At 59.5% G+C, this 56549-nt stretch carries 52 protein-coding genes and 1 pseudogene (2 of these 53 cut by a window edge); 21 read left to right on the top strand and 32 right to left on the bottom strand.

All coding sequences use genetic code 11. The annotated features are described in order from the left end of the window. Positions 1–90 carry the beginning of a mechanosensitive ion channel family protein gene (locus tag F8N85_RS15365; RefSeq protein WP_150804413.1) on the bottom strand. Its footprint begins 1209 nt before the window's first position, so 90 of the gene's 1299 nt are visible here — the first part of the coding sequence; its start codon is at positions 88–90; the stop codon falls past the left edge of the window. A 193-nt stretch (positions 91–283) separates the two neighbouring features. Between F8N85_RS15365 and F8N85_RS15360 the strand changes: the two genes are divergently transcribed. Next, positions 284–1630, top strand: a complete 1347-nt coding sequence (locus F8N85_RS15360) for a DEAD/DEAH box helicase (protein WP_150804412.1) — start codon at positions 284–286, stop codon at positions 1628–1630. A gap of 126 nt (positions 1631–1756) precedes the next feature. Here the strand turns inward: F8N85_RS15360 and F8N85_RS15355 are convergent, their stop codons facing one another. Continuing rightward, positions 1757–2032 carry a hypothetical protein gene (locus tag F8N85_RS15355; RefSeq protein WP_150804411.1) on the bottom strand — a complete coding sequence of 92 codons (276 nt, stop codon included), beginning with the start codon at positions 2030–2032 and terminating at the stop codon, positions 1757–1759. Between the two features lie 451 nt (positions 2033–2483). Between F8N85_RS15355 and F8N85_RS15350 the strand changes: the two genes are divergently transcribed. The 4 genes from F8N85_RS15350 to F8N85_RS15335 all read left to right on the top strand — a co-directional run bounded on the left by F8N85_RS15350 (position 2484) and on the right by F8N85_RS15335 (position 5031). Next, positions 2484–3176, top strand: coding sequence for a transposase (locus tag F8N85_RS15350; protein ID WP_150804410.1), 693 nt, complete (start codon positions 2484–2486; stop codon positions 3174–3176). Positions 3177–3331: 155 nt separating this feature from the next. Then, positions 3332–3538 carry a hypothetical protein gene (locus tag F8N85_RS15345; RefSeq protein WP_150804409.1) on the top strand — a complete coding sequence of 69 codons (207 nt, stop codon included), beginning with the start codon at positions 3332–3334 and terminating at the stop codon, positions 3536–3538. A gap of 50 nt (positions 3539–3588) precedes the next feature. Continuing rightward, positions 3589–4569 (top strand): ThiF family adenylyltransferase, encoded by a 981-nt coding sequence (locus F8N85_RS15340; protein WP_150804408.1) that lies wholly within the window; start codon positions 3589–3591, stop codon positions 4567–4569. A gap of 6 nt (positions 4570–4575) precedes the next feature. Then, positions 4576–5031, top strand: coding sequence for an HIT family protein (locus tag F8N85_RS15335; protein WP_150804407.1), 456 nt, complete (start codon positions 4576–4578; stop codon positions 5029–5031). Between the two features lie 172 nt (positions 5032–5203). Here F8N85_RS15335 and F8N85_RS15330 read toward each other — a convergent pair whose 3' ends face one another. Beyond that, a complete protein-coding gene (locus tag F8N85_RS15330) occupies positions 5204–5947 on the bottom strand; it encodes a DUF899 domain-containing protein (RefSeq protein WP_150804406.1) in 744 nt (247 codons plus the stop codon). 207 nt (positions 5948–6154) lie between these two features. Between F8N85_RS15330 and F8N85_RS15325 the strand changes: the two genes are divergently transcribed. Beyond that, a complete protein-coding gene (locus F8N85_RS15325) occupies positions 6155–6547 on the top strand; it encodes a transcriptional regulator (protein WP_150804405.1) in 393 nt (130 codons plus the stop codon). A 77-nt stretch (positions 6548–6624) separates the two neighbouring features. Here the strand turns inward: F8N85_RS15325 and F8N85_RS15320 are convergent, their stop codons facing one another. From F8N85_RS15320 to F8N85_RS15310, 3 genes are all read right to left on the bottom strand, one after another. Continuing rightward, complete coding sequence (locus tag F8N85_RS15320; RefSeq protein ID WP_150804404.1) at positions 6625–7491, bottom strand: DUF6279 family lipoprotein; 867 nt, start codon at positions 7489–7491, stop codon at positions 6625–6627. A 65-nt stretch (positions 7492–7556) separates the two neighbouring features. Further along, entirely contained in the window at positions 7557–8276 is a 720-nt protein-coding gene (locus F8N85_RS15315) for a TorF family putative porin (RefSeq protein ID WP_150804403.1), read from the bottom strand. 209 nt (positions 8277–8485) lie between these two features. Next, positions 8486–8674, bottom strand: a complete 189-nt coding sequence (locus tag F8N85_RS15310) for a hypothetical protein (protein ID WP_017337097.1) — start codon at positions 8672–8674, stop codon at positions 8486–8488. Between the two features lie 350 nt (positions 8675–9024). Here F8N85_RS15310 and F8N85_RS15305 point away from each other — a divergent pair, with 350 nt between their 5' ends. Together F8N85_RS15305 and F8N85_RS15300 are read left to right on the top strand one after the other, a co-directional pair. Continuing rightward, a complete protein-coding gene (locus tag F8N85_RS15305) occupies positions 9025–9861 on the top strand; it encodes a S1 RNA-binding domain-containing protein (protein ID WP_150804402.1) in 837 nt (278 codons plus the stop codon). 173 nt (positions 9862–10034) lie between these two features. Next, a complete protein-coding gene (locus F8N85_RS15300) occupies positions 10035–10964 on the top strand; it encodes a DMT family transporter (RefSeq protein ID WP_150804401.1) in 930 nt (309 codons plus the stop codon). Here F8N85_RS15300 and F8N85_RS15295 read toward each other — a convergent pair. After that, on the bottom strand, positions 10912–12090 hold the full coding sequence (locus F8N85_RS15295) for an MFS transporter (protein WP_150804400.1): 1179 nt from the start codon (positions 12088–12090) through the stop codon (positions 10912–10914). The two genes, F8N85_RS15300 and F8N85_RS15295, sit on opposite strands and share 53 nt — an antisense overlap. Before the next feature lie 103 nt (positions 12091–12193). Here F8N85_RS15295 and ptrR point away from each other — a divergent pair, with 103 nt between their 5' ends. After that, positions 12194–13087, top strand: coding sequence for a putrescine utilization regulator PtrR (gene ptrR / locus F8N85_RS15290; protein ID WP_150804399.1), 894 nt, complete (start codon positions 12194–12196; stop codon positions 13085–13087). A 132-nt stretch (positions 13088–13219) separates the two neighbouring features. Then, positions 13220–13345, top strand: a complete 126-nt coding sequence (locus tag F8N85_RS35445; protein WP_263596377.1) for a PA1414 family protein — start codon at positions 13220–13222, stop codon at positions 13343–13345. A 523-nt stretch (positions 13346–13868) separates the two neighbouring features. Here the strand turns inward: F8N85_RS35445 and F8N85_RS15285 are convergent. The 5 genes and pseudogenes from F8N85_RS15285 to speB all read right to left on the bottom strand — a co-directional run bounded on the left by F8N85_RS15285 (position 13869) and on the right by speB (position 17818). After that, complete coding sequence (locus F8N85_RS15285; protein WP_150804398.1) at positions 13869–14120, bottom strand: acyl carrier protein; 252 nt, start codon at positions 14118–14120, stop codon at positions 13869–13871. Between the two features lie 264 nt (positions 14121–14384). Then, a complete protein-coding gene (locus F8N85_RS15280) occupies positions 14385–15110 on the bottom strand; it encodes an MBL fold metallo-hydrolase (protein WP_150804397.1) in 726 nt (241 codons plus the stop codon). A gap of 100 nt (positions 15111–15210) precedes the next feature. Then, positions 15211–16590: a sodium:solute symporter gene (locus tag F8N85_RS15275; protein WP_150804396.1), complete on the bottom strand. Its 1380-nt coding sequence runs from the start codon at positions 16588–16590 to the stop codon at positions 15211–15213. Positions 16591–16724: 134 nt separating this feature from the next. Beyond that, a pseudogene (locus F8N85_RS15270) lies at positions 16725–16865 on the bottom strand (DUF4440 domain-containing protein); the annotation flags it as partial. Positions 16866–16867: 2 nt separating this feature from the next. Further along, positions 16868–17818, bottom strand: a complete 951-nt coding sequence (gene speB, locus F8N85_RS15265) for an agmatinase (RefSeq protein WP_150804395.1) — start codon at positions 17816–17818, stop codon at positions 16868–16870. A 375-nt stretch (positions 17819–18193) separates the two neighbouring features. On the opposite strand from speB, the gene F8N85_RS15255 reads away from it, so the two are divergent. Together F8N85_RS15255 and F8N85_RS15250 are read left to right on the top strand one after the other, a co-directional pair. Beyond that, positions 18194–19087, top strand: coding sequence for a LysR family transcriptional regulator (locus F8N85_RS15255; RefSeq protein ID WP_150804394.1), 894 nt, complete (start codon positions 18194–18196; stop codon positions 19085–19087). A 13-nt stretch (positions 19088–19100) separates the two neighbouring features. Then, positions 19101–19703, top strand: coding sequence for a tRNA-uridine aminocarboxypropyltransferase (locus F8N85_RS15250; RefSeq protein WP_150804393.1), 603 nt, complete (start codon positions 19101–19103; stop codon positions 19701–19703). A 156-nt stretch (positions 19704–19859) separates the two neighbouring features. Here the strand turns inward: F8N85_RS15250 and F8N85_RS15245 are convergent, their stop codons facing one another. From F8N85_RS15245 to F8N85_RS15235, 3 genes are read right to left on the bottom strand one after another with little or no spacing between them, the layout of a single operon-like run. Next, a complete protein-coding gene (locus F8N85_RS15245) occupies positions 19860–21215 on the bottom strand; it encodes an HlyD family type I secretion periplasmic adaptor subunit (RefSeq protein ID WP_150804392.1) in 1356 nt (451 codons plus the stop codon). Between the two features lie 9 nt (positions 21216–21224). Continuing rightward, complete coding sequence (locus F8N85_RS15240; protein WP_150804391.1) at positions 21225–23384, bottom strand: type I secretion system permease/ATPase; 2160 nt, start codon at positions 23382–23384, stop codon at positions 21225–21227. A gap of 18 nt (positions 23385–23402) precedes the next feature. Further along, a complete protein-coding gene (locus tag F8N85_RS15235; protein WP_150804390.1) occupies positions 23403–24761 on the bottom strand; it encodes a TolC family outer membrane protein in 1359 nt (452 codons plus the stop codon). A gap of 576 nt (positions 24762–25337) precedes the next feature. Between F8N85_RS15235 and F8N85_RS15230 the strand changes: the two genes are divergently transcribed. Next, the gene (locus F8N85_RS15230) at positions 25338–31208 is read left to right on the top strand and encodes a retention module-containing protein (RefSeq protein WP_150804389.1); all 5871 of its coding nucleotides are present in this window, start codon (positions 25338–25340) and stop codon (positions 31206–31208) included. Between the two features lie 178 nt (positions 31209–31386). On the opposite strand, the gene F8N85_RS15225 is transcribed toward F8N85_RS15230, so the two are convergent. The 5 genes from F8N85_RS15225 to F8N85_RS15205 form a co-directional block, all read right to left on the bottom strand. Then, positions 31387–31683 carry a DUF6124 family protein gene (locus F8N85_RS15225; RefSeq protein WP_150804388.1) on the bottom strand — a complete coding sequence of 99 codons (297 nt, stop codon included), beginning with the start codon at positions 31681–31683 and terminating at the stop codon, positions 31387–31389. A gap of 517 nt (positions 31684–32200) precedes the next feature. Continuing rightward, complete coding sequence (gene lapD, locus F8N85_RS15220) at positions 32201–34141, bottom strand: cyclic di-GMP receptor LapD (RefSeq protein ID WP_150804387.1); 1941 nt, start codon at positions 34139–34141, stop codon at positions 32201–32203. A gap of 25 nt (positions 34142–34166) precedes the next feature. Next, positions 34167–34874 carry a cysteine protease LapG gene (lapG, locus tag F8N85_RS15215; RefSeq protein WP_150804386.1) on the bottom strand — a complete coding sequence of 236 codons (708 nt, stop codon included), beginning with the start codon at positions 34872–34874 and terminating at the stop codon, positions 34167–34169. 189 nt (positions 34875–35063) lie between these two features. Continuing rightward, positions 35064–35462, bottom strand: a complete 399-nt coding sequence (locus F8N85_RS15210; RefSeq protein ID WP_150804385.1) for a YbaN family protein — start codon at positions 35460–35462, stop codon at positions 35064–35066. Between the two features lie 10 nt (positions 35463–35472). Beyond that, positions 35473–36060 (bottom strand): YecA family protein, encoded by a 588-nt coding sequence (locus tag F8N85_RS15205; RefSeq protein WP_150804384.1) that lies wholly within the window; start codon positions 36058–36060, stop codon positions 35473–35475. Positions 36061–36504: 444 nt separating this feature from the next. On the opposite strand from F8N85_RS15205, the gene recQ reads away from it, so the two are divergent. The 3 genes from recQ to F8N85_RS15190 all read left to right on the top strand — a co-directional run bounded on the left by recQ (position 36505) and on the right by F8N85_RS15190 (position 41220). Next, entirely contained in the window at positions 36505–38631 is a 2127-nt protein-coding gene (recQ, locus tag F8N85_RS15200; RefSeq protein ID WP_150804383.1) for a DNA helicase RecQ, read from the top strand. 119 nt (positions 38632–38750) lie between these two features. After that, complete coding sequence (locus F8N85_RS15195) at positions 38751–39185, top strand: MarR family transcriptional regulator (protein WP_150804382.1); 435 nt, start codon at positions 38751–38753, stop codon at positions 39183–39185. A gap of 202 nt (positions 39186–39387) precedes the next feature. After that, positions 39388–41220 carry a FimV/HubP family polar landmark protein gene (locus F8N85_RS15190; protein ID WP_318183221.1) on the top strand — a complete coding sequence of 611 codons (1833 nt, stop codon included), beginning with the start codon at positions 39388–39390 and terminating at the stop codon, positions 41218–41220. A gap of 125 nt (positions 41221–41345) precedes the next feature. On the opposite strand, the gene F8N85_RS15185 is transcribed toward F8N85_RS15190, so the two are convergent. Beyond that, on the bottom strand, positions 41346–43535 hold the full coding sequence (locus F8N85_RS15185) for a patatin-like phospholipase family protein (protein ID WP_150804380.1): 2190 nt from the start codon (positions 43533–43535) through the stop codon (positions 41346–41348). 70 nt (positions 43536–43605) lie between these two features. Here F8N85_RS15185 and F8N85_RS15180 point away from each other — a divergent pair, with 70 nt between their 5' ends. Then, positions 43606–43893, top strand: a complete 288-nt coding sequence (locus tag F8N85_RS15180; protein ID WP_150804379.1) for a SelT/SelW/SelH family protein — start codon at positions 43606–43608, stop codon at positions 43891–43893. A gap of 11 nt (positions 43894–43904) precedes the next feature. Here the strand turns inward: F8N85_RS15180 and F8N85_RS15175 are convergent, their stop codons facing one another. Beyond that, positions 43905–44792 carry a DMT family transporter gene (locus tag F8N85_RS15175; RefSeq protein WP_150804378.1) on the bottom strand — a complete coding sequence of 296 codons (888 nt, stop codon included), beginning with the start codon at positions 44790–44792 and terminating at the stop codon, positions 43905–43907. 211 nt (positions 44793–45003) lie between these two features. Beyond that, the gene (locus F8N85_RS15170; RefSeq protein ID WP_150804377.1) at positions 45004–45753 is read right to left on the bottom strand and encodes a helix-turn-helix transcriptional regulator; all 750 of its coding nucleotides are present in this window, start codon (positions 45751–45753) and stop codon (positions 45004–45006) included. Between the two features lie 134 nt (positions 45754–45887). Here F8N85_RS15170 and F8N85_RS15165 point away from each other — a divergent pair, with 134 nt between their 5' ends. Further along, entirely contained in the window at positions 45888–46709 is an 822-nt protein-coding gene (locus tag F8N85_RS15165) for a UDP-2,3-diacylglucosamine diphosphatase (RefSeq protein WP_150804376.1), read from the top strand. Between the two features lie 125 nt (positions 46710–46834). Here F8N85_RS15165 and F8N85_RS15160 read toward each other — a convergent pair whose 3' ends face one another. Further along, complete coding sequence (locus tag F8N85_RS15160) at positions 46835–47425, bottom strand: HD domain-containing protein (protein WP_150804375.1); 591 nt, start codon at positions 47423–47425, stop codon at positions 46835–46837. Positions 47426–47512: 87 nt separating this feature from the next. Then, on the bottom strand, positions 47513–47824 hold the full coding sequence (locus F8N85_RS15155; protein ID WP_150804374.1) for a DUF962 domain-containing protein: 312 nt from the start codon (positions 47822–47824) through the stop codon (positions 47513–47515). A 163-nt stretch (positions 47825–47987) separates the two neighbouring features. On the opposite strand from F8N85_RS15155, the gene F8N85_RS15150 reads away from it, so the two are divergent. Beyond that, positions 47988–49049: an AraC family transcriptional regulator gene (locus tag F8N85_RS15150; RefSeq protein WP_150804373.1), complete on the top strand. Its 1062-nt coding sequence runs from the start codon at positions 47988–47990 to the stop codon at positions 49047–49049. Here the strand turns inward: F8N85_RS15150 and F8N85_RS15145 are convergent. Next, a complete protein-coding gene (locus F8N85_RS15145; RefSeq protein ID WP_150804372.1) occupies positions 49006–50460 on the bottom strand; it encodes a TrkH family potassium uptake protein in 1455 nt (484 codons plus the stop codon). The two genes, F8N85_RS15150 and F8N85_RS15145, sit on opposite strands and share 44 nt — an antisense overlap. 280 nt (positions 50461–50740) lie before the next feature. Between F8N85_RS15145 and F8N85_RS15140 the strand changes: the two genes are divergently transcribed. Next, entirely contained in the window at positions 50741–51307 is a 567-nt protein-coding gene (locus F8N85_RS15140) for a nitroreductase family protein (protein WP_150804371.1), read from the top strand. 120 nt (positions 51308–51427) lie between these two features. On the opposite strand, the gene F8N85_RS15135 is transcribed toward F8N85_RS15140, so the two are convergent. The 6 genes from F8N85_RS15135 to F8N85_RS15110 all read right to left on the bottom strand — a co-directional run bounded on the left by F8N85_RS15135 (position 51428) and on the right by F8N85_RS15110 (position 56195). Then, on the bottom strand, positions 51428–52768 hold the full coding sequence (locus F8N85_RS15135) for a sensor histidine kinase (RefSeq protein ID WP_150804370.1): 1341 nt from the start codon (positions 52766–52768) through the stop codon (positions 51428–51430). Positions 52769–52835: 67 nt separating this feature from the next. Then, complete coding sequence (locus tag F8N85_RS15130; protein WP_150804369.1) at positions 52836–53276, bottom strand: Spy/CpxP family protein refolding chaperone; 441 nt, start codon at positions 53274–53276, stop codon at positions 52836–52838. An 814-nt stretch (positions 53277–54090) separates the two neighbouring features. Further along, positions 54091–54768, bottom strand: a complete 678-nt coding sequence (locus F8N85_RS15125) for a response regulator transcription factor (protein ID WP_150804368.1) — start codon at positions 54766–54768, stop codon at positions 54091–54093. Between the two features lie 7 nt (positions 54769–54775). After that, positions 54776–55186 carry a translation initiation factor 2 gene (locus tag F8N85_RS15120; protein WP_150804367.1) on the bottom strand — a complete coding sequence of 137 codons (411 nt, stop codon included), beginning with the start codon at positions 55184–55186 and terminating at the stop codon, positions 54776–54778. Between the two features lie 111 nt (positions 55187–55297). Next, entirely contained in the window at positions 55298–55597 is a 300-nt protein-coding gene (locus tag F8N85_RS15115) for a YciI family protein (protein ID WP_150804366.1), read from the bottom strand. A gap of 1 nt (position 55598) precedes the next feature. Continuing rightward, a complete protein-coding gene (locus F8N85_RS15110) occupies positions 55599–56195 on the bottom strand; it encodes a septation protein A (protein WP_150804365.1) in 597 nt (198 codons plus the stop codon). 87 nt (positions 56196–56282) lie between these two features. Here F8N85_RS15110 and F8N85_RS15105 point away from each other — a divergent pair, with 87 nt between their 5' ends. Further along, a protein-coding gene (locus F8N85_RS15105) for a PHP domain-containing protein (protein ID WP_150804364.1) crosses the window boundary here: on the top strand, positions 56283–56549 show its 5' portion. 597 nt of this gene lie beyond the right edge of the window; the window shows 267 of its 864 coding nt (coding positions 1–267); it begins with the start codon at positions 56283–56285; the stop codon falls past the right edge of the window.

The following is a 56549-nucleotide window of genomic DNA, read 5'->3' as shown; positions in this document are numbered from 1 at the left end:
TGCCAGCGCCAGGCCGGAATGCAGCAACGGATGCTGATCGAGGGCGCCCCAAAGGTCTTGGGCGTTGAGCCAGAGCTGTTTGATATCCATGGGCTAAAACGATTCTTCTGCAGGACGAGACCGGTCGATTAGAGCATTTAAGCCCATCGAAGTTGGGTTCAGGGGCAAAATAGTTAACAAAAAAGCATCTGTTTGCGGTCGTTTGCACAAAGAAACTCGGCCTTGGCGCTCGAAACCGTTACCCTATGCAGCTGTTTTTTTGTATTTCTTCGAGGTAGCACCCGTGTTTTCCCAATTCGCCCTGCACGAACGCCTGCTCAAAGCCGTGGCCGAGCTTAAATTTGTCGAGCCTACGCCGGTGCAGGCAGCGGCTATCCCGCTCGCGCTCCAAGGGCGTGACCTGCGGGTGACAGCTCAAACCGGTAGCGGCAAAACCGCGGCCTTCGTTCTGCCTATCCTTAACCGTTTGATCGGCCCGGCGAAAGTCCGTGTCAGCATCAAGACCCTGATCCTGCTGCCGACCCGCGAGCTGGCCCAGCAGACTATCAAGGAAGTCGAGCGCTTCGCGCAGTTCACTTTCATCAAGTCCGGCCTGATCACCGGCGGTGAAGACTTCAAGGTCCAGGCTGCCATGCTGCGCAAGGTGCCGGATATCCTGATCGGTACGCCGGGCCGGATGATCGAGCAATTGAACGCCGGCAACCTCGACTTGAAAGAAGTTGAAGTGCTGGTCCTCGACGAAGCCGACCGCATGCTCGACATGGGCTTTGCCGAAGACGTCCAGCGTCTGGTGGAAGAGTGCACCAACCGTCAGCAGACCATGCTGTTCTCGGCCACTACCGGCGGCTCGGGTCTGCGCGACATGGTCGCCAAGGTGCTGAACAACCCGGAACACCTGCAACTCAACAACGTCAGCGATCTGAATGCCACCACCCGTCAGCAGATCATCACCGCTGACCACAACCAGCACAAAGAACAGATCGTCAATTGGCTGCTGGCCAACGAGACCTATCAAAAGGCGATCATCTTCACCAACACCCGGGCCATGGCCGACCGTATCTACGGGCGCCTGGTGGCAATGGAATACAAAGCCTTCGTGCTGCACGGCGACAAGGACCAGAAAGACCGCAAACTGGCGATCGATCGTCTGAAACAGGGCGGCGTGAAGATCCTGGTCGCCACCGATGTTGCCGCTCGCGGCCTGGACGTCGACGGTCTGGACATGGTGATCAACTTCGACATGCCGCGCAGCGGCGACGAATACGTTCACCGTATCGGTCGTACCGGTCGCGCCGGCAACGATGGCCTGGCCATCTCGCTGATCTGCCACGGCGACTGGAACCTGATGTCGAGCGTCGAGCGCTACTTGAAGCAGACCTTCGAGCGCCGCACCATCAAGGAAGTCAAAGGCACCTATGGCGGACCGAAAAAGGTCAAGGCCTCGGGCAAAGCCGTCGGCGTGAAGAAGAAGAAGGTCGACGCCAAGGGCGAGAAGAAGAAAACCGGCGCCAAGGCACCGACCAAGCGCAGGATCACCAACCGGCCGAAGACCGACGCCCTGTCGCTGGTCAGCAAAGACGGCATGGCACCGCTCAAGCGCCGCAAGCCAGAAGCACCGGCTGCGGAATAACGCTGCGGTGATTCATAAAAAAACCGGACATTGTCCGGTTTTTTTATGATCGGAAAATCGTATTGCGAAGATACACCGCCCCTGTAGGAGCTGCCGCAGGCTGCGATCTTTTGATCTTTCGCCTCATCAACTATCAGCCTTGACCTCGGCGGTTTTCAGCTCTTCCAGGCGCTTGTCGATCAACTGGCATTTGTCCGGCAGGTCTTTACTCGCAGTCCCCAGATCCATTTTTTGCAGCTCATCGTTGATCTCTTTGGCTTTGGCCGGGTTCTGCTCGGTGAGCTTGGCCACCTCCTTGGCCAGTTGCTCACGTTTGACCAAGGCCTCATCCGGGGTGCAGGCCCAGGCGGGCAAGGCGCAGATCAGGCTGGCGGCGAGGTTCATCTTCAGCAGCGTTTTCATGGGGCAGACCTCGTGGTTCAGGACGACGCAGTTACTGGGTTGAGGGCTGAGCGTGGGAAAAAGTTCAGAACCTTGCCTGGAACCACCTGAAACCCAACAAAGCACCAAGAGTGCTTCGGGGGCTGTTCACAAATAGCTGTTTCTCTCCTTCTGTTCAATTCAAGAGATTTCCTGCGCCAGGATAGGAAGCGTCCTGTTGGGCGTTGAAACCATGACGATTAGCATCTGTACATGCATTTTTTCCAATTTAAGGGATTGAACATGTCCAGATCTGACTTCGTGCTAAATGAGCTTTATTGGCTGTTATTTGCGGGGGCGCCTATCTTCAGCCCTGCTCACCTTCGAACAAAGCCAATCGAGTTATTGAAGTCAGGAGGAAATAGGGGACAGAGCGGATTATCCGATTTTGGCGAGTATTTAAGTGGCATGAACAGGAAGAAGGAACTTCCATATGCCTCGTAGAGCTCGTTTACTGATGCCGGGAGTCCCTCTGCACCTGATTCAGCGAGGAAATAACCGCTCTGCCTGTTTCTACTCGGAAGAGGACTACCTGTTTTACCTGGAGCACTTGGCCGAGCAGGCGAGAAAGCAGGCCTGTGAAGTTCATGCGTGGTGTCTAATGGCCAACCATGTCCATCTGCTTTTGACGCCAAGCCATCCTGCAGGAGCAAGCTTGCTGATGAAGGGGCTTGGTCAACGCTATGTTCAATACGTCAATCGCACGTATCAGAGGACGGGAACCCTGTGGGAAGGCCGTTTCCGTTCCTGCCTGGTGCAGGAGGACAGTTACGTATTAGCCTGCTATCGCTACATCGAGATGAACCCAGTCAGGTCGGGAGTCGTGGAACATCCGGCCGAGTATCGATGGACCAGTTATCGAGCTAATGCACTGGGGGAACATTCAAGACTTGTCACACCTCATGCACAGTACAACGCGCTAGGTGAGGCGGGGTTAGTGCGGGCGGCGTCGTATCACGAGCTCTGCAAAGGTCAACTTGATCCAGGTTTGGTTAATCAGATTCGAGTGTCTACTAATGGTAACTATGTACTAGGCAGTGCCACGTTTGAGTCGGAGGTTCAAGATGCGCTGGGAAGAAGGGTCAAAAAAGGCAAACCAGGACGGCCCAAGAAAGCGACTGATTGATGTTGAATCTTTGTTTTAGAAAGCGTGGTCTGACCCTATTTCATTTCTTTACAGTTGCGAATCGTAATTCAAATAATACTTGTTGCTATCGGTAGATGTTGCTAATCTCAAATTGCTTCAACCCGCAAGGAAAATAATAAAATGGAGTATTTGCTATGAAGAAAACCACAGCAGTAGGATTGATGCTTTTCGCTGCCCAGAGCTTTGCATTAGACACTAGACCTTCAGCTGCAACAATCCAAACCAGGCTAGTGCCGGATATTGCAAGCGCAGAAATGAACTCAACTGTCCCGCCTGGCTGGTGTACCAATATTCCGCTTAGCTATTGGGATGCTAAGGCTTCCGGCCTGAAATGTAATTAATCTAATCGGGGGGTGCCCTTCCGTAATAAAGAAGGGCATTTAAGCAAAAGATGGAAAATATTTTAAGCCATGGGCGAGAAAAAATCATCGATGGAGTTGTATATAGCGATGGAGTGGCGTTGGCAATAATGGTCCCATCTGTTGTCTTTGGGCTAGATGATAAAGGAGTAAGCTATGTTTCCGGTCCTAAGAGGATAATAAGGATTGTAGATCTTAATGAGGAGTCTGTATGGTCGGCGCTAATTGAAAGTGGCTCTCTAGTATTCGGAGCTTCGGACGAGATAGAAAAAACAAAGGAAAAACTTCAGGGGTGCAGGACGAGTCGAACTGCTTCATATGTATTAGGTCAGTCAAGCAGTTGTAAGGAGTTTCTTGTTGCTCTGGATTCTATTGATTCGCTCAGGGTTCTCATTGTAGGTTGCGGCGGGATAGGGTCGCTGGCTGCACTAAATATAATTGGTGCTGGAGTAAGAAGTATCACTCTTGTAGACGGTGATCGGATTGAAAAAAGTAACTTAAATAGACAGTTTTTTTGGGAGGAGGATGATATTGGTGAGTTTAAAGTTGATAAGTTAAAGGTCGTCATAAATAATAGGTTTGACTCTATAAAGTGCGAAACAGAAAATAGGTTTTTGTCGGAGGATGAAATTAAAGAGCGCGCCAATGAGCACGATGTTATCGTCATTACTGCAGACGAGCCGCTAGGGTTGGGTGATAAGTCCATGACTAGCATGTTGAAAAAAGAGGGGAAGCTGGTAATTAGTAGTGGGTACTTTCACAGCTATTTATCTATTGAGGCAAAAACGAAGCCAGATCGGCAAGCAGATGAGTGGTCAAAGAGGATTAAGTGGCGAAGAAATCCAAGTTTTATCGGGCCTAGCTTCGGCCCATCGAATACGGAACTTGCTGGATTGATAGCGTCATTGGCAATTAATTACATTATAAAGAAAAGTCAAGGCGGAAGTGTTGATGTCAGCTTCCAGGGCTCTTGGGATTCTACACAGTTTCCAAGAAAATCATTAATGGATTAAACTCATATGCAGTGTGTGTTTTGCGATATTTTACACGGAAAATCTCCTTGTCATAAAATATGGGAGGATGAAAAGCATATTGCAATATTGTCAATATATCCTAATACAAAGGGTTTTAGTGTTGTTATTCCAAAAAAACATTACCCTAGCTATGCATTCGCATTAGAAGAGGTTGTTTTGAGTGATCTGGTATTGGCGTCGAGGAAAGTTGCATTGCTATTAGACGATGCATTTGAAGATGTGGGTCGAACGGGTATGATTTTGGAAGGCTTTGGAGTTGATCATGTACATGCAAAGCTCTTTCCTATGCATGGAACTGGAGGAAAGGGTCAGTGGAAGCAGATAAAATCTAATGTAGATAAATTTTATATTAATTACGAGGGATATATATCTTCCCATGATCATGTTCGCGCAAAAGATGAAGAGCTTATAAAAATAGCCAGTATTATTAGAGGTGACTAGCTGGAGTGATCTGATGAAACCGGACACCCACAGAGACGAGAATGCTCGCTTGGACAAATGGACACCCATTGACCGGTCTCAAGTCAAGGCTAATGGGGTCCCTTTGTCCCTCTTCTCAAGTATTTGTTTGCCCGCGAAGACGATTGAACTGTCAACGCAGACCCCGCCAACCTCACTCAGAACAACAGCTGGACGCCCCCTTGGTTGATTGCTCTTCATAAAGATCATGATGACGAACCCAATCCATGATTTCAGTTTCGTTGCGTCCTTTGGGCGTCAGGTCGAGGTAGTTGTAGGTGCCGACCAACAGGTCCAGACCACGAGCATAAGTGGAATAGGTGTGAAAGATCTCACCAGCCTCGTTGCGATAGAACACGCTCAGGCCGGGTAATTCTTCTTCGGCGCCGTCGGTTTTTTCGTAGTTATAGGTGGCGGAGCCGGCAGCGACGTCGGCGGCCCTGGCCGAAACGCCGAAGTCGTAATTGAAGTCGCAGCCAGCGGACGAGACCCAGTCGAATTTCCAGCCCATGCGCCGTTTGAAGGCCTGGAATTCGGCGAACGGCGCGTGGGAAACCGCTACCACGGCTACGTCATGGTGGGCCAGGTGCTGGTTGGCTCCGTCGATATGGTCGGACAAGAATGAGCAGCCGGGGCAACCTTCGTCCCAGCCCTCGCCGAACATGAAGTGATAGATGACTAATTGGCTGCGCCCGCCAAACAGGTCGGCCAGCGACAGCTCGCCGTTCGGACCCTGGAAGCGGTAGGGCTTGTCGATTTTTACCCAGGGCAGGGCGCGGCGTTCGGCGCTGAGTTTGTCCCGTTCCCGGGTGAAGGCTTTTTCGTGGAGCAAATGCTCTTTGCGTGCCGCGAGCCATTGTTCTCGGGGCACGACCTTGTGCTCTTGCAAGCTGTTCATGATATTTCCTCCTGCGACTATTGCAGCGCGTTGCCAAGCGACTGCTTACACAGCCTAGTCGTTTGGCCCTGGCCTGAATCGACAAGGCGCCCGGCGGTTTTTTCGCGAGATACGCAACAGGCATGCACCTCGGCTGAACGGCTGCCCGTGCCACCGGTCACAACCTGTGAAGGGCATCTCTCTCTTATGCTTGGAGGTTGAATCAGGATGACGACTTATAACTGGGATCTGATCGAACGATTGCTCCACGAAGTACAGAACAGTGCCGGGCACAGCTTTACCCCACGGCCTTACGCTGAGCAGTATGCGGAGGAGAAGGCGGCAAAAGGTGAACCTATTGAAAATCTGGATCACCTGAAGGCCACTGCGACGGAATACGAGAAGCTCCTGTTTGAACGCGGTTTCATAGAATCGCGGCCGGAGGATGAGGGCGGTAATGGCGAGAACTTTGTGCTGACGTTACGCGGTTCGAGTTTGCTCAGCCTGATCGACAGCAGCATTCCGGGCAATGATCACCCGCGCCAGGTGCTGGATGAGCAGCAGGATTCGCTGGACCCGGTGATTTTTGATGAAGTGGCTTCCAAGGCGCAGATTGCCTGATTGGCAGAGGGTGTGGCGGTAAAAGCATTCGCGTACAAGCCCTCTGCTCTACAGGGGAGGGCAGCGTTCACCACCCATCACCCCTGCGCCGCCTTCAAACACTTCAACGCATTTAAATCACTGCGCACACCTTCGATTTTCTGCATTAAATACTGGCGTTGAGCCGGTGTGCTTTGGGCCATCACGTCGACGAACAACCTGCGGGCCGCAAGTTCGGTCTGACTGAAAGCCTGGCGATAGGCAGGAGTCCACAAGCTCTCGCGATTGACCAGCAATTGCTCGATCCGTTGTGGGAACTCGCTGCTCTGGCGCTGCTCCACGGCGGCACTGAATTGCTTCTGCCAATGGGCGCGGTTGTCGATCCATTGCCGATTCTGCGGGCCTAGTGAGGTTGACCAGGCAACCACCCGTTGTTGCTGGCTGGCATTGAGCGGGCCTAACCATGTCGTCAGACGTTTGATCATCCGCTCGCTGCGCTGTTTTATCTGCTGTTCCAGGGTGGGTTTGAGGTAGGCATCCAGGCGCTTTTGCCGGTCCTTGGCGAACGCCTCGTTCATTTCCTTGACCTGTTGATCATCCAGGCCGCGAAGCAATTCGATGGCCGACGGGGTGACTTCCCGGGCGGTTTGTGCGATCGCCTGCCTGGCTTCCACTGCGAGGCTTTGCAGGCCGGCCTCGGTGACCTGATTGCTCTCGACCATCGACTGCAGGCGGTCCAGCCAGTCAAGGTACCCAGGCAGTTGGGTGCTGCAGTGCCAGCGCAGGTGTTCCTTGAGCCGATCGTCGAACCAGTTTTTCTGCTCGCTGTTCATCACCAGGTAGTCGTTGAGCGTCCATGGGATGATCATGTCGAGATTGCGGTAGGCCAGGCCGACGCGATTACAACTGGACAGCACGAGGCTCACTATCAGCAGCAAAGTGAAGTGTTTCAACCGGCGCGCCATGGGCGAGTCCTTGCGAATGCGTAGTCCTGCATCTGATCCCAGAATGGACCCGGCAGTTCATCGATTCAATAGAACGAGCGTTCGGCCTTGAACGTGAGCAGGCTGTCACATTCAGTGTTATGCCCGGAGTAGGCAGCGCAGTCGCCGCCGCTGAGGTTTGAATCGCTGTAGATCAGGTTCAGGTCGATACCCATCCATGGCCGGGAGAATTTCACCGACCAGTCGTTGAAGCTACTCACATAGCCACCGTCGGCGATAGACACCGCTGTGCCGAGTTGGTGGGTGGTGTATTTGACGCTGATCCCGACCCCGAAGGGCTGGGTCCCACCGAGGTCGGCGAACAAGGTGCTGTTGCGTTTGTCCGGATCGCTGCTGAAAGCCGCGCCAAAGCGGCTGCCCAGCAAGGTAAGGCCGCCATACAGTTCCTGGCTGTCGAGCAGGCTCACTTTCGGGTAACTGTAGTGAATCATCCCCAACTCGTAGCCGAGGGTCGAGTCAAAGGACTGCTTGAAGCCCATGTAGGAGTCGACCTCGAGGTTGCTCGACGGGCTCAGGCCCATGCTCGGTGCCCATTGGCCGACGTACCAGCCACTGTCATGGCTCAGGTCCAGGCCGCCATGGAATGAGCCGGAGCTTGAAGGTTTGACCAGCCCCTCGGCCATGCTGCGGCTGGGCGTGGTACCGAGTTTGAGGTCGAAGTCGCCCAGTTCGCGCTGGAAGATTTGCGCGTCGGCGACGGAACAAGCCAGCAGGGTGCCGGCTAGCATAATGGAGGGTTTGAACATGCTTCACTCCCTTGAAAGCGAGGAGCAGGAACCGCAGAACCTACTGAAACGCCCGATCTAGACGTGCGCAAGCATACCGGCGAATCCTCGGGGGAGAGGGCCGTTCGTCTGTTTATGGGAAATTGAGCAGAAGGCGAGGGTGTTACGGGAGGGTTCCAGTCCAAGCGCTTCGAAGCTCAAAGCGCTTAGGGACCAGGTGACGCGAGGTATTACTTTTTGCCCAGGGTGATTTGCTTGGACGGGCCGAAAGTCTGGCCGCTGACGCCTTTGGCAATTTGCTGGATCTCTCCGCCGGACTTGAGGAACGCAGCAATCTGGTTGTTGATCGATTCGCTGGTTTCAACGGCTGGAGCTGGCTTTGCTTTGCTGTTGGATGCTTTTACACGCATGGCGGCCATTAACCTGTAGAAAATTAACTTGGCCACGTATCGTACAGGAAATACTTGACAATTGCTTGGTAAATATCCTCCTGAAATCATTCAGGCTATCGTTTGATCAGTCAAAAGTTGATCTTTGAAATAAGCAGCTAAGCTGCTGTTTTAAATCAAAACCTCGGTAGCGATTAGCGGTACTGGGTCACGCCTGGAGAGGGCAAAAGCGCTTGACTGGTCTGACGAGCGGGCCAAAAAGGTTCCTGAGGCCCAAAAAATCAGGCGGCTCGCAGGTTTTTCATCGGCCACCCGGCTGGCCGCAGAACAGTGCCGGCAAACTCGGGTAGAATGCCGCCCACGCAATGAGGGTATTGGAAATGGCTTTAGTCGGGCGCTACAACAGCTTGCAAGTGGTGAAACACACTAACTTTGGTTTGTATCTGGACGGTGGGGCGGACGGTGAAATCCTCTTGCCCAATCGTTATATTCCCAAAGATATTCCCAGTGAAGATGAAGACTGGCTCAACGTTTTCATTTATCTGGACAGCGATGACAAACTCATCGCAACTACTGAAAAGCCGAAAGTTCAGGTCGGCGACTTCGCCAGTCTGAAAGTCGTTGAAGTAAACAGCATCGGGGTTTTCCTTGATTGGGGTCTGCCCAAGGACTTGCTGCTGCCGTACTCCGAAGAAAAGCGCCAGATGACCGCCGGCGAGTACTGCGTGGTGCATGTCTACCTCGACAAGCACACCCGCCGCATCACCGCCACCGCGCGACTGGACCGTTACCTGGACAAGACGCCGGCTAACTATCAGGTCGGTCAGGAAGTCAATTTGCTGGTGGCCGAAGCGACCGACATGGGCTTCAAGGCGATCATCAACAATAAACACTGGGGCCTGATCCACAAGAACGAAGTGTTCAAGTTCATGCGCGCCGGCAAGGAAGAAAAAGGCTTCATCAAAGAGATTCGTGCCGACGGCAAGATCAGCCTGAGTCTGCAGCCGGTTGGCGAAGAAGCCTCCAGCAGCCTGAACTCGAAAATCCTCAGCAAGTTGCGCGAAAACAACGGCACCTTGCCGGTCAGCGACAAGAGCGACCCGGCGGTGATCAGCGGCTTGTTCGGCGTCAGCAAGGGCAACTTCAAGAAGGCCATTGGTGCGCTCTACAAAAATGGCCAGATCGTCATTCACGCCGACCGTATCGAATTGAGCTGAGCCCCGAAAAGATCGCAGCCTGCGGCAGCTCCTACAGGATTTGCGTACACCTGATCATTTGCTGGTGTACCGAATTGGCGTAGGAGCTGCCGCAGGTTCGGGCCGCGTTCGGACGATCTTTTGATCTTGATCTGAGTAACCGCCATGTCTTTGTCTGTCTTCGAGGTCCTGCGGTGAGTGCTTCACGGCGCAGCGCCGATGGTTTTGCCCTGCAAGTAATGCTCGGTCTGTGCCTGATCTGGGGCGTGCAGCAGGTGATGATCAAATGGGCGGCGGCGGACATCGCGCCGGTCATGCAGGCTGCGGGGCGCTCCGGTATCGCTGCGGTGCTGGTGGCGGCGCTGATCTGCTGGAAGGGCGGTTGGGAGCAGGTCGGCAGCACTTGGCGCGGCGGACTGCTCGCCGGCAGCCTGTTCGGCATTGAGTTCCTGTTCATCGCCGAAGGCCTGCAACTGACCACGGCGGCCCACATGTCGGTATTTCTCTACACCGCGCCGATTTTCACCGCCCTGGGTGTGCATTGGTTGTTGCCGAGTGAGCGGCTTCGGCCCTTGCAATGGTTGGGGATTTTCCTTGCATTTATCGGTATCGGCTTTGCATTTGCCGGTGGCTTGTCGCTGGATAATCTCGATCGGCGCATGCTGCTGGGTGATGCGATGGGCGTATTGGCCGGGGCGGCCTGGGGCGCGACGACCGTGGTGGTGCGCGCTTCACGCTTGTCCGAAGCGCCGGCGACCCTGACCTTGTTTTATCAACTGATCGTCGGCTTTGTCGGTCTGCTGCTGATTGCCGCTGTGAGCGGGCAGATCAGTCATGTCAGCCTGACCACTGTGGCAGTGGCCAGTGTGTTGTTCCAGGGCCTGGTGGTGTCGTTCTTCAGTTACTTGACCTGGTTCTGGTTGTTACGCCGTTACCTGGCCGCGAATCTCGCGGTGTTCTCCTTCATGACGCCGTTGTTCGGCGTCACGTTCGGTGTGGTGCTGCTGGATGAACCCCTGAGTTTCAACTTCATCGTCGGTGCCGTGCTGGTATTGCTCGGCATTACCTTTGTCAGCGCAGAACAGTGGGTGCGCCGTCGTTTGCGCAAAGCCCTCGGGCAATGACCGGGCGCAGTAACAGCGCGCCCCCCAGCAATAATCCGCTACCGGCAATCATCAATGCCGGCGCCAACCCGCCACTGAAATGACTGCTCAGCGCCGCCAGCAGCGGCCCGCTGAGCTGGCCCACGGCGAAGCAGGCGGTCAGCAGCCCGGCGTTGCGTTGGGTGGCATGGGGCGCCAGTTCCCGCGAGCGTTGCATCACCAGTTGCATGCAGGCCAGAAACGGCGTGCCACAGAGGATCACCCCCAGCGCCAGTCCCGGGCCACTGCCCAGCAGGCAAGCGAAGACTCCGGCGGCTTGCAGCCATAAGGTCGCGATCAACCAATGCCGAGTGGTATTCGGGTTGGGCCGACGCAAGCTGACCAGTACCACGCCACTGGCCGCGGCCAGGCCGAAGCACGGCCAGAACAGGTCGGCCTGCCATTGCCCTTGAAAGTGCGCATTGGCCATCTGCGAGAGGAAAGTCGCGGGAATGATGTAACCCAGACCGTACAAGGCGTAGATCAGCCCCAGGCGAGGAATTCCGGCATTGCCTGAGGGCGCCGCCATGGGCGCTGCGGTCACGTTCGATGGCGGTTGCGGCAGGATCGGCAGAATCACCAGCAGCATCAGCAGGCCGACAGCGGCATACACCAGCCACAGGGTGGCCGAACTTTGCCCCAACAGGTTCGAGCCCAGTGCCAGCAATCCGGTCAGGAAAATCCCCAGCCCCGGACCGGCAAACACCAGTGCACCCAGCCGTGGACGCCCGGCGGCCAAAGCCAGCGGCTGACTCAGCGCGGTGATCATCACCAGGACCCAGGCGCTGGCCACGCCTGTGCCGAAACGCAGCAGCAAATGCGCCCAGAAACCCGTGGCCCAGAACGAGGCCAGCGTCAGTAATACGCATAACCACAAGCCGCCGAGCAATCGACGACGCACCTGCCCGGGGTGGCGGGCGAACATCGCGTCCAGCGCGCCCATGAAGTAACCCAGATAGTTGGCCGCGGCGATCAGCCCGGCGGCAGTCAGGTCGATCTGACCTTCGCTGAGCAGGTGCGGCAGTTGTGGGGTGAGGGCGAAGCGGCCAATACCCATGGCCATCATCAAGGCAATGAAACTGGCGAGCAGGCGAATCAGCGGTGACATGGTGTGGATTCCGACAGAGGAGCAATGACCGTCAGGCTAGGACGGATTGACTTTCTTTAAAAATGAATAATAGTGAGTAACTTGTTCATTTTTGGAGAAAGGTGTGGAGTTCAGCCAATTGCGGATTTTCCAGGCCGTGGCCGAGGAAGGTTCCATCACCCGGGCCGCCGAGCGGTTGCATCGGGTGCCGTCCAATCTGTCGACTCGGCTCAAGCAGTTGGAAGAGCAGCTGGGTGTCGAACTCTTTGTCCGGGAACGACAGCGCTTGCTGCTGTCACCCGCCGGCAAGGTGCTGCTGGACTACACCGCGCGGCTATTTGCCTTGCACGATGAGGCCCACTCGGCGGTGCAGGGCGGTCAACCGGCCGGGGATTTCGTATTGGGCACTATGTACAGCACCGCGGCGATTCATCTTCCGGGGTTGCTGGCGCAATATCACCGCACCTATCCCGCGGTGAACCTGCAGGTGCAGTCCGCCCCCAGCGGTGAGCTGCTGGAAGGCTTGCTCACCGGTCGGCTCGACGCAGCGCTGGTGGATGGGCCGCTGGAGCTGGCCGGGCTCGACGGGGTGCCGCTGTGCGATGAGAAGCTGGTGCTGATCAGCGAGGCCGATCATCCGCCGGTACGCAGCGCCCTGGATGTGCAAGGGCGCTCGGTGTTTACCTTTCGTCGGGGCTGCTCGTACCGTATGCGTCTGGAAGCCTGGTTTGCCAATGATCACGCGGCCATGGGCCGGGCGATGGAGATCGAATCGTATCAGGGGATGCTGGCGTGTGTGATTGCCGGTTCCGGGGTGGCGTTGATGTCCGAGTCGATGCTGGCCAGCCTGCCCGGGCGCGAAAGCGTGGCGGTGCACCCGCTGGCCGAGCCGTTCGCCAGCGCCACCACTTGGCTGATGTGGCGCAAGGGCATGGTCGGCGCGAACCTCAATGCCTGGATCGAACTGCAACAGGCGGCCTGGCCAATTCAGCCGGCACAAGCCCGGGCCAGTGCATGATTCGGCACATTCGAAATAATTCTGTAACAGATCATTGTCATACCGGGCGAGCATTGCGTAGGACTTCGGACTATTATCAGTGTGAAGCGGCTACAGAATACCGGTCGCTCGGCACTACCTGAAGGGGGCACCATGAAAGAGAAAATTCAAAACTGGCTCCACGACCTCGGTGTTGCTCTCGGCCTGATTGAACCGCCTCTGCAACCCGTGCCAATCCGCACAGACGACGAACAGCGTCGACGTCAGCAGCGCAGGTAAATTGTGGGAGCGAGCCTGCTCCGGGCGGCGTTCCGACGAAGGCTGCCTGACAGCCGACCTGTCTCTTGTGGATATACCCAGATCCACTGTGGGAGCGAGCCTGCTCGCGAAGGCTGCCTGACAGCCGACCTGGCTCTTGAGGGTGTACATATCCATTCCTGCGGTAACGGCCACTTAGGGTTTCGCCCTTACGGCGAGGCCCTTTTGTCAAGCGCCACAAAAGGACCCAAAAAGGCTCGCCCCGAGCGTACGGCCCCTCGCCAAGGCTCGGGGTTCCCTCGCTCCGGTGTCCATCATGGGGCGCCGCAATGCGGCGGAGTCAGCTTCGCTGACGGCGCTACGCGCCACCCCCCTGATGAACACCTCCACTCGGCCTGCCGAAGGGGCGGGTAGATCAAAATCAAGATCAACATCAAAAGCGAGGCGGCCGACCGGCCGGCCTGGGTGTACGCGTTCCCCCGTAGGAGCTGCCGCAGGCTGCGATCTTTTGGGGGCTCCCACTGCTCAACTGCCTGGCGTAGGCTCAACGCCCAGAAATCTCCAGCAGAAACCGACACAGGTCATCGACGGTGATTGCGCGCTTGAGCAGCTGATCTTCTTCGCGGGTGAAAGCGCTCAGCTCGAACTCGTCTTCCAGACGGAAGATCAGCTCCTCGATATCCTGTTTGTCCAACCCCAACTGCTCCAGGCTCATGTCATCATCAAATCCATTTTTGCCGTCCAGCAGACGGCCAATGTAGCGATGTACGGCGTCACGTACGGCTGCTCTATTCATGTTGATTCCTCGCGCGGTCCTGGTGTTGCTCGTCACGAGCAGTTTTTTCAGGCGTGAACCGGGAGGAGGGGGCGGTTTCGGGAGGGGGTGGCAGATGATTCGTGGTGTTTCAGTACGGTACATACACACCTCTTGCAGGGGGAGGTTGGCGTTATGTCTTGACCCGTCCTGGGGGCACTGCGATAGCTGTCATAAATGACGCTAGCGATCCTTGTACCGTCTTCCTGCAAAAACGGCAGTCGCTAACTGCCAGTACAGCACAGATTACTGATGCTGCCGGTTCCACTCATCAATCAGCGTGTGCAAGCGTTCACCGGAGAAACTGGCGAAGTGTCCGCCGTGCACCGTGCGGATTGGCAATTCGCGCAGGCGCTGCAGACTTTTCGCGTAATCCTCAAGGTTGGAGTGGTAGGCATCTTCGACCAACGGACCGTCGTAAATGATGTCGCCGCTGAACAAGGTACCGCTGGCGGCTTCCCAGAGGCTGATGCCCCCCGGTGAATGGCCGGGTGTGTGCAGCACTTGCAGTGTGCGGTTGCCGAGATCGAGCACGTCGCCTTCTTCGATCAAGCGCGTGGCGGGTGCGGCCTTGACCCGGTATTCGGCGTAGCACAACGGGCAATCCGGATGGGCCTCGAACATCTCGTCACCGACAAAGGCCGTGGCCAGGGTATTGTCACCATCGGGATGGGCGAGGATCTGCGCTTCGGCGGGGTGTACCAGGCGCTCGGGGAATTCATGATGGCCGGCGATGTGGTCGAAATGGGTGTGGCTGGCGACGGCCAGCAGCGGTCGCTCGGTGAGCCAGGGCAGTTGCTCGCGCAAGCTGACCAGCCCTGAGCCGCTGTCCACCAGCAGGTCCTTGTCGCGGCCCTGGATGTGCCACAGGTTGCAGCGGTAGAAGGGGCGGATATAGGGCTCGTGAATCAAGCGCACGCCGTCGCTCAGGTTTTTGACTTCGAACCACCGATCTCGGCTGACGATTTTCATGGGGCTGCTCCTCGGGGGAGAATCTCCAGGCGAAAAAAACGGGTGTGGCAACCGACGCCGCACCCGTCGAAGAAAAACTCAAGCCGTTTCTACTCTCAGGTTAGACCGCGTTGGCCACTGCCACCGGGCGAGGAGAAAACAGGCTGACCACGACGAAGCTGATCAAGCCGACTGCCAGGCTGTAGTAGATCGGCGTGTTGGCCTCCATACCATCCTTGAACATGAACACCAGGGCAGTGACGAAGCCCAGGCCCATGCTGGTGATGGCGCCAGCGGTGGTCGCACGTTTCCAGAAAATGGCGCCCATCAGCGGGATCAGCATGCCGCCCACCAACAGGTTGTAGGCCAGGGTCAGGGCACTGAGCACGTCGTTGACCACCAGGGCGATACCCAGCACCGCGATGCCGGTCAGCAGGGTGAACAGACGGTTGATGTTCAGGCTCGACTGTTTGCCGCCGCGCAGTCTTGGCAGCAGGTCTTCGGTCAGGGTGGTGGAGGCGGCCAGCAGACCGGCACTCGCGGTGGACATCATGGCGGCCAGTGCTGCAGCGATCACCAGACCCCGGATGCCATCCGGCAGAGTGGCTTTGACGATGGCGGCAAAGGCGTTGTTGACGTTGTCCAGATCCGGCAGCAGCACGTGAGCGGCCATACCGATCAGGGCACAGGCCAGACCATAGGCGATGCAGTAGACCCCGGCGACGGTGCCGGCGACCTGGGCGACTTTTTCACTTTTGGCGGTGAACACCCGCTGCCAGATGTCCTGACCGATCAGGATCCCGAAGAAGTAGATCAGGAAGTAAGTGATGATGGTGTCCCAACCGATGGTGGTGAAGCTGAAGTTCGAGGCCGGCAGCTTGGTCACCAGCTCATCCCAGCCGCCTACACGGTACAGGCAGATCGGCAGCAAGATGAACATCAGGCCGACAGTCTTGATCACGAACTGGACGATGTCGGTCAGGGTCAGCGACCACATGCCGCCGATGGTCGAGTAAACCACCACCACACCACCGCCGAGCAGTACCGAAATCCAGAACGGCAGGCCGAACAGCACTTCCAGTACGGTGCCGATCGCCAGGATCGAGGTCACGCCGATCATCAGCGCATAGGCCAGCATGATCACCGCGCTGGCCTGACGGGCCATCGGGTTATAGCGTTTTTCCAGCACCTGGGTAACGGTGAAGATTTTCAGCTTGAGCAGCGGTTTGGCGAGGAACAGGTTCAGCGCGATAATGCCGAAACCCAGCGCTGCGCAGAGCCAAAAGCCGGAGATGCCATGGACATAGCCCAGGCGCACGGTGCCGACTGTCGAGGCGCCACCCAGAACGGTGGCAGCCATGGTGCCCATGTACAGGGTCGGGCCGAGGTTGCGTCCGGCCACCAGGTAATCTTCGTGGGTCTTGGCCTTGCGCATGCCGTAGTAGCCGAGCACCAGCATGCCGGCGGCATAGATGAGAACAACAAATAAATCCAAAGCCATTACAACGTGTCTCCGATTGTCTTTTTTATGGTGAAACGTGGTTTAAACCGCTTTCTGTGGCGAGGGAGCTTGCTCCCGCTGGGCTGCGAAGCAGCCCTGAAACCTGCATTCGATATTCTTCAGGAAGAACCCGGCAGCAACGGCTGTTCGAGGGTGTAGAAAACGAAGCTGGCGTCGGCGCTGAACGCGCCGAAGTAGGCTTCGCGATCGTTACGGGCGAAGGCCGACACCCGTTCGGCGGCGGCTTTTAGCACCTGATCGCGTTCGCGGTCAATCCTCAGCGATGGGCCACGCCCGGCAGTACGCAGAGCATTTCGTACAGCAGGTTGGCGCCCAGCAGCGAGGTATTGCCGGTGGTGTCGTAAGGCGGCGAGACTTCTACCAGATCGCAGCCGATCAGGTCGAGCCCCTGGCAACCGCGGATGATCTCGATCGCTTGAATGGTGGTCAGGCCGCCGATTTCCGGGGTGCCGGTACCTGGTGCCCAGGCCGGGTCGATGCCGTCGATATCGAAGCTCAGGTATACCGGGCCGCCGCCGACTTTCTCGCGAACTTCAGCCATCAGTGGCGCCAGCGAGTGGTGCCAGCATTCTTCGGCCTGAATCACCCGGAAACCCTGTTTACGGCTCCAGTTGAAGTCTTCAGCGGTGTAGCCCTGGGCCCGCAGACCAATCTGTACCACACGGTCGCAGTCAATCAGACCTTCTTCCGCGGCGCGGCGGAAGGTGGTGCCGTGGGCGATTTTCTCACCGAACATGTGATCGTTCACATCGGCATGGGCATCGATATGCACCAGACCGACCTTGCCGTGCTTCTTGTGGATGGCACGCAGGATCGGCAGGGTGATGGTGTGGTCGCCACCCATGGTCAGAGGGATAACGTTGTGCTCGAGGATGGCGTCGTAGGCTTCTTCGATGATGCGCACGGAGTCCAGCAGGTTGAAGGTGTTGATCGCCACATCACCGATGTCGGCAACCGACAGCGAATCGAATGGGGCAGCACCGGTGGCCATGTTGTACGGGCGGATCATTACCGATTCAGCGCGAATCTCACGTGGTCCGAAGCGGGTGCCGGGACGCAGCGAGGTGCCAATGTCCAGCGGGATGCCGATGAAGGCAGCGTCCAGGCCGGCGGCGGATTGCAAATGGGGGAGTCGCAGCATGGTGGCGATGCCGCCGAAGCGCGGCATTTCATTGCCGCCCAGTGGTTGGTGAAGAATCTTGTCCACGGGTAGGGCCTCATCGTTGTTTTATTTGTCAGGGGCCGATTCTGCGAAATGTAGTGAGGGAGAAGAATCGCTACGGGCAAATACTTAGTTCAGATTTTTCTAAACTAATGGGCTTTGGCAGATTAGACTTTGCATCAGGTACTCAAGCCGAACGCCAAACCTGTGGCGAGGAAGCTTTTGTGGCGAGGGGGCTTGCCCCCGTTGGGTCGCGAAGCGGCCCTAAAACCGGCAATCGCGATTTTTCAGGTAGCACGCATCAGCCGGTTTACGACTGCTTCGCAGCCGAACGGGGGCAAGCCCCCTCGCCACAGATGTTGTTCGCCACAGTAATCCCCGTAGCCACAAAGGCTTTGTGCGTCACTAATTGGAGCCCCCATGGCCAACGCTTTACCCGACCTCAAACTGTTGCGCATCTTCGTCAGCGTGGTGCGCCATCAGGGGTTTGCCAATGCCCAGCAGGAGCTCAACCTGTCGACGTCGGCCATCAGCACTTACATGAGCCAGCTTGAAGCCGCGTTGGGCCTGGTGCTTTGCCATCGGGGCCGCGGCGGTTTCAGCCTGACCAGCAAAGGCGAGTTGTTCCATCAGGAAACCCTGCGTCTGTTAGCCGAGCTCGAAGGCTTCGAGCAATATGCTGCGGCGCTCAAAGGTGAGTTGCGCGGAACCCTCAACCTCGGGGTGATCGACTCCACCGTCAGCGACAAAGCCCTGCCGTTCGCCGAAGCCATCGGCGCCTACAGCCAGGAGCACCCGGCGGTGCATTTGCACCTGTCGGTCATGAGTCCTTATGAACTGCAGCTCGGCGTCCAGGACAATCGTCTGGACCTGGCCATCGGCGCGTTCTCCACCCGCATGAGCGGACTGGTCTACATGCCGCTGTACCGCGAGCAGCACTGGCTGTATTGCAGTAATCGCCATCCGTTGTTCAGCGAGCGGCGCATCCCCGAGCAAGTCATCACCCAGCAGCGCATGGTCGGGCGCGGTTACTGGAGCCAGGCCGAACTGGCGCGCCATGGCTTCAAGCACAGTGCGGCGACGGTGGAGAGTATGGAGGCGCAATTGATTCTGGTGCTGTCCGGCGCCTACATCGGTTACCTGCCGGAGCACTACGCTCAGGCCTGGGCCGACAAGGGCGATTTGCGCGTGCTGTTGCCGGCGACCTTTGGTTATCAGGCGCCGTTCTCGATGATCGTGCGCCGTGGTCGCAGCCGTGAACCGCTGATCCAGACCTTCCGCGATTTGCTCAAAGCCCAGCTAAACCAGGTCTGATCGGGAGGTCTGCATGTCCAGAAGCCACTGCGCCCGTTGCCTGCGCCCTGAAACTCATTGCCTGTGCCGATTGATTCCGCAGTTGGACAGTCGAACCCGGGTATTGCTGTTGCAGCATCCGAGCGAAGTGAACCATGCGCTGAATACCGCGCGGTTGGCGGCGTTGGGGCTGACCAATGCCGAGTTGATCGTCGGCGAGGTGTTTGAGGATTTACCCGGGCTGCTCAATCAGCCGGGTTATCAGGCGCGGTTGTTGTTTCCGGGGGAGGGTGCGCAACCGTTGCAAGCCTATACCTCGGTGGATCGACCGATGCTGCTGGTGGTGCCGGACGGTACCTGGCGCAAGGCGCGCAAGCTGCTGCACCTCAATCCGCTGCTGGCGGCGTTGCCGCGGGTGACATTGGCCGAGGGCGCGGTGTCCCGTTATCGCTTGCGCAAGGCACCGGGGCCTGGAGCGTTGTCGACGGTGGAGGCGATTGTCCAGGCGTTGCAGGTGCTGGAAGCACCCACTTCGTTCGAGCCGTTGTTGCGGCCATTCGAGGCCTTGATCGAAGGGCAGATTGCGGCGATGGGGGAGGAGGTTTTTCAGAGAAATCATGGTGGGGTGGGGCAGTAACTTTGCAGGTAGGACCGAGTTGCCCCCATCGCGAGCAAGCTCGCTCCCACAGGAGGTCTGCTGTGCATGCAATATTTGTGACCACCACAGATCAAATGTGGGAGCGAGCCTGCTCGCGATAGCGGTGGATCAGTAACCGAAAATTCCAGCCAGCGACTACCGCTCCCGCATCGCCTCGGTCCTGGCCTTGAGCACCGGTTTGAGTAAGTAATCCAGCACGCTTTTCTCGCCGGTGATGATGTCCACGGTGGCGACCATGCCGGGGATGATCAGCAGCGGTTTGACGTCGCCGCCCAGGTGGTTTTTGTCGGTGCGCACCTGGATCAGGTAGAAACTGTTGCCCTTGTCGTCGGTGATGGTGTCGGCGCCGATCAGTTCGAGTTTGGCACTCAGCCCACCGTAAATGGTGTAGTCGTAGGCGCTGAACTTGACCATGGCTTTCTGCCCGGGATGCAGGAAGGCCACATCCTGCGGTCGGACCTTGGCTTCGATCAGCAGGTTGTCCTCCAGCGGCACGATTTCCACCATGTCGCTGCCCGGCTGGACCACCCCGCCAATGGTGTTGATCTTGAGCACCTTGATGATCCCGCGCACTGGCGAGACCACCGTGGTGCGGGTCACCCGGTCATCGATAGCGATGCTCGAGGCGGTGATTTTCGACAGGTCGGTACGTTTTTCGTTGAGCTCCTTGGCAGCGTCGGAGCGAAAGCCCTGCACCGATTCATCGAGCTTGCTCTTGATCTCGTTGATCGCCGATTCGGCCCGTGGAATGGCGAGGGTGGTGGCATTCAATGAGCCGCGAATCTCCACCGCGCTACGTTTGAGCCGAAGGATTTCCACCGGTGACACCGCGCCGGTGCCCACCAGCGGCGCCGACATGTTCATTTCCTGTTGCAGCAGCGCCAGGCTGGAACTGAACTGCCCCTGTTTGGAGCGAAACTCCGCCAGTTCCTGGGTTTTTTGCCGAAGTTGTTCGGTCAGCGTGCGTTGCTCGCTGGCCAGCCGACGTTGCCGTTGTGCAAACAGCGAACGTTCGTCCTCAGCCACTTGCGGGGCTTTGGCGATGACTTCGTCGGAGAGCTTGAAAGGCCGTCCTTCGGCCTCGGCGGACAAGCGCTCGACCTGAGCGATCAAGGCAAAACGATCGGCTTCGCTTTCGCCCTTATTGGACAGAAACCGGGTGTCGTCGAGACGCAGCAAAGTATCGCCCTTATTCACCATTTGCCCTTCGCGCACGAAGATTTCGGTGACGATGCCGCCTTCCAGGTTCTGGATCACCTGAACTTTGCTCGACGGAATCGCCTTGCCTTCGCCCGTGGTGACTTCCTGCAGCACTGCGTACTTGGCCCAGACCACTGCCGTGATAATCAGCGCCGCGGCGATCCATACCGTCATCCGCGACCAGCGCGGCGAATCCTGCAGCGAGGCGCCGGCCACGTCGGGCATGAATTCGCTTTCCGCGCTTTTGCTGAAGCTGTCGAAATAGCCGCGTGAACCTTGTGAAGCAGACATAGGCGACTCCTAGACAGCCGCAGAGCCGACACGGCCCTTGCGCAGTGCATCGATGACCACTTCCTTCGGCCCGTCGGCAACAATCCGACCGTTATCCAGCACCACCAGCCGATCCACCAGGCTGAGCATCGAGGTGCGGTGGGTGACCAGCAGCAAGGTCTTGCCCTTGACCCACCCATGCAGGCGCTGACGCAGGACATCTTCGCTGCTGTTGTCCATGGCGCTGGTGGGTTCGTCGAGCAACATGATCGGCGGGTCGAGCAACAGCGCCCGGGCCAGCAACACAGCCTGACGCTGACCACCGGAGAGCAACTGGCCACGCTCGCCGACCGGCCGGTCAAAGCCTTGGGGATGTTGCCGGGCGAGTTCGGTGACACCGGTCAGCTCGGCGACTTCAAGCATCCTGGAGTCGCTGATATAGCGCGCGCCCAAGGTCAGGTTGTCGCGCAGGCTGCCGGCCAGCAGCGGCAGGTCATGGGCGACGTAACCGATTTGCTGGCGCAGATCGGCGACGTCCAATTGCCGCAGGTCCAGGCCATCGAGCAGCAACTGGCCTTCCTGCGGTGCATAGAAGCCCATCACCAGTCGTGCCAGGGTGCTTTTGCCCGAACCGCTGCGACCGATGATGCCGATCCGTTCGCCGGGTTTCAGGCTGAAACTGATATTGGCCAGGGCCGGGGCGTTTTGCCCGTTGTAGCGGAAGGTCACCTGATTGACGTCCACTGCGCCCTGCAGTTGGGTGCGTTCCAGCGGCCGCTGTTTGGCGTCGCGTTCCTGCGGCAAGGACATCAGCGCATCGGTGCTACGCATGGTCAGTTGGGCTTGTTGGTAGCGGGTGATCAGCCCGGCGATTTGCCCGAGCGGCGCCAGCACCCGGCTGCCGAGCATGTAGGTCGCCACCAGGGCGCCGACGCTGAGGTTGCCGGCGATGATGCTGTAGACCCCGGCGACGATGGTCGCCATGCCGCAGAGCTGCTGAATGAACAAAGTGCCGTTGGTGGCCAGCGCCGACAGGTTGCGCGCATGGCTGTCCAGACGGGTCAGGGCGCCGTGGGTGCTTTCCCATTTGTGCTGGCGTTCGCTTTCGGCGCTACAGGCCTTGAGGGTTTCCAGGCCGCCGAGGGTCTCGATCAGCAAGGCCTGGCGTTCGGCGCTCAGGCTCAGGCTCTTCTGCACCGTGTCGCGCAGGCGGACCTGGATCAGCATGGCGAAGATAATGGTGATCGGAAAAGCCAACAGCGGAATCACCACCAGCCAGCCGCCGAGCAGGCCGATCACCACCAGCATCAGCACGGCGAACGGCAGGTCGATCAGGCTGGTCAGGGTCACGGCGGTGAGGAATTCGCGCAAGCCCTGAAAGTCGTGGATGCTTTGGGCAAACCCGCCGATGGTCGCCGGGCGGGCTTTCATCGACATGCCGGTGATGCGTTCGAACAGGGTGGCGGAAAGGATGATGTCGGTCTTCTTCCCTGCCTGGTCCAGCAAGTGGGCGCGGACCACCCGCAGCACCAATTCGAAACCGGTGCCAATCAGCAGTCCGATGGACAGCACCCACAGTGTCGAGGTTGCCTGGTTCGGCACCACGCGGTCGTAGGTCTGCATGACGAACAACGGCACCATCAACCCCAACAGGTTGATCAGGAAACTGGCGAGAATCGCATCGCTGTACAGCCAGCGCGACAGCTTCAGGGTGTCGCGGAACCAGGCTTCGACCCGCGGCACCAAGGGGGCGCGCAGGTCTTCGAGTTCATGCCGTGGCCGGGCGAACAGTGCCTGGCCAGTGTAATCGTCGGCCAGCTCTTCACGGCTGACCCATTGCTCACCACCCTCGGCTTCGCTCGGCAGAATCAACGCCTTGCCGTCGTCGCCCCAACGCCGCAAGACTGCGCAGCGGCCATGCTTGAGAATCAGCAGTACCGGTAGATTCAGCGCCGAGATCGCTCCCAGTTCCCGGCGCAGCAAACGCGCCTGCAGGCTGGCCCGGGCGGCTGCACGGGGCAGCAGGTCCAGGCTCAGACGCTGCTGGGCCAGCGGCAGTCCGGCGCTCAGACTGGCACGGCTGACGCTGCAGTCGTGCAGTTTGCAGAGGATCAACAAGCCATCCAACAACGGGTCATCAAAGCTCAGGCGCGGATCAACACCAGTGCTTACAGGTTCCATGCTGGTCAAATTGAGCTCTCCTTTTACCTACTTCATTTCTGGCAAACGGGCTTCGCTTCTCACATCCGATGCCGCGATGGCTTCGGCCGGCACCACCACCTTCTCCTTGTTCAGCAATTCGCCCATGTTGGCCAGTACGCGGTACATGGAGAACTCCTCGACGTAGCGCACTTCGGTGTAGCGGCGGTTGGCGTTATACAACTCGTTTTCACTGTCGAGTACGTCGAGCAGGGTCCGTTGGCCCAGGCCGAATTGATCCTGATAGGCCGCTCGCACGCGAGTGGTGGTTTCGGCGTATTCCCGGGCTGTCGGGGTTTGTTTCTTCGCATTGACCATGGCGTTCCAGGCCAGCGTGATGTTCTCGTTGAGCATGCGCAGGGCGTTGTTGCGGATATCCATCGCCTGATTGATCTTGTGCGCATCCGATTGCAGTCGGGCCTTGTCACTGCCGCCCCGGAACAGGTTGTAGTTCATCACCACACCGACTCGCCATTCGTTGTCGTGGCCCTTTTCGCCTTGAATATTGTCGTTGGCGCCAACGGCGGCCTCGGCATCGAAGCGTGGATAGAACGGCGATTTGGCAACCTCGTACTGGCTCTCGGCGGCATGCACGTCAGCCTGTGCCGATTTCAGGTAGGGGTTGTTCTCCAGCATGCTTTGCCGCGCATCCGGCAAGGTCGCGGGTACTTCACCCCTGATCGAGGGCAGGGTTTCCAGTTCATCGGGCATGCGCCCGACTGCGCTGAAGAAGCTCGCCTCAGCGTCGGCCAGGTCGACCTGGGCGGTTTCGTAATTGTTTTCCGCCAGCGCCCGGCGGGCAATCGACTGGTCGCGGTCGGCGTTGCTGCCGACGCCGCGTTCGGTGCGCAGGCCGATTTGGTCGTTGACCCGCAGGTGTGCTTGCAGGTTGTTTTTGGCCAGGGTTACCAGTTCACGGCGCTTGAGCACTTCGAGGTACACCTCGATAGTGCGCAAGGCCAGGCTTTCGGCGGTGCCACGGGTGAAATAAGCCCTGGAGTTGACGACGGATTTGGTCCGGCCGACTTCGTTGGACGTGTTGAAACCATCAAACAGCATTTGCCGCAGACGCAGTTCCGACTGGGTGTAAGTCAGGGTTTCAGTGTTGTGATTACCCAAGGCGCGGGTGTTGGTGTTGTCGCTATAGCCGCGGCCGTAAGCGGCATTCAAATCGACAGTCGGGAAGAACCCCCCCCTGGCAACTTTCACGTCTTCGTCGGCAGACAAGCGGTTGTTTTCACTGGCATGCAGTTCCGGATGATTATCCAGTGTGCTCTGAATCGCTTCAGTCAGTGACATGGCCTGTACCTGATGCGAGCAAGCGATGGCCAGTAAAATCGCGCTGCAGAGGGGTTTCAAAACGCCCATAGGTAACTCTCCCTGATCCTGATGGTGCTGGCAGTCGCCAAAAAAATGACGCTCTTTATCGTTCAAACCGTCTCAGGTTTGTAACATCAGAGCTAAGAACATCTTGGAGAGAAGCTAAGAAGAATTTCTCATAACGCTCATGCCGAAAAAAACTTATGCGCTCTGCTAACTTCCAGCACATTGTTCAAACCAGAGGTCCCGAGCTATAAGCTCTAGGGAGCTTTCTCGGGAATCAGGAAAGTTCAATCCGTTTTTCCAACATAGGGCGGGAAAGTGGTGGAGGGGATGGGGTGACGCGGTTTTTTTGGTGGCGGTTTTTTGACGCTTGCTTGAGAGATCGTGACGCTGCTTTCGCAGGAGGCTGTGCGGGAAGGATGAAGTGGATTTCATCCGGTTTACCCAGCACAAACAGCAAGCCCGCGAGGGATGAGTGAGGCGAGAAGATCGCGACGGAGCGCAGTTTACCTGTGAGTAAACGAGCTGCCAGGCAGATGTCCGCCAAGCAACCCGGTAACGCCATAAGCACTTTCTCCATACAACAAGATGCCGATAGCTGTCGGCGGCGGAGGAATTCAAATGGCAACGCTCATCGGAATCGTCAGTCAGGTGGCCGGTCAGGTTTTCGCTGTTGCGGGTGATGGAGCCCGACGCGCCCTGATCGAAGGGGACCGCTTGTTTGCCGGGGATCAACTGGTCACCGGTGCCGAAGGCGCGGTGGCGGTGAAATTGCAAAATGGCCAGGAACTGACTTTGGGGCGTGACAGCAGCGTGCAAATGACCGCGCAACTGCTGGCGCACCAGGCGCCCCATGTGGACACGCCGGAGGCGGTGACACCCAGCCAGGCGCAACTGACCGATGTCGAACAGTTGCAGAAAGCCATCGCCGCGGGTGACGACCCGACCCAGACCGCTGAAGCCACTGCGGCGGGGCCTGTCGGAACAGGCGGGACCGGTAATGCCGGCGGCGGTCACTCTTTCGTGCTGCTGGAAGAGGTGGCGGGACGGGTTGATCCGGTCATTGGTTTCCCTACCGCCGGTTTCAATGGCATTCCAGAATTCCCCTTGGGACGTATTGCTGGCGACCCGGACAACGGCGGTAACGGGGGGGGCGACCAGAGCCCGGCAATCGTGCCGCCCAACAATCCGGTGAGTCTGACTGGCCTGGCGGTGCAAGGCGGTGAACTGACCCTCAATGAAGCCAATTTGGCTCAGGGCTCGGCGAGCGATCCTGCGGCACTGACCCAAAGCGGTACGTTCAGCATTTCTGCGCCAGACGGGTTGTTCAGTCTGAGCATTGGCGGGATCAACGTAATCAGTGGCGGGGTGGTCGCAGGCTTTCCGCAGTCGATCACCACCCAACTCGGCAATACCCTGACCATCACCGGCTACAATCCGGCCACTGGCGTAGTGAGTTACAGCTACACCCTGATCGGCAACGAAATCCATTCCGCCGCCGACGGCGCCAACAGCCTCAGCGAACAGTTCACGGTCGTGGCGAGCGACAGCAACGGTGACTCGACCACGGGTTCGCTGGACATCAACATCACCGACGATGTGCCCAAAGCGTTCGACGACAGCAATGCCAGCACTGCCTCCGAAAGTCTGCTGACCCTGACCGGCAGCGTGCTCCCCAATGACCTGCAAGGCGCCGACCGCGTGCCGACCGGACCGATCATCGGCGGCACCTTCACCGGTACCTACGGCACCCTGGTGCTGGCTGCCGATGGCACCTACACCTACACCTTGAACACGGCCGATCCGCAATTTGTCGCCCTGCAGGGCGGCGGCAGCGGGACCGAAACCTTCACCTACACCCTGACCGACGCCGATGGCGATACCAGTACCGCGACCCTGGTGCTGCAGGTCCACAACAACGACGATCAGGTCATCATCGACGGGCTCAACGTCGAGGGCAGTGAACTCACGGTCTACGAGCGAAACCTCGGCGACGGCAGTAGCCCGAATGCCGCTGCACTGACCCAAAGCGGCACCTTCAGCGTATCGGCGGCGGATGGTCTGCAGACCCTCACGGTCGGTGGCATCAGCGTGGTCAGCGGCGGGGTGGCCAGCGGCTTCCCGCAATCGATCACCACCGCTCTCGGAAATACCCTGACCATTACCGGCTACAACGCCAGCACCGGAGTGGTCAGCTACAGCTACACCCTGGTCGACAACGAAGCACATGATCCGGGCAACGGCGCCAACAGCCTCAGCGAACACTTCCCCGTGGTTGCCACGGACACCGACGGCAGCACCACCAGCGGTTCGCTGGATGTCAACGTGGTCGATGATCTGCCGAGCGCCGCCAACGACAGCAACGCCGGTTCAGCTTCGGAAAGCAATCTGGTTTTGAGTGGCAACGTGCTGAGCAACGACATCCAGGGCGCCGACCGCGTACCCACCGGGCCCATCACCGCCGGAACCTACATCGGGACTTACGGCACCCTGGTGCTGGCGGCGGACGGTACTTACACCTACACCCTGAATCCCAATGACCCGGACTTCAAGGGCCACGGTGGCGGAAACGATACTGACACCTTCACCTACACCATCACCGACGCCGATGGCGATACCAGCACCGCCCAACTGGTGCTGAAGGTCCACAACAATGACGATCAGGTCACTATCGACGGGCTCAACGTCGAGGGCAGTGAACTCACGGTCTACGAGCGAAACCTCGGCGACGGCAGTAGCCCGAATGCCGCTGCACTGACCCAAAGCGGCACCTTCAGCGTATCGGCGGCGGATGGTCTGCAGACCCTCACGGTCGGTGGCATCAGCGTGGTCAGTGGCGGGGTGGCCAGCGGCTTCCCGCAATCGATCACCACCGCCCTCGGAAATACCCTGACGATTACCGGCTACAACGCCAGCACCGGGGTGGTCAGCTACAGCTACACCCTGATCGACAATGAAACTCACCCAGCGGGGCTGGGTGCCAACAACCTTAGCGAACACTTCCCCGTGGTTGCCACCGATACCGATGGCAGCACCGCCAACGGTTCGCTGGATGTGAATGTGGTCGACGACCTGCCGAGCGCCGCCAACGACTGCAACGCCGGTACAGCTTCGCAAAGCCATCTGGTGCTGAGCGGCAACGTGCTGAGCAACGACACCCAGGGCGCCGACCGCGTGCCCACCGGGCCCGTCACCGCCGGGACCTACGTCGGGACTTACGGCACCCTGGTGCTGGCGGCGAACGGTACCTACACCTACACCCTGAATCCCAATGACCCGGACTTCAAGGGACACGGGGGCGAAAGCGATACCGACACCTTCACCTACACCATCACCGACGCCGACGGAGATACCAGCACCGCCCAACTGGTGCTGCAGGTCCACAACAACATTGATCCGGTCATCATCAAAGGCCTCGACATCGAGTGCGGCGAACTGACCGTATTTGAGCGAAACCTCAGCGACGGCAGCCACCCCAATACACCGGCATCGACCCAGAACGGCACCTTCACCGTCATTGCACTGAATGGCGTGCAAACCCTTACGGTCGGTGGCATCAATGTGGTCAGCGGCGGGGTGCTCGCCGGCCTCCCGCAATCGATCACCACCGCCCTCGGCAGCACCCTGACCATCACCGGTGTTAACGCCAGTACCGGGGTGGTCAGCTACAGCTACACCCTGGTCGACAACGAAACTCACCCGAGCGGGCAGGGTGCCAACGGCATCGCCGAGCACTTCAATGTGGTCGTCACCGATACCGGTGGCAACACGGCGTCGGGGGTCATTGATGTCAACATCGTCGACGACCTGCCGAGCGCCGCCAACGACAGCAACACCGGTACAGCTTCGCAAAGCCATCTGGTGCTGAGTGGTAACGTGCTGAGCAACGACACCCAGGGCGCCGATCGAGTGCCCACCGGGCCCGTCACCGCCGGGACCTACGTCGGGACTTACGGCACCCTGGTGCTGGCGGCGAACGGTACTTACACCTACACCCTGAATCCCAATGACCCGGACTTCAAGGGACACGGTGGCGAAAGCGATACCGACACCTTCACCTACACCATCACCGACGCCGACGGCGATACCAGCACCGCCAAACTGGTGCTGCAGGTCCACAACAACATTGATCCGGTCATCATCAAAGGCCTCGACATCGAGTGCGGCGAACTGACCGTCTTTGAGCGAAACCTCAGCGACGGCAGCCACCCCAATACACCGGCATTGACCCAGAACGGCACCTTCACCGTCATTGCGCTGAATGGCGTGCAAACCCTTACGGTCGGTGGCATCAGCGTGGTCAGCGGCGGGGTGCTCGCCAGCGTCCCGCAATCGATTACCACCGCCCTCGGCAGCACCCTGACCATCACCGGTGTTAACGCCAGTACCGGGGTGGTCAGCTACAGCTATACCCTGGTCGACAACGAAACCCACCCGAGCGCGCAGGGTGCCAACGGCATCGCCGAGCACTTCAATGTGGTCGTCACCGATACCGGTGGCAACACGGCGTCGGGGGTCATTGACGTGAACATCGTCGACGACCTGCCGAGCGCCAGGGCCGACGTGGCAAGCGTCGCCGAGGGCGCAGTGGTCAGCGGCAATGTGTTGTTGAATGACGGTGCCGGCGCCGATGGGTTCAGCCCCTCCGGCGCGGTAATCGGAGTGCGGGCAGGCAGCGATACTTCGACTTCGGTAGTCGGCGGCCTCAACTCGACCATCCATGGTACCTACGGCTACCTGACCCTGGATGCCGCAGGCAATGCGGTTTATCACAGCAACCCGAAGTCGGTGAGCCCGCCGGGGGCCACGGACGTTTTCACCTACACCGTCCGTGATGCCGATGGCGATAAAAGCACCACGACCATTTCTATCGACGTCTGTGACAGCGGGTTCAAAGCGCTCAACGGCCAGGACGTAACGGTCTTCGAAAAAGCCCTGGACCTGAATAAGGACGGTCAGGACCTGGCCGCCGGCAATCTCAACCCGAACGCGCCACCGGTGGTGGTCGATGACCCCATCATCCCCCAAGTGCTGCCCAACAACCCGGTGGTTCCGGGGGACGAGCTGCCGGCCGATGACAGCGATGCCAACGGTGATCCGCTGACGACCGCGCCTACCACGTTAAACACCGGGGGGGCAGCCAAGGGAGCGGAGTTCACGGCAACCAGCCTCAATACCATTGCCTTTTCCGGGGCTGGAGACAACAACGCCAACCAGGCGCTAAACGTCACCCGCGCCTCCTTCAACGCCAACACTGTCGCGATGACCGCGGTGGTGATCGTCAGCGGCTACCTGGGCAAGGTGAGTGGTTCCAACGCAAACGATGAGGGCATGATCAGCGTTGATCTGAAACAGGGCGAGACCCTGAATCCCAAACACAGCCTCGCGGCCGGCGATGTGGGCATGGAGTATTCGTTCAACGGCGGGGCCTTCACCGCGATTGGCAACAACGAAACCTTCACTGCGGGGGCTGACGGGACCTATAGAATCCACGTCACCCCTATCGCCGACGGCCCTGGCGACAGTGGTGCCGGGCTGGAAACCTACACGCTGACCATGACGGTCAACTACGCTGGCGCCCATGACATCACCCCGGACGGCCACGGTGCTTACAGCGCCAACGACAACCACGGCGGCAGCGACAGCGCGGCGGTGGGCATCAGCTCCCAGGAGGGGCATACCCTGGCCGGCACCTCGGGCGACGATGTACTGCTGGCGGGCAGCGGTGACAACCTGCTCAATGCCGGCGACGGCGATGACGTACTCACTGCGGGTTCCGGCAACAACACTCTGCACGGCGAAGCCGGCAATGATCTGTTGTTCAGCGGCACCGGCAATGACCTGCTCGACGGCGGCTCTGGCAATGACACGGTGAGCTACGCCCATGCCCCGGCCGGGGTGACGGTCGACCTCAATTTGCTCGGCGCGCAAAACACCGGGGGCGCGGGCAGCGATACCCTGACCGCGATCGAGAACCTGATCGGTTCCAGCTACAACGACACCCTCACCGGCGACAGCAACGCCAATATCATCACCGGTGGTCTGGGCAACGACGTGCTCAACGGCGGTGGCGGTGACGACTTCCTGATCGGCGGGCCGGGCAACAACAGCCTGACCGGCGGCCAGGGTAACGACACCTTCCAGTGGCTGCACGGTAACAGCGGGCATGACGTGGTCAGCGACTTTACCCCAGGTACCGACAAGCTCGACCTGTCGCAACTGTTGCAGGGCGAAAACGCCACCTCGGCTTCGCTGGACGACTACCTGCACTTCAAGGTCACCGGCAGCGGTGCCTCACTGGTGACCAGCATTGATGTCAGCTCGACAGCGGGCGCCATTGCGAGCCAGACCATCGACCTGGCCGGGGTCAACCTGGCCAGTCACTACGGCGTGACCCCGGGAACGGGCGGGGTGATAGCGGGCGGCGCGGACACCGCCACCATCATCAACGGCATGCTCAACGACCACTCGTTGAAGGTCGATACCGTCTGACCTGAAGCAGCGCTGAAGATCAAAAGATCGCAGCCTGCGGCAGCTCCTACACAGATCGGGTGCAACCCAAATTCTGTAGGAGCTGCCGCCAGGCTGCGATCTTTTGCTGTTGATCCGGCTATCGCGGATCGAGATCGTCCAGCGCCCGGTTCGCCAACAACTCCCCCAGTTCGATCATCTATTGAATGCCCAGCGCAAGATGCCGTTGCGAACCTTCCAGCTCGAACGCCAGGTCACTGGCCATGGCATTGGCCGAGGCCAGGGTTTCGCTGAGATTGGCCAGCAAGCGTTCGGTGTCGATACCGTCGATCACGGTGAAGATGTTGGCGGATTGCGGATCGAGCTTTGGTTTGTCGGACGATGACAGGTGGTAATCGAGAGCGCGCTCGGCGGCCTTGTGAAGTTTGCCGGGATCGAGGGAATCGTAAGGGGAGGTGTTTTCGGTTTCAGGGGGATCTGGGGTGACTTTGCTCATGGTGAAGCTCCTTGATTGGTGGAGCTGCCACTGATCGCCGCGACGCGATGGAGGGTGGCAGCTGTACGCAGGTTCGCGGACCGGGAATCAAGGAACCCGGCATACCCGAAGGTATCCCACGCACAGCCGCCATAAAAAACAGTAGACGACAAAAAAGCGCCAACTGATTGGAGAGGTGGCGCTGTGCGCCTTGATTGCTCGGGCCGCGACGCCCGGTCGCTGAATTGGCAGCGACCCACGAAGATTATCCGGGCATCCATCTCTACGCAACCTCGAAAACTTGTGAGAAAAATTCCCGCATCCTGGCGCCAGCGCTGCGGGTGGCTGTGGGGTCCTCATCGCGAGCAGGCTCGCTCCCACACTGGATCTCCTGCCTACAGAAATCTGGTGAACGACAAAGGCCAAATGTGGGAGCGAGCTTGCTCGCGATGAGGGCCAGGTAGTCAACATTGATGCCAGCTGACAGTCCGCTATCCTCGGAACGCCGCCCGGAGCAGGCTCGCTTCTACAGGGGTTGTTACATCGGCTCCGGCGGCCCGATCAATCTGCCCATCACCCCAAACAATCCCAGCTCCGTGATCACTTCCAGTTCCCCCTGGGTCTCGACCATCTCGGCAATCAGCGGCAGATCAATGCTGTTGGTCGCGCGAAAGATCGCTTCGATAAACAGGCGTTTGTCGCTCTGCTGGTCAATGTCGCGAATGTAGCTGCTGTCAATTTTCAGGTAGGCCAGCCCCAGCAGGGTGAGGTTGCCGATCTGGCTGAAGCTGCCACCAAAATGTTGCAAGCCGATCCGGTAGCCGGTGGCCTGGATGCTCTGGCTCAGTTGCTGCATTTCGGCCGGTGGCGGCAGAGCGCGTTCGTCGATTTCCAGGGTCAGCAAGGGCGCGAGGTCGGGCAGGGCGTGGAGCATGCTGAGGATCTGCTGCAGGTGCGGCGCATCACGCAGGGTGCTGCCGGAAAGACTCAACGCCAGCGGCCAGGGATTTTCGATCAGGTAATCGAGGGTGTGTTCGAGCATCGCCAGGTCGAAGCGCGCCGACCAGCCCAGGCGCTCGATCCAGGGCAGGAAATGCCCGGCGGCAATCGCTTCGCCCTGAGGGTCGAGCAAGCGGGCCAGCACCTTGTGATGCAACACCTGACTGGTATCGGCGCACTGCACCACCGGCTGGAAATACAGCTGCATTTTGCCGTGTTTGAGGGCGTCCTCGATCCAGTTGCGCCAGTCGTGCTGAGTCTGGCTCGGCGCGCCATTGAAGTGCGCCAGATGGGCCCAGGGGCGCTCCGGATGGCGCTGGGCCTGAGTCAGCGCTTGATCGAGGCGCAGCAGCACAGTGCCGGCGGGTTCGCCCGGCTGATAGGCGACTATCCCCAGGTGCGCGACCGGCATGCAGTCACTGGCGCCGGTAAGCCGCAGGTTCTCCAGGGTGGCGCTGATCTCGGTGGCCAGGCGTGTGGCGTCTTTGTTGTCCAGACCGGGGGCCAGCAGGCTGAATTCGCCGCCGCGGTTACGCGCGGCCAGCCAATGACGGCGATCTATTTGCTGGGTCAAGCGTTTGAGCAATTCACCGATTACCTTGATCAGGGCATCGGTGCGCTGGCCGCCCAGACGTTGGTTGAGACCGGCCAGGTCATTGACTCGCAGCATCAACAGATGACCGGAGCTGCTCTGTTCGGTGACCAATAACTGTTCGGTCAGCTGTTCATCCAGCAGGCGCCGATTGGCCAGTCCGGTGAGGCTGTCCTGGTAGGCGTCGGCCCGCAGTTTTTCGCTGCGGGCGGCCTCTTCGGCAAACAGCCCCTTGAGCTTTTCGACCATCTGATTCATCGCCAGTACCACCCGTTTGAGCTCCGGCGTGCGGGGCAGTTGGGGCAGGCTGAGGAACTCGCGCTTGCTGATGGCTTCGGACTGTTTGACCATGCTATCGAGCGGACGCAACTGCCGGCGCAGCAGCCAGCCACCAAACACTGCACTGAGCAACCCACACAGCAGCAACCAGACCAGGCTGCCGACGGCGCTGTCCCAGAGTCTGGCCAGGGCGAACTGGGGATTGCTCAGCACTTCGACCCGCGCCGCTTGCTCCCAGCCGCGCATGATCAGCGCGTCCCCCCCTTGCGGACGCAAGTCCACCAGCCGCACGAACCAGTCCGGTATACCTTCGGCAACCGTGGGCAGACTGCGCTCCACCAGAAGCTGTTCATCGGCGATGTTTATTACCCGGATGCTGGCGAAGTAACCGCTATCGAAGATCGAGCTGACCATCAGCTCAATCATCGCAGGATCATCGATTTGGGTGGTCAGCGAGAGCCCCAGTGCGGTGGCGGCATCCTGGGCATGGGAGCGCAACTGGCCGAGCATCTGCTCGCGCGAGGCCTCCAGGCCGACAAGAAAACTGCCGCTGAACGCCACCAGCAGGAACAGGCAGATGGCGAGAAACAATTGCTTGAGTAGCGACATGCAGCGCTCCTTGTTGTTGGCGGCGTTAGCCATCATCCAGGGTGAAGCCTTCGGCCCGCATCTTTTTCAGCACGTCCTGCCAGCGCGAAAGCTTTTTCGAGTCGCTGCTGCGTTTGCCGCCGTTGGCCCCGGGCAGGTACAGGCCTTCGGCGTTGAAGGCGTACACCGCCAGCAGGTCTTTGCGTTGTGAGGCAGGGCGGATTTCGCCGATCAGGTTGTCCAGCACCAATGGCTCGGCAGTGGGGGTCGCGTAGTAGGTCAGCACCATGTGCGCCTGGTTGCGGGTCAGCGCCTTGACGTAAGTGATGCGCAGCTTCTCGCTGGGAACGCCAAGGTTGCGCAGGCTGAAGTATTTGGCCAGCGCATAGTCTTCGCAGTCGCCGGCGCCCTTGATCAGTGATTCGACGGGCGTTGCCCAGTAATCGATCTGACGCCAGATTCCGGGATCGTCCTGGAAGCTCAGTTGTTGATTGAAGAAACTGTTGACGGCGCCAAGCTGCTCGCGTTCCGGTTGTGCTATTTCGCTTTGCAGCATCTGGTTCCAGGCCTCGATCCGTCCCTTGGCTGGGCCGAGGGCACCATAACGTTGCTCGGCGGTTTGCAGAATCAGCGCAAAATTCCAGTTCGCCCGGCCAGTGTCCAGGCCGACCAGCAGAAATCCCGATACCAGCAGCCATCCGCCGAGCCGGAGTCGGAGCGTTGACCATCCTGGACTACGCGGACTGGCGGACATGTCTGGCTGCTCATGTGCAGATGCCTGAAGTCTAGGCGCTGTTTTCTGAAAAGGATTGATTGATTGTTGCTTCGCGGGAGGTTCGTGGGTGACGCGAAAAAATCGCAGCCTGCGGCAGCTCCTACAGGATGTACACGGTCGGCGTAGGAGCTGCCGCAGGCTGCGATCTTTACCAAGAGCGCTGGAGATTCAAGACCTGTGCAAAGTCTTCTGCCGCAGAATGTAAATCGTCACCAGCACTGCGCTGGTCAGCATCAAGCCGCGGGCCCAGGGCAGGGGGACGAGCAGGCAAGACAGGCCGATGCTCAGCCACATCACGCCGATGGCGTAAACCTTGCCCTTGAGCGGGATGCCGTTGCCATCGAGGTAGTCACGCACCCAGGGGCCGAGCCGTGGATGCTCGACCAGCCATCGATAGAAGCGCGGCGAACTGCGGGCGAAACAGGCGGCCGCCAGCAACAGAAAGGGCGTGGTGGGCAACACCGGCAGGAAGATTCCGACCACCCCCAGTGCGACGCTCAGCAAGCCGATGGCCAGCAGAACGTAACGCACTATCAGGGAGCGGTTGCCTATGGGGTTGGCCGCCATAGGCGCAGCCTCAGTGGTGACGAGGCTTGAGAATGGCCGGTTTTTCGTCCGGTGCGTTGCACAGCAGGTACAGCGCGGTCAGGGCTTCAGGGATCTGCACGATCATGTCGTCCATCAGGTTGGCATCGTTGGCGATGTCGGAAAATTCCGGCTGCTCATCGAACAGGCCGGAACCGACCATGATCGGCAGGAGCATTTCGCTGACTTCGTCTTCGGCGGTTTCGAACCAGGCCGCTTCACGCAGGAACACGCCTTCCATGAAGCCGATGCACCAGCCGCGCAGATCGGAGTCGTCCGGGTCTTCGCCGAGGTCCAGGTCGCAGGGCAGCTCGAATTCCTCATCGGACGCCAGTTGCCGGGCGATGTGCGCCTTGAGCAGCACCAGGGTGGCTTCGATCGCTTCACGCTCGGCGTCGTCGGCGTAATGTGGCTCTTCGGCGAACAGGGCGTCGATCCATTCGCGTTCGGGAACGTCCTCGGAACAGATCGAGAGCGCAGTCAGATAGCCGTGGGCGGCCACGTAGTCCAGCGCCTCGTCATGCAGCTCGTCGGCGTCGAGGAAGACTTGCAGGCGGGTTAGTTGCTCAGCGAAGGACATTAAAGGACTACCTTGGGAATATTCGATGCTGAATTCTAGGCCTTCTTGAGCGCTCAGGCCAGCCGCCGGGCAGATTTGCCTGCATTCAAAACAAGCCCTGACGCGGTCCGGGTAGCAGCTGGCGAGCCCGCGAGCCTGCGTTCGGCTGCGAAGCAGTCGTAAAACCAGACTGCGCGGTGTTTCAGGCGGACCGGGTCGGTAGGGTTTACGACCGCTGCGCGGTCGAACGCAGGCTCGCGGGCTCGCCAGCTGCTACGAGGAATGTGTTGATTCGTCAGCGGCGCCCAATGCCTGGGATCGCTCGGGTATACTGCCGCGTTTTGTAATGCCCTGCAGGGTGTGGCGAGGGATCAGGAAAAGTCCGCTTACGTCTTTTTCCGTGAAGACCGTGACGTTTTCATCCAGCCTGCACAGAGGGATAGACGGCACTATTGGGAGTTTTTCATGCTAGAACAGGCTCAGCGCGTTCTCAAGGACATCTTCGGCTACGACAGTTTTCGTGGCCGCCAGGGTGCGATCATTGAGCGCGTGGCCAGTGGCGGCGACGCCTTGGTGCTGATGCCTACCGGCGGCGGCAAGTCCTTGTGTTTCCAGGTCCCGGCGCTATTGCGCGAAGGTTTGGCGGTGGTGGTGTCGCCGTTGATCGCATTGATGGACGATCAGGTCGCGACCCTCGAAGAGCTGGGCGTTGCCGCGGCCGCCCTGAACTCCACGCTGAACGCCGAGCAACAGCGTGACCTGGCGACGCGAATCAAGCGTGGCGAAGTGAAAATGCTCTATCTGGCCCCCGAGCGGCTGGTCCAGCCGCGGATGCTGGCATTCCTCCAGAGCCTGGAAATCGCCCTGTTCGCCATTGACGAAGCGCACTGCGTTTCGCAATGGGGCCATGACTTCCGCCCGGAATACCTGCAACTGGGGCAATTGGCGGAGCTGTTTCCCACTGTGCCGCGCATCGCCCTGACCGCTACGGCCGATATGCGCACCCGTGAAGAAATCGTCAATCGCCTGCATCTGCAGGACGCCGAACGTTTCCTTTCGAGTTTCGACCGGCCGAATATTTTCTACCGCATCGTGCCCAAGGAGCAGCCGCGCAAGCAGTTGCTGGCGTTCCTCTCGGAGCGGCGCAGCGATGCCGGCATCGTCTATTGCCTGTCGCGCAAGAAAGTCGATGAAGTGTCGGCTTTCCTGTGTGAGCAAGGTTATCCCGCGCTGCCCTACCACGCCGGCCTGCCGAATGAGACGCGGGCCTTCAATCAGAAGCGCTTCCTTAATGAGGAAGGCTTGATCATGGTCGCCACCGTTGCCTTCGGCATGGGCATCGATAAACCCAACGTACGGTTTGTCGCGCATCTGGACTTGCCCAAGTCCCTCGAGGCCTATTACCAGGAAACCGGTCGCTCCGGCCGTGACGGTCTGCCCGCTGATGCCTGGATGGCCTACGGCCTGCAAGACGTCTTGATGCTCAAGCAGATGCTGCAAAAATCCGAGGGTGATGAACGCCACAAACGCCTGGAGCAGCACAAGCTCGACGCGATGCTGGCGCTCTGTGAAGAAACCCGTTGCCGACGCCAGACCCTGCTGGCGTATTTCGACGAAGACATGCCGCAACCCTGCGGCCACTGCGACAACTGCGTCGACGGCGTGCAAACCTGGGACGCCACCGAGCCTGCTCGCCAGGCGCTCTCGGCGATCTACCGCACCGGCCAGCGTTATGGCGTCGGGCATCTGGTGGATGTGCTGCTGGGCAAGGACAACGACAAGATGCGCAGCATCGGCCATCAACATCTTTCGGTGTTTGGTGTCGGCAAGGCGCGGGCCGAAGGCGAATGGCGCTCATTGTTCCGCCAACTGGTTGCCCGAGGTCTGGCCGACGTCGATCTGGAAGGCTATGGCGGCCTGCGCTTGAGCGACAGTTGCCGGCCGTTGCTCAAAGGCGAAGTCACCCTGGAACTGCGCCGCGACCTGAAACCGCAAACCACCGCCAAGAGCAGCAACAGTCAGGCCAGCCAATTGGTCCGCGGCGAAGAGCGCGAGCAATGGGAGGCCTTGCGTGCCCTGCGCCGTAAACTGGCCCAGGAACATGGCGTGCCACCTTATGTGATCTTCCCGGATTCGACCTTGCTGGAAATGCTCCGCAGCCAGCCCAGCTCCTTGCCGGAAATGGCCAAGGTCAGCGGTGTCGGTGCGCGCAAACTGGAACGTTACGGCGAGGCCTTCCTCGATGTACTGGGCGGCCAGGCCGAGACCCCGAAAGTGGTCGCCGATATCCGCCACGAACTGATTACCCTGGCCCGCGCCGGCATGACGCCGGTGCAGATCGCCGGCCAGCTGCAGTGCTCGGAGAAGAACGTCTACACCTTGCTCGCCGAGGCCATTGGCAAGCAGCAATTGTCCCTGGAGCAAGCGCTGGATCTGCCGGAAGATATGCTCGGCGAGATCCAGGACGCGTTCCTTGATGCAGAAGGCGAACTACCGCCCGTTGCAGAAATCATTCCGCTGTTTTTCGGTCGGGTTCCGGAGGGGGTCCTCTACTGCGTGCGCGCTGCCTTGCAGGCGGAATTCGAGATGTGAGTGATCGTTTAACGGGATGTAACGATTCAGTACATACCAAGCCTTGCCTCGCGCCGAGGGTCATGCTTAGCTGACTAATAATTAGCTTTTCTCTATTTCAGTCTAATCATGAGTGTTTTATGCCGTTAACCGATCAACACCGTTTTGGCATGCAGTTGGCTCAGATGTCTCGAGGCTGGCGTGCCGAACTGGATCGCCGTCTGGCCGGGCTTGGCTTGTCCCAGGCCCGTTGGCTGGTGCTGCTGCATCTGGCACGTTTTGACGAAGCGCCAACCCAACGTGAACTGGCGCAAAGCGTGGGTGTCGAAGGTCCAACCCTGGCGCGATTGCTCGACAGCCTGGAGACCCAGGGCCTGGTGCAGCGTCAAGCGGTTGTAGAAGATCGTCGGGCGAAAAAGATCGTCCTTTGCGCGCCGGCCCGGCCATTGATCGAACAGATCGAAACCATCGCCAACGCGTTGCGTCATGAGTTGTTCCAAGGTGTCGACGAAGAAGACTTGCGCATCTGCATGCGGGTACATGGTCACATTCTGGCCAACCTGGAAAAATCCTGAGGCATGACCCGCCTGCAGATTTTTAAAGCTTCAGCGTTTGGCAGACTATTTAGACATACCAGATCCACAGTGTGCTCGTGCAGGACGCGTGAGCGCTTTCCAGTTGGTGTCGGTTTTCCAAGGGATGCCCATGCTCCGAAGTTTGCAGTCTGCGTTGCGCTGTTGTGACAGATATGATTCCTCTCACAAAACATCCCGGCTGTTGACCCTGCGCTCGCTGTTGCTGGCTTCTGGCGCCTTGGGTTACTCGGCCTTGGTCCCGGCGTTGGGGTTGGGCGAAATCACTCTGCACTCGGCCTTGACCCAACCGCTCGATGCCGAGATCGCCCTGCTGGAGCCCGGCGAGCTGAGCGAAGGCGAATTGTCCGTGAGCCTGGCGACGGCCGAGGAGTTCAGTCGCGCCGGGGTCGAGCGGGTGTTTTTCCTCAATGATTTGCGGTTCACCGCGATCCTGCAAGGCAACCGTAGCGTGATTCGGGTGGTCTCGAACAAGCCGGTCACGGAACCTTTCCTGAATTTCCTGGTGCAGGTGAACCAACCCGGTGGGCGTTCACTGCGCGAATACACGGTATTGATCGACCCTCCGGGTTCACCGGGGATCGAACCCAGGAGCAAGCCCGGAAGCAACCTTGTTCCAGTTTCGCCCGCCAATTCTCAGTCATCCGCGCCGGCTCCCCGTAAAGCAACAACAGCGATGCCGGCAAAGCCTGACAACGCTCAAGCAATTGCCTTGGCAGCGGCGCAGAAGCAGCAGGCACTCACCTCTGAGCAGTTGGCCAGCAGCGTGTTGGAGAACCAGCATCTGCAAGCGACCATCGCTGAGCAGCAGGCCAGGCTTGCGACCCAGGATCAGGACATCGTTGCTGCAAAACAAACAATAGTCGACCTGCAAACCCGATTGACCGAAGTCCAGGCACCCCCTGCCAGTGCTGCTGCACCTGTCGCACCGGCGCCAGTTGGCTCGCCGCCTGTTGCCGAAGCCGCCGAAGAGGCCGGGGAATCGAATTTTTGGCTGATGACCGGGCTGGTGCTGCTGTTGTTGCTGTTGATCATCGCATTCTGGGTGCGGCGTCAGCGCTCTCACACTCAAGTGCTGCCAGAGCCGCTGCCCATGCCACCGGTGGCCCCTGAGCCGGTTGTCAGTCGGGTGGAGCCCTTGGTCGCGCAAGTGGCTGGAGATGAAACCGGTCAGCGGGTTACGGCGCAGGAGCACGTGGCACCGCGCAAAAAAACCACCCCGGCGTCCGATGTACTTGAGGGGGTTCGGCTCTACCTTGCCTATGGTCGCCTTGACGAAGCAGCGGGGATCTTGCGTGAGGCGCTGCTCAAGGAACCGCAACGACTCGACCTGGGCCAGCGATTGCTGGAGGTTCTCGGGCAACAAGACGCGGTTGCCGAGTATGCCAAGCAGGAAAGTCACTTGCGCGAGTCAGGAGTCAGCGAAGAGACTCTGCAAGACATTCGCCAGCGCTTTGCCAAACTTTCGACCGCTGCCGGGCTCGCGCCGCAGGTGTTGGCAGCCTCGGTGGCTGCAGTGCCGGTCAGTACCGCACTGGATGAGTTCCAGTTGAATCTGGATGACCTGTCGACAGACTCGGACTGGAATCTGGTCAGCCCGTTCGACACCACGCCGCCGGCACGCCACACCCAAACCGCTGATACGGCGCTCGACTTCGACCCGCTCTTTAATTCGAATTTGAATGAGCTGCCGCTAGTATTCGAAATGTCCGACGAGCCGTTTCTGAGTGACCTCGACGAGCCTGAGCAGGCTTGCATCTCGGAAACCGAGGCGCTGGACCAAGCCTTTCTCGACAGCTTCGCCAGTCCCTCGCCAATGTTGGAAATCGAGCCGTTGTCGGTGGATTTCGATGGGCTGGAACTTGAGCAGAGCGCTGCCGGTAAACTGCAACAGGCGCAAGGTTGCCTCGACGACGGTGACCTGGACAGCGCCAGTCGTTTGCTCAATGAGTTGCTTGAAGAAGGCGACGAACCGCTGCAACGGACCGCGCGTAATCTGTTGGCGAGAATGGGTTGAGAGTGCCCTAAAAGATCGCAGCCTGCGGCAGCTCCTACACCGAGCCGGTTCCCCTTTGACATAATGGGTATACGCAATACCTGTAGGAGCTGCCGCAGGCTGCGATCTTTTGGCGGCACCCAGTGCTAAAACGTCTGCCCCAGGTTCAGGTAAAGCGCCTGCTGATCGTCATCGTTCAATCCGTAGCTGAAGCTCAACGGCCCCAGCGGCGTATCGAAGGCGAGGAAGATACTGGCGGCATTGATGTAGTCGCTGTCGAACTCGTTATCGTTGTTCCAGGCCCGGCCGCGTTCCAGTGAGCCGCCGATGTACAGCGGAAAATCCAGCGGCAGGTACGAACGCGGGGTCAGGCGCCGGTAGTAGACGGCGCGGGCCAGGCTGATGTTCTGCCCGGAAATCGCATCCTGGCGGAAACCCGAGAGCTGCCGAGCGCCACCGAGCAGGAAGCTTGAAGTCACCACGTCGGCTTCATCCAGCGTACGCCCGAAACGCCCACCCAGGATGAAGGTGTCTGGTCCGCTGCTCAGGGCTTTGTCCAGCTTGAACTCCCATTGCCGGTAGCGTTTGTCGGAGCCCAGTTCCGGCGCGAACTGACGCAATGCCAGGCCGATGTCTTCGCCGGAATGCGGGAAGTAGACATTGTCCAGTGAGTCGAACGAGTACTTGAGTTCATAGAAACCCTCATTGAAGTTCTCAGTGGGCAGGTCCTGGTCGCCGATACGCACATCGGCCTTGCCCCAGGCCTCGCCGACCCCGAGGCGAATCTCACCGCTGTTGCCAATCTGGCGCCCGACGTTGAGGCCAAAGCCATAACGCTCGAGGCGATATTGGGCGATCGGATCGTTGTCCAGGATGGCTTCGACGTTTTGCGATTCGATAACGGCATAGGGGGCGATGAAGTAGCGCGAACCGACGTCCAGTGGTTGATAGAACTCGCTGTACAGTTCCTGTTGATCGCCGATCTGCGCCCGGGTCAGCCATTCGGCGCCAAGGCGGTTGATGCCGTTGACCCGATAGCTGGCGCCGAGATTGAAGGCGCTGTCGCCCCGCATGTCATCGGACAGATTTATCCCCAGGCGCAGGTAATCGGTCCCGCTACGTTTGCCATGCGCATTGATCACCAGGGTGTGGTCCTGGCCCTTGTGTACCACCCGGTATTGCACCTGATCGAAGTAGTCCAGGCCGTAGAGCGTGCCCATGTCGGTCTGCAGGCGACCCAGGTCCAGCGGCTCACCGATATGTTGGCGGATGTAGTAGCGAATCACCTCGTCTGCGACTTTCGAGTTGTTCTCGACCTTGATCGCGGTGATGATCGGTGTCCGCTGGCCGGGAGTCCGGGCCTCGGCCAGCTGCGCATCGACCGGTTCGGCCGGGCGCAAGCGGGCCAGTCGTGCATCGAGGATGCGCGTGGCGCGGTAACCGGCGTCGATCATTTCTCGGGTGCGGCCGAAGTCGGTGCCGCCGAAGCTGGCCAGCGACGGCTGGATCAGCACATCGTCCGGGTGCAAGGTGGCCAGTTGTTCTTCGGAGTTGCGACGGGTCATCAGGGTGATCGACTGGTTCAGTACATCGACGACGGTGGTCAGCTGATTGCGGGTGCTCAACGGGGTGCCGATGTCGACCACGATGGCGATGTCGACGCCCATCTCCCGAGCCACATCCAGTGGGATGTTGTCAGTCATGCCGCCGTCCACCAGCAATCGCCCGTTGAGTTCCACCGGCGCGAACACTGCCGGAATCGACATGCTCGCGCGAATCACCTGAGGCAAGTGGCCCTTGCGGAACACCACTTTCTCGCCGGTGGAGATGTCGGTGGCGACGGCCCGGAAGGGGATCGGCAATTTGTCGAAGTCGCGAGTGTCGCTGGTGTGCGCCAGCATGCTTTCCAGCTGCAGGGCGAGGTTCTGCCCCTGGATCACCCCCAGTGGCAAACCGAGACTGCCGTCGTCGCGAAAGCTCAACTTCTGTTTCACCAGAAAGTCGCGGTCATCCTGTTTGCGGCGAAACGGCACGTCTTTGCGGGGCGGGGCATCGGACAGCGCTTGCTGCCAGTCGATACTCAGCGCCAGTTTCTCCAGTTCATCGATCTTGTAGCCCGAGGCGTAGAGCCCGCCAATCACCGCGCCCATGCTGGTGCCGGCGATGGCGTCGATTTTTACTCCTTGTTCTTCCAGAGCCTTGAGCACGCCGATATGCGCCAGCCCGCGAGCCGCGCCACCGGATAGCACCAGGCCGATTTTCGGCCGGGGCGTTTCAGCCGCTTGTACAAGCAACGGGCACAGGCACAGCAACAGGCAGGACAACAGGCGGCGCATCTTCAGTCTCGGACCGGCGATAATGGCGGCTATTATAGCGACGCCATCAAGCTCGGGAGTTCAACGCATCATGACTGGTAACAAAGCGGAAGTCGTCATCACCTATTGCACGCAATGCCAATGGTTGTTGCGCGCCGCCTGGCTGGCCCAGGAGCTGCTCAGTACCTTTGGCGACGATCTGGGTAAAGTCTCCCTGGTACCTGGAACGGGCGGGATATTTCACATCACCTGCGACGGCGTGCAAATCTGGGAGCGCAAGGCCGACGGTGGTTTTCCCGAGGCCAAGGTACTCAAGCAACGGGTTCGCGATCAGATCGACCCGCAACGCGACCTCGGACATAACGACCGCGGTCAGTGAGCCTTGTGCCCTCAGTGAGCTGAAGCAGTCTGCGGCTTTTTTTTACTGGTATTGCCCAGGCTGCTGGAGACCACGATGGCAACAATGATCAAGACGCCACCGAACAGCATGCGCAAGGTCGGATTTTCACCGAACAGCAGCCAGGCGACGCTGATCCCGTAAACCGGTTCCAGGGCAAAGACCACCGCCGCAGTGCGCGCCTTGATCACCGCCAGGCTGGCGACGAACAAACTGTGGGCCAGACCGGTACAGAACACCCCGAGCAAACTTATCCACAGCCAGTCGATAGCGCGGACCTCGCTCAGTTGCGGTGCGGCGACTGGCAGCAGGCAGACGGCGACCACGACGTTCTGGCACAGCGCGGCCTGGACTGCCGGAATCCGTCCAGAGCTGGCGCGGTTGGTCAGCGATAGCAGGGCGAACAGCAAACCCGAGCCTATGGCCCAGAGCAAACCGCTGGTGGCCTCGCTGGCGAGGTCGAAATCCGGGGTGACCAGCACCAGGCCGACACTCACCAGCACCACCAGAAGGATCTCGTTGGCGCGGATTCGCTCACGAAAAATCAGCCCTTCGAGGATCACGGTAAACGCCGGGAAGCTGGCAAAACCCAGGGTCGCAATGGCCACGCCGGCCACTTTCACCGCGATGAAAAAACTCACCCAGTGCCCGGCCAGCAACAGGCCGCTGAGCAGCAAACGCCGCCAGTCAGTGGCTTGCAGTTGCTGCCAGCGAGTGTTGCTGGCAAAACGCGCGAAGAACGCCAGCGCGACGACCGCGAATGCGGCACGGCCAAAGACGATAACGGCCGGCGAAGCGGCGGCGAGCTTGCCGAACACACCGGTCAGGCCGAACATCAGTGCACCAATATGCAGGGCGCCAAGGGCGGTACGCGGAGTCATTGCAATCCTTGATAAACGTATTGAGCATGGCAGGCGACGTTATCAAAGATAAACACCATCCCCGTAGGAGCTGCCGCAGGCTGCGATCTTTTGATCTTGTTTTACGGCGATCCCGCAAAGATCGTCCGAACGCGGCCCGAACCAGCGGCAGCTCCTACATTGAATCCCGATACTCCTACGTGCGTCTGTCGCGATCCTCGCGTCTTTTGTCTCAAGCCTCGCGACGCAACTTACCAGGCGAGGCGCCGAACTCGCGTAGTACCGCCGCGGCGAACGCGCTCTGGGAGTTGTAGCCGACCCTGATGGCGACTTCGCCGATCGGCAATCCGGTTTCGCGCAACAGCCCAACGGCGATATGCAGGCGCCGACTGCGGATATAATCCATCGGCGTCTGGCCGCACTCGGCGATAAAACGTGCGTGCAGGCGTGCACTGGAGAGGCCTGCGACCCTGGCCAGGTCGGCAACTTGCAACGGGTAGGCGGCGTACTGATCGATATGTGCGTTCAACGCGGCATAGGGCAAGCGTCGACCGCCGACGCTGTTGGGTGCAGCGTCATTGAGGCTCGCCAGTAACAACACGGCACCTTGCTGAGCGATCAGCGGGTCATTCACCGGGCTGCTGGCCAACCAGTTGACCAGTTGGCTTTGCCCCGCATTCAGTGGCTGCCGACCCGGGTTGTCGAGCAGGCGGCGACTGGCATCGGCGTGCTCGCCCAAAGATTGCGCGACCCAGTGATCGCTGGGCACATCGAGCACCAGGCAGCGGCTGCCGTTGGGGCTGTCGCAGGCGTGGTGGGCGTGGGCGGGAACCACCACGAAACTCTGTTGCACCACCTGGCTGCCGCGGCCATCGACCTCGAAGTCGAGCTGGCCCGACAGGCCGAACACCAGTTGCGCGTGTTCATGGCTGTGGACGATCAAGTCGTGGGTGTATTGGCGTAGCGTGAGGATCGGTCTCATCGCAGTCTCCTTGGCAGACCGGCATTCTACACCGGCGCCGCCAAGGCTTTCGCTGTCATCAGGCTGCCGCATTAGTGTCATGGGCTATTAATCGCCGCGGCGCAAGCTCGCTGAAAATACCGGAGAGTTTGCCCATGACCAGCGCTGAGCTCACCCGACCCAGCCGTAAGCAACGCGTGCGCACACTGTGGATTTCCGATGTGCATCTCGGCACCCGGGATTGCCAGGCGGAGCACCTGGCACAATTTCTCAAGGGCTATCACGCGGACCGGGTCTATCTGGTCGGCGACATTATCGATGGCTGGAAGCTGCGCGGCGGCATGTACTGGCCGCAGGCGCACACCAACGTGATCCGGCGTTTGCTGACCATGAGCAAGCGCGGCACTGAAGTGATCTACGTCACCGGCAATCACGATGAATTCCTGCGGCGTTATTCGAAGCTGATCCTGGGCAATATCCAGCTGGTCGACGAGGCCATCCATGTCACCGCCGATGGCCGGCATCTGCTGGTGATCCACGGCGATCAGTTTGATGTGATCACTCGCTATCACCGCTGGCTGGCGTTTCTCGGCGACTCGGCCTACGAGATCACCCTGACGCTGAATCGCTGGCTCAATCACTGGCGCGCGCGGTATGGCTACGGTTATTGGTCGTTGTCGGCCTACCTCAAGCACAAGGTTAAAACCGCGGTGAGCTTTATCAGTGACTTTGAAGAGGCCATCGCCCACGAATGCACCAAACGAGGCCTGCACGGGGTGGTCTGCGGGCATATTCACCATGCCGAAATCCGCAAGGTGGGTGAGGTGGACTACCTCAATTGCGGGGACTGGGTGGAGTCATGCACTGCCTTGATCGAGCATTGGGATGGCACGATCGAGTTGTATCGATTGGCCGATGCCCAGGCGCGGGAGGCGCAATTGAAGGCAGAGTTGGTGAAGGTTGCTGAGCCGGTGTGAGCCCGAAAAGATCGCAGCCTGCGGCAGCTCCTACAAAACACCAGCAAAATCGCGGGTGTACCCGGTCGGTGTAGGAGCTGCCGCAGGCTGCGATCTTTTAACAGTTTCCCTGCTTCAGACAATCCTCAGACTGGCGAATGCTGTTCCATCGCCGCCAAGTAAATCGAGTTCTTCGGCTGGGCAAACAGGCGCTCCATCATGGGTTCGAAGAAGCTCAGGGGCAGGCTGTCGTAGGCCGGATCAAAGGCTGCAGCGTCGTACCTGGCGCAGAATTCGATGGTCTGCAGGTACTGCGGGTGCTCGCTGAATTGTTCGCGCAGATGCCGGTCCATCCCCAGGTAATGGAAGAAGTAATAGCCCTGGAAAATCCCGTGCTTTTCCACCATCCACAGGTTTTCGGCGCTGACGAAAGGCTTGAGGATCGCCGCGGCAATGTCCGGGTGATTGTAGGAGCCGAGGGTGTCGCCGATATCATGAAGCAGGGCGCAGACCACATATTCTTCGTCACGCCCATCGCGCCAGGCGCGGCTGGCGGTTTGCAGCGAGTGGGTCAAACGATCCACCGGGAAGCCGCCGAAATCCCCCTCGAGCAACTTGAGATGGGTCACGATTCGCGCCGGTAGTTGCCTGGCATAGGCAGTGAAGTCCGCAGCGATGATCGCCCAGTCTTCCTGTGTGCCATCCTGCATATGAGTGAAGCGCGCACTGGCATTCATTGGCGATCCTCTGGTGTTGTTCGATGGGATTTTCAGTGTAAGCCATGGATCTGATCGCGCACGGGCAGTACAGGACGGCGTGAGGACTTAGAACGGCACTTTGCCGAGCATCATGTCGCGGTACATGACGAAGTCGCCGAGCAGGCTGTACAGCGGATGCTGGAAGGTGGCGGGGCGATTTTTCTCAAAGAAAAAATGCCCGACCCAGGCGAAGCTGTAACCCGCCAGGGGCAGTACCCACAACAGCAGCCAGGCCCCTTTGGCAATGGCCACGGCGAGAATCAGAAGCACCAGGCTGGTGCCGATGAAGTGCAGCCGGCGACAGGTGCTGTTGCTGTGCTCACTCAAATAGTAAGGGTAGAACTCAGAGAAGCTGTTGAAACGCTTGCTGTTATCCACGACTGCGATCTCTGTGGTTATTTTATGCTGATGGCCAAATGTTCTGCGGGGAGCTTATTTAAGTCTAGAGTGATCAGTGGTCACAGCCAGTGACAATAGGCGCCACTTTAGTATCCTTCGAAAATCGGCCGCGGGAATGCGGCTCATCATTTAAGAAGACGCCATGAGCGAAAGAACGACTTCTGCAAGCTGGACGATGGGGATTGTCAAGGCACTGGAAATGGACGGCCTGGATTGCCGGGCATTGTTCAAGCAGCTGGGACTCGACTACGGCGCTCTGGACGATCCGGATGCACGGTTTCCTCAGGACTCGATGACGCGGCTTTGGCAACTTGCCGTGGAGCTGTCGGGTAACCCGGCCATCGGTTTGAACATGGGCAAGGTGGTGCGCCCGGCTTCTTTTAATGTCGCCGGTTATGCCTTGATGTCCAGTCGGACCCTGGCCGAAGGGTTTGAGCGGTTGGTGCGTTATCAGCGGATCATCGCCGAAAGCGCTGACTTGAGTTTTCGCCTTCTGCCTGAAGGTTATGCACTGATTCTGACAGTGCATGGCGACCATCTGCCGCCGACCCGGCAAAGTGCCGAAGCCTCGCTGGCCTGTGCCCTGGCGTTATGCGGATGGTTGAGCGGGCGCACCCTGCAACCGCGCAAGGTGTTGGTCCAGGGCGCGCAACCGCTCAATCTTGAACCCTACAAACAAGTCTTTCACGCGCCTTTGGTGTTCAATGCGCCGTACGATGCGCTGATTTTCGAGCGCGCGGACATGGAAGCGCCGTTGCCGACCGCCAATGAGGCGATGGCGCTGTTGCATGACCGGTTTGCCGGGGAATATCTGGCGCGGTTCTCGGGAAGTCGCGTGACCCACCAGGCGCGGCAAGTGTTGTGTCGCTTGCTGCCCCAGGGCGAGCCCAAGCGTGACACCGTCGCGCAGACCCTGCACCTGTCCCAGCGCACCTTGCAACGACGTTTGCAGGAGGAGGGCACCAGTTTCCAGACATTGCTCGACGACACCCGCCGCGAGCTGGCCGAGCAATACCTTGCGCAGCCAGCCATGACCCTGCTGGAAATCGCTTATCTGCTGGGCTTCGCCGACCCGAGCAACTTCTTTCGGGCCTTCCGGCGCTGGTTCGATGCCACGCCTGGCGAATACCGGGCGCGGTTGCCGGGGACACCGACTGTGCTCAATGACGCCAGAACGCCGGAATACACAGAACGAACACGGTAATGATCTCCAGGCGCCCGAGCAGCATGCCCAACGACAGAATCCACTTGGCGGCGTCCGGCAGGGTGGCGAAGTTGCCGGCCGGGCCGATGGTCTCGCCCAACCCCGGGCCGACGCCTGAAACCGCACTCGCGGCGCCGGTCAGGGCGGTCATCCAGTCGACACCGAGCAGCGACAGCAACAGTGCGATCACGCAGATGGTGATGGCGAAGAAGAACGAGAAGGTCAGGATCGAGCGGACGATTTCTTCGTCGAGCCGGTGTCCGTTGTACTTCTGTTTGATCACCGCGCGCGGGTGAATCAGCTGATTAAGGTTGGCCTTGAGCAGTATGTAGGCGACCTGGAAGCGGAAGATCTTGATCCCGCCGGCGGTCGAACCTGAACAGCCACCAATAAAGCCCAGATAGAAGAACAACATCAACGAGAAATTGCCCCACAGGCTGTAGTCGCCCAAGGCAAAGCCGGTGGTGGTGACCACCGAGGTCACGTTCAGCGCCACATGGCGCAAGGCTTCCAGCCAATGCAGTTGGGTGGTCCACCAGTACCAGGTGCCGAGCACCAGCCAGGTCACCAGCAACATTCCGAGCAGGCCCTGAACCTGTTCATCCTTGATCAGCGCTCGACGGTTGCCGCGCAACGTGGCGACATAGAGGGTGAACGGCAGGGCGCCGAGAATCATGATCACGATCGCGACCCAATGTACCGCTGGCTCGGGCCACTTGGCCAGAGACAGGTCGGAGGTCGAGAAACCGCCGGTGGAAATCGCTGACATCGCGTGGTTGATCGCGTCGAACAGACTCATCCCGGCCCACCAGAACGCCAGGCTGCCGAGGATGGTGATGCCGACGTAGGAACCCACGATCAGGCGGGCCACCATGTGCGAACGCGGCATGACTTTCTCGGAGCGGTCCGAGGATTCGGTCTGGAACAGACGCATGCCACCGATTCGCAGCAGCGGCAGAATCGCTACTGCCATGCCGATAAAGCCAATCCCGCCGAGCCAGTGCAGCAAGGAGCGCCACATCAGGATGCCCGGGGACATGTTGTCCAGGCCGCTGAGCACAGTGGCCCCGGTGGCGGTGATGCCGGACATGCTTTCGAAAAACGAGTCGGTGTAACTGATGTGCTGGGTCAGCAGAAACGGCAGCGCGGCAAACACGCAGACCACCAGCCAGCTGGTCACGGTGAGCAGGTACATGTCCCGCGGGCGCAGGTGTACGTGCTCCGGACGCCCGGGAATCACCAGTGCCAGGCCGGCGACAAAGGTGATCATGCTGGCCCAGAGGAACGACGGCAGATCGCCGGTGCGTTCGAAAATCACCAGCGTCGCCATGGGCACGACCATGCTGATGGCCAGGGTTATCAGGAAGATGCCGATAATGAAACCAATGATCCGTAAGGTCGGCAACGCCATGAAGTCCGCTCGGGCTGATAAGGGAAGGGCGCCATTCTACCTGCGGCGCGGGGCATGTAAACCGGCACCGTCCGGGCAGTTACCACCAGAGCCTGTGTGGCTAGTTCTGTTAGCTCAACTTCGGCGCCAGAAGCCCATATCCTGCGTTGCCGTTCCTCGCCATAGCGGGCTATGACTCGTCACGGCGCCTTGGCTATGAACTTCCGGCATCCGAATTTGAGCTAACGAACTAGCCGTACAGGCTCTAGAATAGCCGGACATTTTTCTCAGGAGGTGGCCGATGCGGGCTCTCGACGCTTTGCTCAACCGTGTTTCCGTGCCGCGTGTGCTCGACCCGGCGCCCACTGCGGCGCAACGGGAGGTGCTGTTTGCGGCGGCTCTGCGGGCTCCGGATCACGGTCAGCTGCGCCCCTATCGCTTTTTGACAGTAGAAGGTGCGGCCCGCGAGCAAATGGGCGAACTACTGGCCGAAGCGGCGCAACTGCAAGGTGGCGAAGTACCCCAGGCCGCACTGGACAAGGCCCGCGCCATGCCGATGCGCTCACCGCTGGTGGTGGTGGTCATTGCGCGTTTGCAGGATCACCCCAAGGTGCCGAAGTCCGAGCAGTTGCTGTCTGCCGGCTGTGCAGCCCACGGCATCTTGCTCGCCGCTTATGCCCAGGGCATCGGCGCGGTGTGGCGGACCGGCGAGTTGTCCTATACCGCGCATGTGGCCAAAGGCCTGGGATTGGCCGAGGACGAACAGGTGATTGCGTTCCTGTACCTGGGCACACCGCTGAATGAACCGCGCACGGCACCGAAAGTGGATGTGGCCGAGTTTGTCAGTGGTTGGTCAGCCAAGGTCTGAAGATCAAAAGATCGCAGCCTATCGGCAGCTCCTACAGGTCCGGCATACACCTCGCAATGATGTACGCGATCCGTGTAGGAGCTGCCGCAGGCTGCGATCTTTCTGGCCGCACCCAATAGCTTAAGGCTGAACCACAGCTCCAGGCACCAGCGGCAACTCCAGGCTGGCGATAAATCCGCCTTCCGGGTGATTGGCCAGGATCAAGCTGCCGCCGTGCCGTTCCGCTGCCCGGCGGGCGATGGCCAGCCCCAGGCCATGGCCTGGGGCAGTCTGCCCGGGCGCGCGGTAGAAGGGTTCGCCCAATTGGTTCAGATGTTCAGCGTCGACCCCCGGGCCGTGATCGCGCACGCTGATGACAATCCGTTCACCTTGGCGCAATGCCAGCATTTCAATCGGCTGTCCCGCCGGGTTGAAGCGCTGGGCATTGCGCAACAGGTTATCCAGGGCGCGTTCGATCATGGTCGGCCAGCCCTTGAGGCTCAGCTGTGATTCGGCCTCGAGCCTGACGTTTTGTTCGGCCGAGTTGAGCAGGGCATCTTTTTGCAGGTTTTTCAGCAGCCCGTTGAGGTCGATTTCTTCAGCGCTGGCATTGTCGGCGTCGACACGGGCCAGCACCAGAATTTCACTGATCAAGGCTTCCAGGCGATCACATTCGCGGGTCAGTCGTGGCCAGAGTTTTTCCCGCTCTTCGGGGCTGGCACGTTCAGCCAATGCCAGGGCGATACGCAGTCGGGCCAACGGTGAGCGCAGCTCGTGGGAGACATCGCGCAGCAATTGCCGCTGGCTGCCGATAAGGCTTTGCAGACGAGCACCCATGCGGTTGAAGTCGTTGGCCAGGACCCCGAACTCGTCGCGACGGTTGGCCAGTTGCGCCAGACTGTTTTGCTGGTAGGTGGTCTGGCCCAGGTCGTGTACCGCGCCGCGCAAACGGCTGAGCGGACGAGTGATGGAAAAGGTGACCAACAAACTGAACAAGGTCAGTACCACCAGTGCGATCCCCAGGGCACTGAGGGGCCAGAGCAGGCTTTCGCGATGCCAGGTATCCAGTTCCGGGTGGGCAATGCGGTAGATCAACAGATAGGTTTCGCCGGTTTTCGGACTGATGTATTCGACGGTCAGGCGCCGCCAGGGCAGGCGTCGGTCATCGTTGTTCTGCCGTGCTTCGAAGGCCGCGGCGCGCCGCGGAAAGGTGCCACGCACCAGCGGGTCACCGCTTTCGTTGAGCACTTGAACGTCGATGTGATACTGGCGTTTGCGCTGCTCGAGAATATCCTGGGCGGCGTCTTCGCCCTGGGACTCGAAGGTTTGCGTCCACTCTTCGGCCAGGGTATTGATGCCGGGGTGGCGGCTGAGAATCCAGGCGTCCTGATTGAGCATGTGCCCGAGCAGAATCGACAGCCCTGCAACCAGGGCAATGGCCAACCAGAAACTGGCCAGGATGCGCCAGAACAATGAACGCACGGGAAGTCCTCAAACAAAGAAGCCCAACGGCGGGGGGCCATTGGGCTGGGGGATGAACGCTAACGCATTATTGCGCTTTTTTCGGTTGTTGCGCTTTCCAGGCTTTGAACTCGGCCCATTCGGCGCGACGCTCAGCGTGTTTTTTCTGGATGGCGTCGAATTCCTTCTGTTGTTCAGGCTTGAGCAGGCCGCGAATGTCGCTTTCGGTTTTCTGGTGTTTGGCCGCCAACTCATCTTTCAGGGCTTTCTGCTCGGCCGCCGGGAGTTTTTCCAGGTAGGTGTCGATCAGCTGGTGACGCGCACGCATTTGCTCGCCCATCAACTTGCCGATCTGCTGGCGCTGTTCGCGGCTCAAGTCCAGTTCGCTGTAAGGGCCTTTACCGTGCTGGCCGTGCTGACCGTGACGCGGGCCGTCCATCGGACCCATCGGGCCTGAACCTTCTGGCATGGCCATGGCAACGGTCGGCAGGGCAGCAGCGAACATCAGAGCGATAAGAGTCTTGCGCATGGTGTATCTCCTTGTCTCGGTTCCCGGTGAGTCCGGATGTGTGCAGATTACCGGGATCAAGGTCAGCGGCGGTCAGCGAAGCGTAAAGCTTGGGTAAAGAGGTTGGCGGATGTACACAGATCCATTGTGGGAGTGGGCTTGCTTGCGAAGGCGGCCTGACAGCCGGCCTGTCTCTCGCGGATGTACACCGATCCACTGTGGGAGCGAGCCCGCTCGCGATGGCGGCCTGGCAGCCGACCTGACTCTTGCGGATGTACCCAAATCCAATGGGGGAGCTGGCTTGCCAGCGAAGACGGCCTGACAGCCGGCCTGTCTCTCGCTGGTGTACATATCCATTCCTGCGGTAACGGCCACTTAGGGTTTCGCCCTTACGGCGAGGCCCTTTTGTCAAGCGCCACAAAAGGACCCAAAAAGGCTCGCCCCGAGCGTACGGCACCTCGCCAAGGCTCGGTGTTCCCTCGCTCCGGTGTCCATCATGGGGCGCCGCAATGCGGCGGAGTCAGCTGCGCTGACGGCGCTACGCGCCACCCCCCTGATGAACACCTCCACTCGGCCTGCCGAAGGGGCGGGTAGATCAAGATCAAGATCAAGATCAGGATCAAAAGCCAAAGCAAGGCAAAAGCAAGGCGGCCGACCGGCCGGCCTGGGTGTACGCGTTCCCCGTAGCAGCTGCCGAAGGCTGCGTTCGGCTGCGCAGCAGTCGTAAAATCTGCACTCGCGCTCTTCCAGACACACTGTATTAGCCGGATCACGACTGCTTCGCAGCCGAACGCAGCCTTCGGCAGCTGCTACGGGGGGCTTTATGTGGCGCCTTTCAGAGGCTGTAGTAATAACCGCGGCTACGTAGGGCAACGATGCGCGGACGTCCGTCGGGGTGGGGGCCGATTTTTTTGCGTAGGTTGCTGACGTGCATGTCCAGGCTGCGGTCGTACAGGGTCAGTTTGCGGCCGAGGGCGATCTGCGCCAGTTCCTGCTTGTCCAGCGGCTCGCCCGGTTGCTTGAGTAGCGCTTCAAGCAGGCGGCTTTCGGAGATGGTCAGGGTGAACTCCTGCTCATCGATACTGACTACGCCGCGGGCCGGGCTGAAGCACAGGTCGCCCAACTCGAGCTGGCTGGACACCGCCGTCGGATGGCTGCGGCGCAACACGGCACGCAGGCGAGCAGTCAACTCCCGTGGGTCGCAGGGTTTGGCCAGGTAGTCGTCGGCGCCCAGTTCCAGGCCGAGGATGCGATCCAGCGGCTCGCCGCGGGCCGAGAGCATCAGCACCGGCAGGTCCGGATGATCGTTGCGCAGTTGCTTGAGCAGTTCCAGACCGCTGCCGTCGGGCAGCATCACGTCCAGCACCACGGCCGCCGGCGCGGTTTCGGCCAAGGCGCGGCGCGCACTCTGGCCATCGTGGCAGGCACGCACCTGAAAGCCTTCCTGGCTCAACCAACTGGCCAGCAGCTCACACAACTCCTGGTCATCATCTATCAGTAACAGGTCGCTCATGACTCACTCAATTTAGCCATTGCCGACGTCGTCTACGTCCGCCACTGGCGAAGATACCGCAGAGCAGGGCCAATAGCGCTACCGCGGCACCGATGACGAACCACTGCTGCTGATCAGTCAGCAGGCGCGGTGCGGGGCTTGCCAATGCCTCCTTGAGTTGCAGCTTGAGGCGCTGGTTCTCTTGGCGCAGGGCGGTCAAGCGGGCGCTTTCACGTTCGCTATCGGCATTTTGCAAGTGTTTGTTCAGCTCATCACGCAGCCGCTCGCTTTCTTTCAAGCGTTGCTGCAACTCGGTGATCTGGCTACCGGCGCTCAGGGACAGGGGCGTGGAATTGCCCAAGTCAGAACGCTCTTCGGCATGGGCCGCAGCCCCGATCGATAACATGACCAACAGCAGACACAACGGACCTTGGCGCATCGGAACTCCTGATTCCAATCGAGTGTTGGGCAGGTTGTCGGCCGTTAAACGAGAATAATGAGCGATTGAGAGCGCGATGAACCAACAAGGTTCACCGCGACGGGGGACATTTTACGGCAGGACTTGCTTGAACGGCTTGACCGAGACGTTGGCGTAGACGCCCGCAGCGATGTACGGGTCGGCATCGGCCCAGGCTTGCGCGGCCGTCAGCGAGTCGAATTCGGCGACGATCAGGCTGCCGGTAAAACCCGCGGCGCCGGGGTCATTGCTATCGACGGCAGGGTGCGGGCCGGCAAGCACCACGCGACCTTCAGCCTTGAGCTGTTGCAGCCGCTCCAGGTGCGCCGGGCGTGCCGCCAGACGGTTTTCCAGGGAATTGGCGACGTCTGTAGCAATGATTGCGTAAAGCATGTCAGTCCTCGGTTTTTGGCGTAGTGGTTTCGGTGTCGTGAATATGGCGGGACAGGTAGATGCCCTGGGCGATCAGGAACAGCACCGTCATGCCCAGGCTGCCGAAGACTTTGAAGTCGACCCAGTAGCTCTGGAAGGTAAAGGCCACGAACAGGTTGGCGCCGCCGCAGAACAGGAAGAAACCGATCCAGGCAATATTCAGACGGGTCCAGACCGGCTCCGGCAGCGTCAGCGCATGGCCCATGATGCGTTTGATCAGCAGGCGGTCACCGATGAAGTGGCTGCCGGCAAAGGCCAGGGCGAATAGCCAGTTGACTACCGGGGCCTTCCACTTGAGGAAGGTTTCGCTGTGGAAGGCCAGGGTCAGGCTGCCGAAGACCAGGCAGGCGATCAGGGTCAGCCACTGGCTTTTTTCCAGCTTGCGCTGGGAAAAGAACAGCGCGCCGTAAACCACCAGGGAGCTGATGATCAGCATCGCCGTGGCGCTGTAAATGCCGCCTACAGTCAGTTGGTGACCGGCGATGTCGACGACCCTTGGATCGATCTTGAAGACGATGAAGAACAGGAGCAGCGGGATGAAGTCGATGAATTGTTTCACAGTGGCAGCCAGAAGCAGGATGTGTCGGCATAATAACAAACATCCTTGGTTGCGAAAGCGCCAGCTGAATTGAGGTTACAGAGTCCTGTGAATGTTGATTTGCACTGCCATAGCACGGCCTCCGATGGCGCCCTGGCGCCTGCGGTACTGGTTGCGCGTGCGTTCGAGAGAGGCGTGCGAGTCCTGGCCTTGACCGATCATGACACCCTCGAAGGCCTGGATGAGGCCCGTAGCGCGGCGGTTGCACTGGGCATGCAACTGATCAACGGTGTCGAATTGTCCTGCACCTGGGGCGGGGCGACCATTCATGTATTGGGCTATGGTTTCGACGTCAACGCCCCGGCGCTGGTCGAG

The organism is Pseudomonas fluorescens (genome assembly GCF_902497875.1).
Lineage (GTDB): Bacteria > Pseudomonadota > Gammaproteobacteria > Pseudomonadales > Pseudomonadaceae > Aquipseudomonas > Aquipseudomonas fluorescens_BR.
The sequence above is the reverse complement of the archived record's forward strand: the minus strand, read 5'-3'. Positions and strand labels throughout refer to the sequence as shown.

What these genes read in the sequence shown, in the direction of transcription:
- F8N85_RS15355 (WP_150804411.1), bottom strand. Translation starts at nt 2,032, where the DNA reads ATGAAAACGCTGCTGAAGATGAACCTCGCCGCCAGCCTGATCTGCGCC.
- F8N85_RS15350 (WP_150804410.1), top strand. Translation starts at nt 2,484, where the DNA reads ATGCCTCGTAGAGCTCGTTTACTGATGCCGGGAGTCCCTCTGCACCTG.
- F8N85_RS15345 (WP_150804409.1), top strand. Translation starts at nt 3,332, where the DNA reads ATGAAGAAAACCACAGCAGTAGGATTGATGCTTTTCGCTGCCCAGAGC.
- F8N85_RS15340 (WP_150804408.1), top strand. Translation starts at nt 3,589, where the DNA reads ATGGAAAATATTTTAAGCCATGGGCGAGAAAAAATCATCGATGGAGTT.
- F8N85_RS15335 (WP_150804407.1), top strand. Translation starts at nt 4,576, where the DNA reads ATGCAGTGTGTGTTTTGCGATATTTTACACGGAAAATCTCCTTGTCAT.
- F8N85_RS15330 (WP_150804406.1), bottom strand. Translation starts at nt 5,947, where the DNA reads ATGAACAGCTTGCAAGAGCACAAGGTCGTGCCCCGAGAACAATGGCTC.
- F8N85_RS15325 (WP_150804405.1), top strand. Translation starts at nt 6,155, where the DNA reads ATGACGACTTATAACTGGGATCTGATCGAACGATTGCTCCACGAAGTA.
- F8N85_RS15320 (WP_150804404.1), bottom strand. Translation starts at nt 7,491, where the DNA reads ATGGCGCGCCGGTTGAAACACTTCACTTTGCTGCTGATAGTGAGCCTC.
- F8N85_RS15315 (WP_150804403.1), bottom strand. Translation starts at nt 8,276, where the DNA reads ATGTTCAAACCCTCCATTATGCTAGCCGGCACCCTGCTGGCTTGTTCC.
- F8N85_RS15310 (WP_017337097.1), bottom strand. Translation starts at nt 8,674, where the DNA reads ATGGCCGCCATGCGTGTAAAAGCATCCAACAGCAAAGCAAAGCCAGCT.
- F8N85_RS15305 (WP_150804402.1), top strand. Translation starts at nt 9,025, where the DNA reads ATGGCTTTAGTCGGGCGCTACAACAGCTTGCAAGTGGTGAAACACACT.
- F8N85_RS15295 (WP_150804400.1), bottom strand. Translation starts at nt 12,090, where the DNA reads ATGTCACCGCTGATTCGCCTGCTCGCCAGTTTCATTGCCTTGATGATG.
- F8N85_RS35445 (WP_263596377.1), top strand. Translation starts at nt 13,220, where the DNA reads ATGAAAGAGAAAATTCAAAACTGGCTCCACGACCTCGGTGTTGCTCTC.
- F8N85_RS15285 (WP_150804398.1), bottom strand. Translation starts at nt 14,120, where the DNA reads ATGAATAGAGCAGCCGTACGTGACGCCGTACATCGCTACATTGGCCGT.
- F8N85_RS15280 (WP_150804397.1), bottom strand. Translation starts at nt 15,110, where the DNA reads ATGAAAATCGTCAGCCGAGATCGGTGGTTCGAAGTCAAAAACCTGAGC.
- F8N85_RS15275 (WP_150804396.1), bottom strand. Translation starts at nt 16,590, where the DNA reads ATGGCTTTGGATTTATTTGTTGTTCTCATCTATGCCGCCGGCATGCTG.
- F8N85_RS15255 (WP_150804394.1), top strand. Translation starts at nt 18,194, where the DNA reads ATGGCCAACGCTTTACCCGACCTCAAACTGTTGCGCATCTTCGTCAGC.
- F8N85_RS15250 (WP_150804393.1), top strand. Translation starts at nt 19,101, where the DNA reads ATGTCCAGAAGCCACTGCGCCCGTTGCCTGCGCCCTGAAACTCATTGC.
- F8N85_RS15245 (WP_150804392.1), bottom strand. Translation starts at nt 21,215, where the DNA reads ATGTCTGCTTCACAAGGTTCACGCGGCTATTTCGACAGCTTCAGCAAA.
- F8N85_RS15235 (WP_150804390.1), bottom strand. Translation starts at nt 24,761, where the DNA reads ATGGGCGTTTTGAAACCCCTCTGCAGCGCGATTTTACTGGCCATCGCT.
- F8N85_RS15230 (WP_150804389.1), top strand. Translation starts at nt 25,338, where the DNA reads ATGGCAACGCTCATCGGAATCGTCAGTCAGGTGGCCGGTCAGGTTTTC.
- F8N85_RS15225 (WP_150804388.1), bottom strand. Translation starts at nt 31,683, where the DNA reads ATGAGCAAAGTCACCCCAGATCCCCCTGAAACCGAAAACACCTCCCCT.
- lapD (WP_150804387.1), bottom strand. Translation starts at nt 34,141, where the DNA reads ATGTCGCTACTCAAGCAATTGTTTCTCGCCATCTGCCTGTTCCTGCTG.
- lapG (WP_150804386.1), bottom strand. Translation starts at nt 34,874, where the DNA reads ATGTCCGCCAGTCCGCGTAGTCCAGGATGGTCAACGCTCCGACTCCGG.
- F8N85_RS15210 (WP_150804385.1), bottom strand. Translation starts at nt 35,462, where the DNA reads ATGGCGGCCAACCCCATAGGCAACCGCTCCCTGATAGTGCGTTACGTT.
- F8N85_RS15205 (WP_150804384.1), bottom strand. Translation starts at nt 36,060, where the DNA reads ATGTCCTTCGCTGAGCAACTAACCCGCCTGCAAGTCTTCCTCGACGCC.
- recQ (WP_150804383.1), top strand. Translation starts at nt 36,505, where the DNA reads ATGCTAGAACAGGCTCAGCGCGTTCTCAAGGACATCTTCGGCTACGAC.
- F8N85_RS15195 (WP_150804382.1), top strand. Translation starts at nt 38,751, where the DNA reads ATGCCGTTAACCGATCAACACCGTTTTGGCATGCAGTTGGCTCAGATG.
- F8N85_RS15185 (WP_150804380.1), bottom strand. Translation starts at nt 43,535, where the DNA reads ATGCGCCGCCTGTTGTCCTGCCTGTTGCTGTGCCTGTGCCCGTTGCTT.
- F8N85_RS15180 (WP_150804379.1), top strand. Translation starts at nt 43,606, where the DNA reads ATGACTGGTAACAAAGCGGAAGTCGTCATCACCTATTGCACGCAATGC.
- F8N85_RS15175 (WP_150804378.1), bottom strand. Translation starts at nt 44,792, where the DNA reads ATGACTCCGCGTACCGCCCTTGGCGCCCTGCATATTGGTGCACTGATG.
- F8N85_RS15170 (WP_150804377.1), bottom strand. Translation starts at nt 45,753, where the DNA reads ATGAGACCGATCCTCACGCTACGCCAATACACCCACGACTTGATCGTC.
- F8N85_RS15165 (WP_150804376.1), top strand. Translation starts at nt 45,888, where the DNA reads ATGACCAGCGCTGAGCTCACCCGACCCAGCCGTAAGCAACGCGTGCGC.
- F8N85_RS15160 (WP_150804375.1), bottom strand. Translation starts at nt 47,425, where the DNA reads ATGAATGCCAGTGCGCGCTTCACTCATATGCAGGATGGCACACAGGAA.
- F8N85_RS15150 (WP_150804373.1), top strand. Translation starts at nt 47,988, where the DNA reads ATGAGCGAAAGAACGACTTCTGCAAGCTGGACGATGGGGATTGTCAAG.
- F8N85_RS15145 (WP_150804372.1), bottom strand. Translation starts at nt 50,460, where the DNA reads ATGGCGTTGCCGACCTTACGGATCATTGGTTTCATTATCGGCATCTTC.
- F8N85_RS15140 (WP_150804371.1), top strand. Translation starts at nt 50,741, where the DNA reads ATGCGGGCTCTCGACGCTTTGCTCAACCGTGTTTCCGTGCCGCGTGTG.
- F8N85_RS15130 (WP_150804369.1), bottom strand. Translation starts at nt 53,276, where the DNA reads ATGCGCAAGACTCTTATCGCTCTGATGTTCGCTGCTGCCCTGCCGACC.
- F8N85_RS15125 (WP_150804368.1), bottom strand. Translation starts at nt 54,768, where the DNA reads ATGAGCGACCTGTTACTGATAGATGATGACCAGGAGTTGTGTGAGCTG.
- F8N85_RS15120 (WP_150804367.1), bottom strand. Translation starts at nt 55,186, where the DNA reads ATGCGCCAAGGTCCGTTGTGTCTGCTGTTGGTCATGTTATCGATCGGG.
- F8N85_RS15115 (WP_150804366.1), bottom strand. Translation starts at nt 55,597, where the DNA reads ATGCTTTACGCAATCATTGCTACAGACGTCGCCAATTCCCTGGAAAAC.